Here is a 41306-nt window from a genome sequence, read left to right on the forward strand (position 1 = left end):
GGTCAAAGAGCCGCTCAGAATTTAGGCAAAAATAAAGGCGGTGGGTTCTGCAGAACCCACCGCCTAAGAAAGCGGCTACTTATTATTGTTTTGCCGCTCTTTGTTCTTTTGATTGCTTGTTAGCTACTCAGCTGCATCAACCTCTGGCTCGTTCCACCGCAAATGTGGTGAACGGGCAGCTTGTGTTTCATCCAATCGACGCATTGGCGCTTTCATCGGTGCGTTGACAAAACGGTCGATGTTGCCCGCTTTGGCATCCGTCATCAATTCACGCATTGTGCCAATGAACTCGTCCAACGTGTGTAAGCTTTCGCTCTCGGTTGGTTCAATCAACATCGCGCCATGCACTACCAATGGGAAATACATGGTCATGGGGTGATACCCCTCGTCAATCATCGCTTTGGCCAAATCAAGCGTTGAAACACCAGTGCCTTTTAGGCTGGCATCATCGAACAACACTTCATGCATACATGGCTGACCATCGTACGGTACGTTGAACATGTCTGACAGCTGGGCTTTCAGATAGTTCGCATTCAACACAGCATCACGGGCGGCTTGCGCCAGTCCGTCGGCACCGTGTGAAAGCTTGAACGTTAGCGCACGTACATACATGCCCATTTGACCGTGAAACGCTGACATGCGGCCAAGGTGGTCATCGCTACCATCTTGGTTTTCAACCAGTGAAGCTTTGTCGCCATCACGTTTTACATATGGCAGCGGCGCATATGGAGCCAACGCGTCAGACAACACAACCGGGCCAGCACCTGGTCCACCACCACCATGCGGTGTGGAGAAGGTTTTGTGCAAGTTGATGTGCATCGCATCGATGCCCAAATCACCCGGACGAACGACGCCCATAATGGCGTTGAAGTTCGCGCCATCACAATAGAAATATGCACCAGCTTCATGCACCGCATCAGCGATTTCAATCACGTCAGGCTCAAACAAACCGCATGTATTTGGGTTGGTCAGCATGATACCGGCAACATTTTCGTCCAAGGCGTCTTTTACCGCTTGAACATCAACTGTGCCATCTTTGCGTGCTGGAATTTCCTTCACTTTGTAGCCAAGGAATGCCGCGGTCGCTGGATTTGTGCCGTGTGCGCTCTCAGGCACAAGCACAAGGTTACGATGACTTTGGCCGCTTGCTTTGTGTGCAGCCTTGATCGCCATCATGCCGCACATTTCGCCATGCGCGCCAGCTTTTGGCGCCATTGCCACAGCGCCAGTGCCGGTCAATTCCATCAACCAACGGCCCAATTCTTCCATTAATTCAATCGCGCCTTGCACGGTTGATTGTGGTTGCAAGGGGTGAATGTCAGCAATGCCCGGAAGACGTGCCATTTTTTCATTTAGGCGCGGGTTATGCTTCATGGTGCATGAGCCAAGAGGGTAGAACCCAGCGTCGATTGAATAGTTCAACCGGCTCATGCGCACATAATGGCGCATGGATTGTGGTTCAGCTAAACCCGGCAAGTTGACCGGTGTTTGGCGCGCAAATTTACCCAGACGAGGCGCATAGTCTTTGTCTGTTGCCGGAAGATCGACACCTGTTTTATTGTGATCGCCTACTTCAAAGATCAATGGCTCTGAAGGGAGCAATGCGGAGCGGTTTGACTGGCTCACATTTGAGTTCACATTATCAACGTTTGTTGGACGGCCTTGATTATTCAACATCAGATGACCTCCTTCAATGCTGCGGCGAAGGCCGCAATGTCTGCATCACTTGTTAGCTCGGTCGCGGCGACAACAAGCAAGTTTTCCAACTCAGGCTTACCTGGCTCGAGCCGAGAAACCGGCACACCACCAAGCACACCTTTATCTGCCAACGCTTCAACAATCGGCGCCGCTGCTTTTGGCAAACGAAGCGTAAACTCGTTGAAATAATGCGCGTTCACCAACTCAACACCATCAATTGCTGAAAGCGCATCAGCGGTTTTATAGGCTTGTTGATGGCTGAGTGCAGCCATTTCACCAAGACCGCGTTGGCCAAGCAATGTCATGTGAATGGAAAACGCCAATGCACAAAGACCGGAGTTGGTACAAATATTTGATGTGGCTTTGTCGCGACGAATATGTTGCTCGCGGGTTGAAAGCGTTAGCACAAACCCGCGATTGCCTTCTGCGTCCACGGTTTCACCGCAAACACGACCCGGCATTTGCCGCACAAGGTTCGGGCGGGTCGCCATTAGACCAACATAGGGTCCACCAAAGGTCAAAGGATTGCCAATGGACTGGCCTTCGCCAACCACAATGTCGGCACCCTGCGCACCCGGAGACTCGATTGCACCCAGCGAAATTACCTCAGTGAAAACAGCGATCAACAGAGCGCCCTTTTCATGGGCTGCTTCAGCAATTGGGCGCAAGTCGCGCAAGTTGCCGTAAAAGTCTGGCGACTGCACCACAACAGCGGCTGTTGTGTCATCAATTTGAGCGATGATGTCTTCGTTCGCCGTTGGATCGGCTGGTAGGCAATGAAAGCCCTCATCATCACCCATATAGGTCGCAATAGTGTCGCGATATTGAGGGTGAAGACCGCCAGAGATGACAATACCCGGACGACGCTTAAGACGGCGCGCCATCAACACGGCTTCTACCGCGGCAGTTGATCCGTCATACATGGAGGCGTTTGCCACTTCCATGCCGGTTAGGTTTGCGACCTGTGTTTGAAATTCAAACAACATTTGCAACGTACCCTGAGAAATCTCAGGTTGGTACGGCGTGTAGGCGGTCAAAAACTCAGAACGCTGGATCAAATGATCAACGCTTGCTGGAACATGGTGGCGATACGCGCCTGCTCCCACGAAAAATGGCCCATCACCTGCCGCACGGTTCTTATTGGCGAACTTACGAATAGTTGCCTCGACGGCAAATTCAGGTTGGTGATCTGGCAAATCAAACGAAGCGTTGTTGAACACTTTGTTTGGCACTTTTGCGAACAGTTCATCGGATGATTGAATGCCAATGGCATCCATCATCTTTTTTCTGTCCCTATTTGAATGCGGGAGATAACGCATAGAATTACCCTTTAACTTTTAAGCTTGTGCGTGCGCTTTGTAGGCGTCTTCGTCCAACAAACCGTCAAGTTCGCTAGCATCATCAAGTTCGATTTTGAAAAACCAGCCATCTTTATCAGGGCTTGAATTTACAAGACCTGGCTCGTCCGCAAGCTTGTCGTTAACCGCTGTTACAGTGCCTGATGCAGGTGCGTAAATTTCTGACGCCGCTTTAACTGATTCAACAACAGCAACTTCGTCGCCCTTAGCGAACTTTGCGCCAACTTCTGGCACATCAACAAACACAACATCACCAAGTTGGTCTTGAGCAAAATTGGAAATACCAACTGTGCCGATATTGCCTTCAACTGAGATATATTCGTGGTCTTCTGTGTAACGTGTATTGCTCATTTGGTCCCCCTTTAGGTCCGCTATATTCTTTTACAGCCGCACGTAGTTTGCTGGTGTAAACGGTAGTTTTTCAACAACGCCCTTCACGGCTTTACCGCGAACCGTGGCTGTTAATTCAGTGCCAATTTTTGCGAGTTCTGCTGGTACATAGGCAAATGCCACCGGCGCACCAATGGTGGGGCCGAAGGTGCCAGATGTCACAACGCCAATTTTATTGCCGTCTGCATCAACGATTTCAGCGCCTTCGCGCACGGGCATGCGGCCTTCAAAACGAATGCCTGAACGTTTTTCGCGCGCGCCGTCTTTGATGATTTTTTGAATTGCAGATGCACCGGGGAAACCACCCTCAACGCGACGTCCTTTGCCAATGGCAAAGATCAAGCCAGCGCTGATCGGGTCACGTTGGTCATCCATATCGTGGCCATACAAGCAAAGCCCCGCTTCAAGGCGGAGGCTATCCCGTGCGCCAAGCCCTGCGGGCTCAACTTCGTCATTGCTGACAAGCAATTCTGCAAGCTTCACAGCATTGTTCGCATCAACTGATAATTCGAACCCGTCTTCGCCCGTATAACCGGAACGCGAGACGTAAACGTCCATGCCCTCAATGGTCGTTGCTGCGGCATTCATGAAGCTGAGTTTTGATGGTAGATCGCAATAACGCGCGAGAACATCAGCGGCTTTTGGCCCCTGAAGCGCGACCAATGCTTTATCCCAAAACGTTTCAATTTTTAGGCTTGGGTCAAGATTTTCTCGCAAAATAGCAACGTCATGATCTTTGCGGCCCGCATTGAACACGATCATCAGCATCCCATCGGTGCCCTCTTCGCCAGGGCGCGTGACGATTAGATCGTCTTCGATGCAACCCTTGTCGTTGAGCAAAAGCGTGTAGCGCATTTCACCCGGCTTAAGGCCAACAAGGTCGCCCGGCATCAATGTTTCCAGCGCACGTGCTGTTGTTTCATGATCTGGCCCGGTAACAACCACCTGTCCCATGTGTGAAACATCAAAAAGGCTCGCGGCACTACGTGTATGTTCGTGCTCGGCGATAAGGCCCTTATATTGCACCGGCATTGAGTATCCGGCAAAACCCACCATGCGACCGCCCCATGCAATATGGGTGTCGTTCAATGGTGTTGTGAATAGATTTTCTGTAGAAGCCCCAGCCATTTTATCCCTCATAAATCTCGACATCAGGAACCAGCGCGACCAACCAGTGTCGCATCGGCGCCCCCTCTGTCGGTAGACCTGAGAGATTTCCCGAGAACGAATTCTCGGCTACGTCCTTCGGTGGGAAATGACAGTTGCCATCTCCGCTTTCCAGAGTTTTTTGTGCATGCGGTCCTTTTGCCTGAGAGTTTCCGGGGCGGTTGCTCCTTCGGCGCTGGAAGACCAGTCTCTCCCGCAAATGCAGCGCCAAATTAGCTATCAATTGGCGCAAGGTCAATCACTTTGAGCTTATCCTTTGGGATCAAATCCAACCCAAATGATGATTTCTTCGCCACCAACATAGGGAATCGCTACATTCTCGACGACTTTGACGAATTCTTCGCCCTGACTTGGTGGGGTAATTGTGATGGGGATATCGTACTTTTGTGAGAAAACCGCAAGACTATCGCGCTCAACTGCGAAACGAAGCGGCACATTCACCGTGTCACTGCCGCCTTTTGGTCCAGCCAACAAGCGCCCGACGACACCCATTTTCACGGTAATTAATCCGTTTGAAACAAGACAATTGCGCGATTGTTTATCGATCACAGCTTGATAACGAAGTGCCTTGGCGTTTCCAGATTGGCCTTTGGCATAAATCGCATAGGCTTCAGCGCCTTGGCGAACGCGAATTTCAGGGCATTCACTGGCAACAATTGGGAAAGCTGATGGTGCTGAATTGGCGATTTCAGTGCGAGAAGCAGAACTATCAAGATATTGTTTGTCGTCTTTGCCGCTTGCAAATGACCCAACACAAGCACTTAAAGACAATGCCGCGGTTGCAATAACCGCGATTGATTTGCCCAATTTCATTGCCGATTTTTTGGCCAACATTTTGCTACTCACTCTTTATCTCGACTAACGCAGATCACTCAGCGTTAAATTCTTCCATCGCAGCCAAAAGGCTATCTGCGCCGGTCTGCGCAGCAACACCCAAATTTTCTTCCTGGAACGCACGTACGACAATGCCATCTTTTACAATATAGGCGCATCGTGTAAACCGTGTTCCCATTCCCCCGCCACTTGCGTCCAGTTGAGACTTCATGGCAACCGCCAATTCGGCATTGCCGTCGGCGATCATATCAATCTTGCCCATCGCCCCTGTTTGCTCAGCCCAAGCAGACATGACAAAATGGTCATTGACTGAAAGGCACGCTACACGGTTAACACCCAATGATGCAAATTTATCAATATTTCCGATAAAGCCCGGCAAATGATTATTGTGACAAGTGGTCGAAAATGCGGCAGGAACGCAGAATAGAACACTAATTCCTTCGGCCACGTAGTCAGCAAAATTTATGTCTTCAGGCCCAACCGGTGTCATCAATTTAACGGTGATGGATGGTAGTTTGTCGCCAATTGCCAGTGTCATGTGTTTCCCAATTCCGTAAATTTTATACCGCAACGCGTGCGCAGGATGGTTTTTGTTAGTTAAAATTCAGTTCGCCGTCGACAATTCTTACAGCTTTAACCGCAACAAGTTTGGTAAAAGGCCCGTCCTGACTATCATAAGTTAGACGAACATGTTTGCCGACCAAGCTAGATAGATCAAATCGGCTTAATGCTGCAATAGTCATAGTTCCAGATTCTGGACGAGAATGAGGCATATCGAACAAAAGCGAGCTTTTTGGTAAATCAAATATTAAGCTTGAATTGCTCAACGGGTCATTTGCCGGCTGAAAAACCAGTTTGTCACTCAGTTTGTCATACCCGACCTTTTCAAAAGGGGCGTTTGGACGCTCATCGGCTTTTGGCACATTTGCACTGGCGGACATAAGTCTAAATGCATGGCCTGCGGCAGGCTTTTCGGTATCAATTTCAAGCGCGCCCTTCCATAATACCGGCACACAAATATCTGAGCACACGCCCAAATTGATCTGGCCCGCTAACTGCGCCAGTTCGTTTGGGCTGTCGAGCTGCACGGTTAAAGGAATGGTGACATCGCCTTCATAGACATAATCCATCACACCATATGCCAGCGAACGTTTGGGCATTGGCCAATGGAATGTCGTCGCGCCAACATTTTGCGAGCCGTTCCAGTTGGCAACCATTGGAATGCCAGTTTCACCCGGGATGCGCCAATAGGTTTTCCACCCGGGCGCGAGCTGCATCTCAATGGCGGCGGTGACCTCATTATCGGCAGATAATTTGTTGGTGGAGATCAGCCGCATCTTTGCGCCCGGTGCAATTTCAGTCCACGCTGTTTGATTTGCGTAGACAGATTGTGACACGGCGAGGAACAATACGAGGGCGAATAGTGCCAATTGGCATAAGTTTTTCGTGTACATAGGGCTTTGATAGACCGAAATTGGATAAAACGGAAGAAAGTTGCGATCAGCTTTTGGTGATCGAAATTTTACCTCTTGCGCGTAGCCTCAATATGACGAAACTCAAGTTAACAGGAGTAGTTTGGTGAGTTTTTCCCTTCGCGGCCAGTTTTTGGTGGCCATGCCAGATACAGACGATGACCGCTTTGCGCGGACAGTTGTCTATATTTGCTCGCATAGCGAGGAGGATGGGGCCATGGGACTTGTGGTCAATAAACTGATGCCAGACTTGCAGTTTGCCGATTTGATGGCTCAGTTCGATATCAAAATCAAAGAGAATGGCTCTAAGTCAAACTCTGCCTATAACCAACCTATCGTTGTTGGTGGTCCTGTTGACACCAGTCGCGGATTTGTTTTGCACACTTCAGACTTTGAAAGCGATGAGCACTCGGTGAACGTGGCTGGCGATCTGTGCCTTTCAACAACCATGGATGTTTTGAAATCCATGGCGGATGGTGACGGCCCGTCTCACGCGCTGCTTGCGCTTGGCTATTGCGGCTGGGAGCCAGGTCAACTTGAGAATGAAATCGGGCATAATGGCTGGCTAACGACACCAGCATCGTCGGACCTGATTTTCACCACCCCAATGGATAAACGTTACAATCAGGCCCTAAAGAATATCGGCATTGATCTTGCTTTTTTGTCCAGCACGGCGGGACACGCCTAGCTGTTCTCACCTAACAACCGAGCGTTTTTCTTCAGCAAATGCGCCATTTCTGCGCCGGAAACCGGCTTTGAGAATGCAAATCCTTGCACATAGCGGCATTCAAGCGACTTAAGCCGTTCCACTTCAGCATCGCTTTCAGCACCCTCGGCGATCACTTTGAGGTCCAGTTCTTTGGCCAAATTAATCACGGCCCGCATGATCGGCATTTGGGTTTGCGATATGCCGTGGTTTTCTTCCATTTGCACAAATGTCGATGGAATTTTGACAAAATCAAACGGGAAGCGGTGCAAATAGGACAGTGAAGAATGCCCAACACCGAAATCGTCTAGCGCGAGCCTGAACCCCATGCCCTTAAGTGCATCAAGCACAAAAGCGGAATGTTCTGGGCTCATCATCACTTGGCTCTCAGTGACTTCAAGCAGCATTTTGTCGACCATCTCACCATGGGTAGAAATCATGGTGCGCATTTCGTTGAGCAAATTGTCATTCGAGAGTTGCTGGGCGGAAAGATTAATTGACACAAAGAAGTTCTTTGGCAATTCAGACGCGCTCATCCAATTGCGCAACTGGATAGCTGTTTGCTCGATCACCACCTGCCCCAGCCGTTCAATCAATCCGCTGCGTTCAGCCAGCGGGATAAATTCCTCTGGGCTAATCGCGCCACGATTTGGGTGGTGCCAGCGCATCAATGCTTCTGCACCGGCAAGCTTGTCTGTCGCCAGTTCATAAATCGGCTGGAAATACATCTGTAATTCGCGCTGATCAATTGCGCGTTCCAAATCGATATCCAATGTATTTGCTGCAACACCCAACTCGCTGGTATTTGCGCGGAAGGCTTCGATGCGGTCGCCGCCCATGCGCTTGGCGTACATCATGGCCAATTCCGCATTGCGCAAGATGTTTGCGGAGCTATTGGGCTTATTGTCGTAAATCGTTACGCCGATTGAGGCTGAGATTGAAAGTTCGTCATTACCGAACTTGATCGGCTCTCGGATTGATTTGCGCATTTGTTCTGCAAACCCGGCGATTTTAGTCGCGCTCTGCTCTGATACAAGCACCACCGCGAATTGGTCACCATTGATCCGCGCCAATGTATCTAAGGGGCGCATCAACCGCGCGAGGCGACGTGACACGGCAAGCAGCACTGAATCGGCGGCCACATGGCCAATGCGCTCATCCAGATTGCCAAAATCGTCCAAATCCACAAGGAATACGGCAGGCTTGTTTTCTTTTTCTTCTCTAGAACGGATCAGCGCGCGTTCAAGCCGATCCAGAAGTAATTCTTTATTTGGCAAGCCAGAAAGACTGTCATGAACCGCATCATGCATCAAACGGTCACGAGCACTGCGTTCGCCGGTTACGTCTTGCAACGTCCCCACGCAGCGGGTTACATCGCCATTATTGCCGATGACGGGTTTTACCCGCAGCCGGAAATTCCGATAACCGCCATCATGGGCCATAATGCGGAAATCGCTTGAAACCTTGCCGCGCTTGAGTTCAACGAGTGTATCGAGGGCCGTTCTAAAACGATCTCTATCTTCGGGGTGCAACCGATCAAGCCAGCCCTTAATTGCGCCCTGCAAACTGCCGTTTGCCTCGCCCAGACGTGTCATCAAGCCATCGGAAACGGAAACACGGTCTCTATCAACATTCCAATCAAATACAAAGTCACCACTGCCAACGAGCGCCAACGCGCGGCGTTCCACTTCGGACACCTGCCCGACGGCCACTTGCCCATCGGTAAACGCGTGTTGAATGGCGGTGAACCCCAGCAGCATAACGATCAGAACCAAACCGCCAGCAACGGCGGATTGGGCAATATCATTGTCCACGCCACCTGAAACCACCATGAACGCGAACACCAGCCATGCCACGGTGATGATCCATGTCGGCACGATCATGATCGCTCGGTCATAACCTCGAATGGCCAAGAACCCGACGACGACAATGCCGAATAGCCCAACAATCGCCAAGATGGCGCGCGCAATGCCGATGGCCAAAACCGGTTGGAAAAACGCCAGCGCCATCAACGCCGTGAGCGCCAAGGCGATGGCCAGCGCAAGATGCAGGAAGCGCAAATGCCAACGGTGCAGGTTTAAGTAGATAAACAAATAGCCAAATAGCGTTGTTGCAAGCGCCGCCTCAGCAGTTGCCCTTGAGGTTCGCACTTGATTTGGAGCCAGTTCAAACAAGCTTGTGAGCAGCCCGAAATCAACAAGCAAATAAAACAAAACTGACCAAGCAAAGGCGGCAACGGCGGGGAACATGCCCCGGCCCTTCACAACAAACATGATGGTCAAGAACACCGCCAACAGGCTTGAAACGCCCAACAGGGTGCCCCGGAACAAGGTAAACGAACTTACATAGTCGCCATAAGCCGCTGGCTCCCACATGTAAAACTCTGGGACTGCCTTGCCTTTTAGCTCAAGGATGAGCGTAACTGTAGCGCCCGGATCTACCGTGATCGAAAAAACATCCGCTTCGCGGTCTTCAACCCGAACAGGCCGAAACCCTTCACTTGGCGTGATGACGTTAATACGGTCGCCACCAAGGTCTGGAGAAAACACCCCGGAACCCGGCAAGCTGAAATGAGGTGCCACGAGCAAGCGCTCAAGTTGCACATCATTTTGATTGGTGATCGCGATCAAGGCCCAATTGGGGTTAGTCCCCTCTTCGGTGGCCAGCACTTCGATCCGGCGCACAATGCCATCAGCGTCAGGCGCGGTGGACAATTGAACCCGACCATTATTCGCCTCGCGATATTCAAGTGCGTTGGAAAGGTCCAATGCGCCTACATTTTCAGGGATTGCAATTGTTTCTAACGCAAACGCATTTAGGCTTGTCAGGGCAAAAATTATTTGCACGACCAAGGCCAAAACGGCACGTTGCAACCACTCAAGACGCATAAAGTTACTCCCAATGGCCTTTTTCGTAGCGAGATTTAGCCACAGCTTCAACCAGTTATGGTGGATTATTACATTTATTTGTCGGTTCTATTTAACTCAAATCGTTCTTTTGTAAGGCCAAACAGCAAATGGTCGCGCCATTTCCCATTTATTTTTAGGTAACCCTCGGCTTTACCTTCTTGAACAAACCCATTTTTTTCCAACACGCGAATTGAGCGGGTATTGTCCACAAGACACGCAGCGTTCGCACGATGAAGTCCAAGTTGATCAAAGATAAATGGCAAGGTTGTGGCAAGCGCCTTGGTCATCGTGCCGTTGTTCGCTTTGGTTTCGCCCATCCAATAGCCGATATTGACCGTTTGCGCGACGCGGCGGCGGATATCTGAAAGGTTGATGCCACCAACCAACACAGGCTGATCCCCTGAAATATCATGAATGAAAAAGGCAAAAGCTTTTTCTTCCATTACCTCACGCTCGGCCCGCCGCACCCGTTCCCGAAACGAGGATTGGGCAAGCTCAACGTCACTCCAAGTGGGTTCATATGGAACAAGATAGGCGCGGCTATTTTCTCTTAGCGCGCGCCATTGCTCATAATCGGCCAAAGTAGGTACGCGCAAAAGCAAGCCACTTCCGGCAAGCTCGATCGGATGACCTTTTTTAAAAAGGGCGCGTAGCAATTCTATATCCCAACCTGATTGATTAGAACTTTAGTTGTTCTTCAATCTTGTCATATTCTGGCAAGTTTGCCATCGGGCCAATGCCAGCAACAACCGGTTTTGCACCATTAAACAACTGACCGGCCACTTCCATAACGCGGGTGGCGTCAATATTGTTGATGCGTTCAATTGTTTCTTCTAGCGGGATAGGACGTCCCCACAAAAGCTGCTGACGAGCCAACTGGCCTGCACGCGAAGATGGACGCTCAAGCGACATCAAAAGGCCTGCACGGATTTGGTTACGCACCCGCACGACTTCTTTTTCACTAATATCAAGTGTGGCCTGTTTAAGTTCATCCAAAACCACCGGCACCAATTCGCCCAGATCTTCATTCCCAGTCGCAGCTGAAACGCCGAAAATGCCACTATCGGCAAATGCCCAATGGAATGAATAGATGGAATAGCAAAGGCCGCGTTTTTCGCGCACTTCCTGGAACAGGCGCGAACTCATACCGCCGCCCAAAATACTGGCCAAAATCTGGCTCGCATAGAAACCATCTGAATGGTAGGCGCGGCCCTCAACGCCGATCAGCACATGTGCTTGTTCATGTTCGCGTTGCAGACGAATATCGCCGCCGTCGAACTTTGCTTCAACCGGTGCTGGTGCGCCTGTTGCTTTCAAGCCATCAAATTTTTTGGTGGCAATATCAACCAGCTCGTCATGATTGACGTTACCGGCAGCGGCCATAACCATTTGATCGCCGACATAGGTGCGGTCCATATAGGAACGAATGGCGTCCGGGGTGAAGCTTTCAACCGACTCAACGGTGCCCAAAATGCTTTGGCCGATGGGTTGATTTTGATATGCTGCACCTTGGAACAGGTCATAAACATAATCGTCTGGCGCGTCGTGGCTTGCGCCAATTTCTTGAACGATGACGTGTTTTTCGCGCTGCAATTCTTCTTCGCTAAATTGCGAATTTTGCAAGATATCGGACAGGATATCCGCCGCCATCCCAACATCTTCTTTCAAGACGCGCGAGAAATATCCGGTATTCTCTACACTGGTGGCTGCGTTGACATCGCCGCCTACCGTTTCGATTTCTTCGGCAATATCGCGAGCTGATCGGGTTGCTGTGCCCTTAAAAGCCATATGTTCTAGAAGGTGTGAAATGCCATGTTCATCTTCATTTTCGCAACGCGAACCGGCTTTCACCCACACGCCAACAGACGCGCTTTCAAGGCTTGGCATTGAATGGGTGATAACGGTCATGCCATTATCAAGAGTGGTAGAACGAACTGGCAAATTATTGCTCCTTATTGGCACGGGCGCGGCTTTTGATAAAAGCCTCAACCGTATCTTGTGCGTTTTCCAAAACTTCAAAACGCTCTTCGCGTTCATAAAGGTCAGAAAGTGAGGCGGGCAGTGCCGCATCAACGTTGGTGGCAGACTTTACGGCTGCCGGAAATTTTGCGGGGTGCGCGGTCGACAAAGTAATCATCGGCACATCGCTTGCAGCAAATTCTTGCGCCACTTTATAAGCAACCGCTGTATGCGGGTCCATCAAATAGCCCGCATTGGCGAGCACAGTTTGTTGAACAGCGGCTGTTTCAGCCTGATTTGAGGTCCCTGCCCCAAACCCAGCTTTGATGGTTTTCAACGCCTTTTCAGAAAGCGCGAAGCTGCCCGATTGCTTTAGGCCATCCATCTGGTTTTTTGTTTCTTCGGCGTTTCTGTCATTGGCTTCAAACAACAACCGCTCAAAGTTGGACGAAATTTGAATATCCATCGACGGGCTTGTAGTGGCAGAAACCCCGTCCATTTCGTATCGCCCTGTTTCCATGGTGCGACGCAAAATGTCATTTTCATTGGTGGCGATGATCAATTGCTTGATCGGCAGTCCCATCTTTTGGGCAACGAACCCAGCGAACACATCGCCAAAATTACCTGTTGGAACGGTAAAGCTCACTTCGCGATGTGGTGATCCGAGCGCCGCTGCAGATGTGAAGTAATACACCACCTGCGCAACAATCCGGCCCCAATTGATCGAGTTAACGCCTGAAAGGCTAACGCTATCGCGGAAATGATGGTTGTTGAACATGTCTTTGACGATGGTTTGGCAATCGTCAAAGTTACCTTCAATTGCAATATTATGAACGTTTGCATCCAGCACAGTTGTCATCTGGCGCTGTTGCACGGGGGAAACCATGCCCTTAGGGTGCAGAATGAAAATGTCGGTGTTTTCACGCCCGCGAAACGCTTGGATCGCAGCAGAACCCGTATCCCCAGATGTCGCACCCACAATGGTGGCGTGCTGATTACGTTCGCCAAGAATGTGGTCCATCACCCGCGCCAAGAACTGCATCGCCACGTCTTTGAAGGCCAAAGTTGGGCCATGGAACAGTTCGAGCACGAAATGGCCATTGTCGGTTTGGATAAGTGGTGCAACAGCTTCATGGCTGAAAGTGCCATATGCCTCGTTGAGCATTGTGCGCAATTTATCTTCCGGTATTTCACCATCAACAAATGGCGAAATCACCTCAAACGCAACCTCGGCAAACGGTTTTCCGGCCATTGCAGCAATTTGGTCTTTATCGATCTGCGGCCATGTTTCAGGTAGATACAAACCGCCATCGCGTGCCAATCCGGCCAATACTGCGTCACAAAATCCCAAGCGCGGCGCGAGGCCGCGTGTGCTGATATACTGCATTATTCAATCCGTGAATTTATTCGGGCGCACACTAGTCCGCGCTCTCGTCAGTTGCAAGTTTTTGAAGATTTCTGCGGCGGAGCAGCCAAAAAATCAGCAATATGGGGGTCAACAACGCTAGGGCGAACCACGTTAGCGCATATTCCAGATGCTTGTTTGGAAACTCTACTTCGCCCGTTTGTGCAGGCTGTGGCAGTGCTGACGCGTCAGTTGGCTGCCAATGGACATAAAATGGCGCGACGGTGCCTAGATCGCTAAACAGAACTGAAGCCAGCCGTTCGGGGTTGATCACCCAATCCACGTTTTTGGCCAAATCTGGTTCAAGGGTCGCAGACCCAACCCGCTCCGCACGGCGCAAGACACCTGATATCTGCATGGGTCCAGTAGGTGCCGTTTCATACCCAGCGTTGAAGGCAAGTTCTTGGGGCACAAACCCGCGATTGACGTAGACAATACCACCGGCTGTCAATTCGAACGGGGTCACGATCCAATAGCCGGGGCCGCCATAGCGTCCGTTTTTCTTCGGCAAGGATATAAAGACCCGCGCTTCGCTATGATCTAGGAACTGCCCGCTCAATGTTACGGGCTGAAAATCAACGCTTTGTGGATCGAGCGTGCTCCATGTCGCTTGAGGCGGTACTTCCACGGCGGGTGTCGACGAACGCGCTTTTGCTGTCGCGATGAGCTGTTCTTTCCAGCCCAAACGTTCCATTTGCCAAAATCCAAGCGTTGCGAACAAAAGCGCAGCGCCAAGCATACCTGCCATAAACAGGATGGTGCCCAATGTGGAATTACGGCCTTTACGTTCTGACATTATGTTCGCCTAAAAGTCGGGTTTAAAAGTTGGTTCAACATGTTGAAACGAACCAACAAACAAAAAAGGCGCGGGAGCATTTCCCGCGCCTTAAATTCAACATTATCGGTTTAGCCGTGGCTAATTGCGACGCCCCATGAGCCCCACACATAAACGGCAGCAAATAGGAACAACCAGACCACATCAACAAAGTGCCAATACCAAGCGGCAAATTCGAAGCCCAAATGCTGTTTAGGTGTGAAGTGACCATTAAGCGCCCGGAACAAGCAAACCAGCAGGAAGATCGTACCGACCAAAACATGGAAGCCATGGAAACCGGTCGCCATGAAGAATGTCGCGCCGTAGATGTTACCAGAGAAGCTGAACCCGGCAGTTCCGTATTCGATCGCTTGAACAATTGTAAATACGGCGCCTAGAACGCAGGTCAAAATCAAACCCCATTTAAGGCTTTCGCGGTCGTCTTCCAACATTGCATGGTGCGCCCACGTCACTGTCATGCCTGATGTCAGCAACAGCAATGTGTTGAAAATCGGCAAGTGCCAGGGGTCAAACAATTCAACACCAGTTGGTGGCCAATGGCCGCCCGTTGCGGCAACGCGGCCAAATTGCTGAATTTCATCGTAATAGAAGAACGCATCGAAATAAGCCCAGAACCAAGCTACGAAGAACATCACTTCTGAGGCGATGAACAAGATCATGCCGTAGCGGTGGTGCAATTGAACAACTGGGGTGTGATCGCCAGAATGAGCTTCCTTGATCACGTCTGCCCACCAACCATACATGGTGTAAAGCACGCCTGCGAGGCCCATCAGAAAGACCCACGGAACGTCCATGCGCATCCACATGATGCCGCCTACGGCCATCACAAAAGCAGAAACGGAGCCGATAAAGGGCCATGGGCTTGGATCAACCAAGTGATAATCGTGATTTTTAGCGTGTGCCGCCATTAAGCTTCTCCCAATCTTTACGAAGCATAGAATGCGTAAAAGAGCGTGATTTCTTTTACCGTATCAAGCTCTTTGTCTAAATCCAACTCCGGGTCTAAATAGTAGATCACCGGCATTTCCTTAACTTCACCTGGTGCCAAAGTTTGCTCGGTGAAGCAAAAACATTCGATCTTGTTAAAATATGACCCTGCCACAGCAGGTGCCACATTAAACCCGGCAGTTGTTGCCAAGGGCTGATCGCTTAAATTCGTCGCCGTATAAATAACGGTTACTTTAGAGCCGATTTTATCAATCGATATTTTTGCGGGTTCAACCTTTAAGGGTAGCCCGCCATGAATACTAGCGGTAAAGCGCACACCCATTTCGCGGTCAATAATGCCAACCGCGGCATCTCCGTCAACGCGTTGGGTGATGCCGCCATAGCCGGTTACTTGGCAGAATATCTTGTAAATTGGCACAGCCGCGTATGCCAAACCCACCATACTGGCCACAACCAATACCAAAACAATCGCAAGCTTGCGATTATTTGGATTTGGTACTGGGGCGGTAAGGTTTACGTTTGCCACGGGCTGTTGTTCCTAAAGTGGACGTTGGAAGATCGCAGGACCGATCTTAACGATGGTCACGGCATAAAACAGGATCGCCAAAGCACCCAAAACAATGCCAAGGGCAATCGAACGTTTGCGACGACGCTTTTTGAGTTCTTCAATTTGTTCTGCTGACATTTCTGACATTAAACCAATCCTCCAAGGATCTTGGTTGCACTTATGTCTGCGAGCAACACAAGAAAGATTGCAAACAGATAGACAAGCGAAAAGGCAAACAGCTTGCGCGCAGATTTCTTCAAATTCACAAGATCGTTTTCGCGCCACAGCTTAACGGCGTAAAACACAAATCCAGCGCTTAGCAATGCAGCAGCTGCGCCATAAGCAAGGCTCGCGAAGCCGATCAAAGTCGGCGCGATTGCAATTGCGGCCAGCAAAAATGAATAGATGAGAATTTGATTTTGGGTCGCGCGTTCACCGGCGACATTGGGCAACATAGGAATGCCCGCTTCGTGATAGTCACCCTTTTTATAAAGCGCCAGCGCCCAGAAATGAGGCGGCGTCCATAAAAAGATAATCAGAAACAGAATCGTACTTTCAAGCGTGATGGTTCCAGTGACAGCGGCCCAGCCAATCATTGGGGGGAAAGAACCAGCCGCGCCACCGATAACGATGTTCTGCGGTGTCCAACGCTTTAGCCACATGGTGTAAATCACAGCATAAAAGAAAATGGTGAAAGCCAGCAATCCGCCAGCAACCCAATTGACCAAAAGGCCAAGTGTTACAACAGAGAATACGGAAAGCACCAAGCCAAAAGCCAAGGCTTCGTTTTTAGTGACTTTACCAGCAGGAATAGGGCGGTTTACGGTACGGCTCATCACCGCGTCGATGTCCGCATCATACCACATGTTCAGCGCGCCTGATGCACCTGCACCAATGGCGATGCATAGAATGGCGGTGAATGCGATCACAGGATGAACAGCGCCCGGCGCAACCAGTAGACCAACAATGGCTGTAAAAATGACCAACGACATAACCCGCGGCTTAAGCAACGCAAAATAGTCTTCCACATCCGCGGAAGAGTAAAGTGGGCTTTCATTTTGGTCGCTGACAAATGCCATTATCGCATCATACCTAAACTGGTTTTGCCCTGATGGGCTTGTTCCCGCCGCACAAGTGCGCGGCGGGATAAAAATTCACTACTTGATTTTTGGTAGTGTTTCGAACTGGTGGAATGGTGGTGGTGAAGGCAATGTCCACTCTAATGTGGTTGCACCTTCGCCCCATGGGTTATCCCCAGCTGGACGTTTTTTCCGTACCGCATCGAATACCGTGTAAAGGAAGATAAGCACAGCAAACAATGTGATCAGATAACCAACAGAAGACACCATGTTCCATTGCGCGAACGCCTCTGGATAGTCGATGTAACGACGCGGCATACCGTTCAGCCCAAGGAAGTGTTGGGGGAAGAAGATCAGGTTCACGCCAACAAACATCACCAAGAAATGGATGGTCGCAAGTGTTTCTGAATACATGTGACCAAACATTTTTGGGTACCAGTAATACCAACCCGCAAAGATCGAGAACACAGCACCAAGCGACAGCACGTAATGGAAGTGCGCCACAACATAATAGGTATCGTGCAACGAGCGGTCAGCACCAGCATTGGCCAAAACAACACCTGTCACGCCACCAACGGTGAACAAGAAGATGAAGCCGATGGCCCATTGCATTGGCGGACGTAAGGAAATCGACCCGCCCCACATTGTTGCAATCCAAGAGAAAATTTTCACGCCGGTTGGCACCGCAATAACCATAGTCGCAAACACGAAGTAACGCTGCGTATCAAGTGAAATGCCGGTTGTGTACATGTGGTGTGCCCACACGATGAAGCCCACAAAACCAATCGCAACCATCGCATAAACCATCGCCAAATAGCCAAATACTGGTTTTTTGGAGAATGTCGCCACGATGTGGGAAACAATGCCGAAGCCCGGCAAAATCATAATGTACACTTCAGGGTGACCAAAGAACCAGAATAAGTGCTGGAACAGAATTGGATCGCCGCCGCCTTCAGGGGCGAAGAACGTCGTGCCAAAGTTTCTGTCTGTTAGCAGCATGGTGATCGCACCAGCCAGAACAGGCAATGAAAGCAACAACAAAAACGCTGTTACAAGAATGGCCCATGGGAACAATGGCATTTTGTGCAACGTCATGCCTGGGGCACGCATGTTGAAGATTGTTGTGATGAAGTTGATGGCACCAAGAATTGAAGATGCACCTGCAATGTGAAGCGACAGGATCGCGAAGTCCATCGCAGGGCCAGGCTGACCTGATGTTGAAAGTGGTGGATAAACTGTCCAACCACCGCCCGTGCCCATGCCGCCCGGAGGGCCCTCAAAGAACATTGACATCAACAACAGAATAAACGCTGGAGGCAAAAGCCAGAATGAAATGTTGTTCATCCGTGGGAATGCCATATCCGGAGCGCCAATCATCAATGGCACGAACCAGTTGGAGTAGCCCCCGATGAGGGCTGGCATAACCACGAAGAAGACCATGATAAGGCCGTGTGCGGTGGTGAACACATTATACATGTGCTTGCCTGCATCAAGCGCCGCGGCGCTTTGCCATTCATGGCCATAAACCATAGAGGCGAGACCCGGGAAAATCTGGATACCCGGTTCTGCAAGTTCCCAGCGCATCACGCCTGAGAGTGCGCCACCGATAATCCCCGCAATAATCGCGAAGATAAGGTACATTGTACCAATATCTTTGTGGTTTGTTGAATATACATAGCGCTTCCAACCCGTAGGGTTTGCGTGCGCATCGCCATGTGACTTTTGGTCAGCAGTTGCAGTCGCCATTTGCTTTCCTTGCCTCTTTCCCATTCAACTCTTCGCCCAAAAAGACGAAGAGCCCCAATTCATAAATTTGATGCGTTATTTCAAGCCGGCCAAAATCATATTGGCTGCTTCAACGTCATCTTCTGCTTTTAGCTTTTCAGACCAAGCTTTGTAGTCTTCTTTAGACACTACGCGTACTGCGATTGGCATAAAGGCATGGTCTTTTCCGCAAAGTTCTGAACATTGACCGTAATACATGCCTTCTTTGCGCGCATTGAACCACGTTTCGTTGACCCGGCCCGGTACCGCATCTGTTTTGACACCGAAAGCAGGCACTGCAAATGCGTGAATAACATCAGCTGCTGTAACAAGCATACGAACTGTTGTGCCCACTGGAACAACCAAATCGTTGTCCACGGCCAAAAGTTTAGGCTGACCCGGTTTCAATGTTGCGATTTCGTCATCGCTCAAAATGATCGAGTCGAATGAAGCGCCATCAAGGTCGTTATATTCAAATCCCCAATACCATTGGTAACCGGTCGCGGTGATTGTGACTTCGGCGGCTGGTACTTGCTCGCCATTTTCGCGTGAGAAAATTGAGCTGCCCAAATATTTGCGCTCACCATCCGGTGTGATCATCTGATCTGCCAACACCCCAAAAGATGGGATTGCGATGACAATCAGAATCAAAATCGGAACAACTGTCCAAACAATCTCAATGAACGTATTGTGCGTGGTGCGTGATGGTGTTGGATTTGCCTTCGCGTTGTAGCGAAACATGACCCAGATCAAAAGCGCTGTTACGAAAAGTGTTATTACAACGATGATCGGCATCAACAGACCGTCGTGAAACGCTGCTGTGCTATCCATAATGGTGGTTACAGATGGCTGAAACCCAATCGCCCCGTCCGTTGGTTGCCCAGTTACTGGATCACCAGCGGTTTGGGCAAAAGCGGTTGCGGGCAAGGCCCAGGCGATGATTGCAGTTGTGACTTTAGCCAGACGTGCGAAAATGCTGCTCACGTCAGTCTCCCTTTGCGACATGTTTAAAGCCTAATAGCTGAACATACGCATAAGTGGAGTAGACTCCTCTTGTCAATTCGCACATCCCCAAATCAGGCAGAATCTCATTGCTGACGTAAACCATATCAGAACAGATTGCGCAATTCCAATTGAATGAGAAACAGTGCGGCATAATCTCCCAAACACATAAAAATGCACAGTTTTAGGTTGTTTTGGCCAAAATCCCACCCAAGGCCATCCTCATGCCGCAATCTAAAGACCAAAAATATGCGTTAAGAAGTGTGATGTTGAAATTGACTATTTGGTTCTCAACGCACAAAACCATATCACTTTCCAATCGGAACCTTTTTTGGGGAATCGCTTTGTTCGCTCGTTTTGCTGTTTTCGTTGGCTTCGTAGGCCTTCTAGTTCTTTCCACCTTTGGCGCAAATGCCCAAGGCATCGTTCGTGCCCAATATGGGGATTGGCAGCTCACTTGTGACACACCTCCAGGTGCGAGCTTTGAGCAGTGCGCACTTATTCAAAATGTTACGGCTGACGATCAACCCGGCGTTGCGCTGAGTGTCATCGTGCTGAAAACGGCTGACGGGCAAGCGCGACTATTGCGGGTTTTAGCCCCGTTGGGCATTTTGCTGCCAAACGAACTCGGCTTGGTGCTTGACGGTAAAGATCAAGGCCGTGCGCCCTTCATTCGCTGTTTGCCAAACGGCTGCATGGCGGAAGTTGTGTTAGATGATGCGCTATTGGCGCAGTTACGCACCGGCACTTCGGCTCTATTTGTCGTGTTTAAAACCCCTGAAGAAGGCATCGGCATCCCCGTTTCACTTCTCGGACTGGGTGACGGGTTCGACAAACTGCCATAATCGGCACCCACATCGGCATCCACACGATTTACCCTGACTTCATGACTTGATCTTTTGGCAACAAAAGACCATTTATGGCGCCTGTTCTGTTCTGGCGGTGCGAAAGTGCAGCCTTCAAAAGAAAGCTGATATATGTCGAAGCCAGCAACAAATGGCATGAAAGCCGTTTTCACTGAAGGTTCAACCATGCGCCATGTGGTTGTGATGACCACAACTTCGGCGATTGGGTTGATGGCCATTTTCTTTGTTGATGCCATCACGTTGTTTTACATCTCTCAACTTAATGACGCTGCGCAAACGGCGGCGGTCGGCCGAGCAAGCTATGTCCTTGGTTTCGTGATTGGCCTTTCTGTTGGATTTATGATCGGCGCATCTGCAATGGTTTCCCGCTCGATTGGAGCTGGCGACGAGGAAGCGGCACGATCCTATTCGGGCACGTCGCTTATTTCGGCATTCGCGTTCGGTGCCATTGTCACTATTATTGGGTTTTTGCTCACCGATTGGTTTATGGCGCAATTAAAAGCCGAAGGCCAAGCGCTGGAATACGCGCGGACATATCTGTTTATCGTTCTACCAACCATGCCATTTTTAGGCGTGGGTATGGTCACGATGGGATTGTTGCGCTCCAAAGGCGATGCAAAACGCTCGATGTATTTGCCCTTGATCGGCGGCGCGCTAACTGCTGCGCTCGACCCGATATTCATTTTCGTACTTGGCTGGGATGTTGTTGGCGCGGCTGTTGTGTCCTCAATTATGCGCATCACGTTCGCGGCTTTGGGTCTATATTTCGTCATTGGCATTCACAATATGGTTGCTTTGCCGACGCTTGATCGCTTTTTTAAAGACCTAAAAAACATTCTTAAAATCGCTTTGCCGACTGTTGCAACAAACCTAGCCGCGCCCGTGGGTGCCTTTTTGATCGCTCAAGCTGTGGCAGATTTTGGCGATGCAGCGATTGCCGGCCAATCGGTTGTTGATCGTCTGGTGCCGCTTGCCTTCGGTGTTATTTTTGCCCTTTCTGGCGCGGTTGGGCCTATTATTGGGCAAAACTTTGGGGCCTTTAAAATGGACCGTGTGCGTCAAGCGCTAACCGACGGGGTGATATTCAACCTCGTCTACGTGCTGATCGCCTGGTCGCTATTGTTCCTTGCACAAGACTTTGTGGTGCGCACTTACAATGCTACCGGCGACATGGCGTTGGTCATACGCCTGTTCTGCGTGGTGATGGCTGGATCGTTCTTGTTCAATGGCTTGATGTTTGTTTCAAACGCCGCGTTTAACAACCTTGGCAAACCGCTATATGCCACCATGTTCAACTGGGCACGGCAGACATTGGGCGTTGTTCCGTTTGTTTATTTTGGTGCGCAATGGGCTGGCCTACCCGGCATTTATTGGGGTATTGCCGCCGGTGCTGCGCTGTTTGGTGTTGTACCCATCATTGCGGCATTTGCCTTGATCCGCAAACTAACTGCAGAGCAAGCGACACAAGCTGAGCCCTCTCCTGCCGCTTAGGGTCTAGACCCTAAAAAAGGACCGAACCGACAGTTTGAACTGTGGGCTCGGCCAAGTTGGGGGTTAGAAGGTAAATAGGATAAATGGGATTAAAGGCCGCTGGCCTTTTTCCGCGCGCTGTTTAAGCGCCACACAGCTTGGTCTCTACCGACCTGAACCAGCTCACGCACATTTTCACGGCTCAGCCCAATATCATTGAGCTGCTCAGCACTTAGGCCCTTTAGGACCTTATGCGTTTTTTGCTGATTGTAGGTTTGCACCACGCGAACCCAAAAAAGTGAAACATGTGTCGCCAGTATCATCAGCTGGGAAATGCCGAAGCTGAAGCCCTGACGACGATGTGTAGACACATACGCCATATCAAATCTCCATTTGTGAATGACTGCCAATCTTAATGGCAAAGGTAGATTACTTCTTGGAGGATATTGACAAATCGATCATTCGTCTAACAAATAGAACTTATAGTTACGATCAATTTTGGTGATGACAATGGCAAGCCCTCTCGATTTGGACCAATTACAAACATTCGCGGTGATTGCAGACTGCGGCAGTTTCACTGAAGCTGCAAAGCGGGTGTTTAAAACCCAGTCTGCGGTTTCAATGCAAATCAAACGGCTTGAAGAACGGCTGGGCACCTCGTTGCTGGCGCGCGAAGGTAGACGCGTCACGGTAACCCATGCAGGTGAAGCCCTTTATCACAACGCCAGACGCATGTTGCAAATCAACGCCGACATTGTCGATTTGTTTTCAAAAGAAGACTTATCTGGCACCATCCATATTGGCATTCCAGACGATTATGCCGTGCGGGTGTTGCCTATTCTGTTGTCTTCATTTCAACATTCGCACCCCAAAATTCAGATCGACGTTAAATGCCAACCATCTGAAGACCTATTGGACGGTGTTCGGTCAGGTAAATATGACATGATCATTTTCACCCAAGGCACCAATCAGAAATTCGGTGAATTGCTGCGATCTGAACCGATGCATTGGGTGGTGGGCAAGAACTCAAAAGCGGCTGAACTTACACCTGTTCCCATTGCTTGTGGCAACAAAGATTGCTGCTGGCGCCTTGCGGCGGACGATGCGCTAAATGCGGCGAATATCGACTTTCGCATCGCATATACCTCGTCCAACGCGACGGCGATTACCAGCGCGGTCCATGCTGGGCTCGCAGTTGGCCTGCTCACTGAAAGCTCGCTAACCCCAGAAATGCGCATTTTGGGACCAAACGACGGCATGCCCGATTTGCCCCATGCCGACATCGCCATGCTGCGTGCCAGCAACGCATATGGCGGCATTTACAACGCTTTGGCTGAACATATTAAGTCCAGCCTTGAAACGGTGATCGAGAGTTCCGCCGCTTAGTCTGACGCCCTATTCGGTATCGCCAACATGTTGATAGTCAAACCCTTTGATGATCAACCAAATGCTCATGCCAATTTCAAACAATCCGCCGGGTAAAGATAACATGACGCCAATGCCGCTGCCGTAAAGTTCTGACACCGTGCCAATGATAAAGATCGTATACCCGATCAGGCCCCAGATCGAGAAAAGCCGCGGCACCAAACGTGTGCGGAAAAGCACGATGCACATCAATATGCCAGCGGTGCCCCAAAGGGTCATACCGATTTGATAGGCGTAAAAATTTGCTTTTGATAAAAGCATAACCCACAGGGCAGCTTGTTCCGGGTCGACATCTGCAACGCCGCTCAACGGCACCACAAGACTTAGGAATACACCACCCACCAGTAGAGCTGTCGTTGCAATAATTGCACCGCCAAAATAGCCAGCGGAGAGAAAACGCGCATATGGAGCGAGGATGCAAAACATAATTGTTGCAAGTATCATGTTGGCGATTGTGTGCAGGATCGTCATCAATCCAACACCGGATATATAAAGGGTTGAGCTTACCGCCAAATCAGCCAACGGACTGCCGCCAGCCAGCGCTGTATCCACGATACCACTGCCAATTCCGTAGGCCAAAAAAGTAAGAATGAAGAACCCGCCATAAAATCGTGCGGCCTTTAGATTTCGCGTCGGAGCTATCGTTTGTGTCATGATGATGCCTTTCAAAGCATGTTTAATTGGCTTCTTACCCGCTCCACTTGCTAATATGAATTGACCAATTTACTTGATCTGATATGCATAAACGCATGGATTGGCGCGCAACGACATTTGATTGGAACCGCACGCGGGCATTTTTGGTCGCTGCGGAAGAAGGTTCACTTTCCGCAGCAGCACGGGCGCTTGGTTTGGCGCAACCAACGCTTGGACGCCAAGTAGAGGCATTAGAAGCCGAGCTTGGATTGACGTTGTTCGAACGCGATGGGCGCGGCATCGTGCTGACCCCGAGCGGTGTTGAACTTTTGGAACATGCACGCGCAATGGGCGCTGCGGCAATGCAGTTTTCTCTCTCCGCACACGGCCAATCTCAAGCCATTGAAGGTGATGTTTCAATTGCTGCAAGCGAGACAATTGCGGCTGTCATGTTGCCGCCAATCGTTGCAAAATTGCGCACCCAAGAGCCTGGCATTGAGGTAGAAATTGTCGTTTCCAACAATGCAAGCGATCTCGCACGGCGTGAGGCGGACATCGCAATTCGGCATTTCCGCCCGGCAGAACCGGACCTTTATGCCAGGAAAATCAAAGACATGCATACTCAAATCTATGCCACACCGGCCTATTTGGACAAAGTCGGTAATCCGAAATCACTTGAGGAGCTTAACCGCGCAAGCTTCATCAGTTTGGACAAAACCAATGTTGTCATGCAGGGCTTAAACGCCAACGGCATGTCCCTTACCGAAAAGAACTTTCCAGTTATGACACAGAGCTATTTGGTTATGTGGGAACTGGTGAAACAGGGTGTTGGCATTGGCGTGCTCGATGCCACAATTGGCGACAAGGAACCCCTCGTTCAACGGGTATTGCCCGATTTCAATTCAATAAAATTCCCGATGTGGCTTGTGGCCCACCGGGAACTTAAAACAAGTCGCCGCATTAGGCGTGTGTTTGATTTTTTAGCTGAAGAACTCGCGAAGATTTAGAACAAACGCTCGGTAAAGATCCGCTCGATATCACCGCCCCACATGCCGTGATAGGCGTCGAGCATGTTTTCTGCTGGGGTCTTTTCGGTTCTCAATGCTCGTTCAACGGGGTGCAAGAAAACGCTTTCGTCGAAATCTTCCCAGTTTTTACGTGCGCGGGAAGCCAAACCAGCGCGAGAAATTTCCAGCATATCCCGCGCAATATCACCAACTTTCCGGCCGCCAATTTCGGCTTGAAAGGCTGTTTTTGCGACGTCTACACGCAATTGATCGCGTTGTTCCGCGGTCCAGTCTTTCACCAAGTCCCAAGCCGCATCAAGGGACGTTTGATCATAAAGCACGCCGACCCAAAGGGCGGGCATCGCGCAAATACCTTCCCACGGGCCACTATCCGCGCCACGCATTTCAAGGAAACTTTTTAGTCGAACTTCGGGGAAAATTGTTGAAAGATGGTCTTCCCAATCCGCTTTCGTTGGCAATTCACCGGGCGCTTGTGGAAGTTTGCCATCCAGGAACGCTCTGAAACTTTCGCCTGCGCAATTGATATATTCGCCTTTTCGAATGATGAAATACATTGGAACGTCCAGCGCATAATCGACATAACGCTCAAAACCCATGCCGTCTTCAAACGCGAAGGGCAGCATACCGGTGCGGTCATTATCTGTGTTTTGCCAGATATGGCTGCGGTAAGACAAATAGCCGGACGGTTTGCCGTCAATAAAGGGAGAATTGGCGAAAATCGCCGTTGTAATGGGCTGAAGCGCAACGCTTGTGCGCAGTTTTTGCACCATGTCCGTTTCAGATGCGAAATCAAGATTAACCTGCACCGTACAAGACCGGAACATCATCGATGTGCCAAGCGTGCCAACCTTTTCCATGTATGGTTTCATAATGCCATAGCGGGACTTCGGCATCATCGGCATTTCATCCAAACCCCAAGTCGGCGCAACGCCCAAACCCAAAAACTCTAAACCCATTTCGTCGGTGATGGACCGGAGGAGTTTTAAGTGATTGCCTGTTTCAGAGCACGTTTCGTGGATGGTTTCCAGCGGTGCGCCAGACAGTTCTAGTTGCCCACCAGGTTCTAGCGAAATCGACGCGCCCATTTTTGGATCCTTAAGGCCAATAATATTGCCCTTATCCATTAAAGGGGTCCAATTGGTTTTTTCTTGAACTGTGTTCAGGATCGCCTGAATGCCCGATTTACCCTCATATGGGGTTGGCGATCTTTCCTTTTTGCAAAAGACAAACTTCTCGTGCTCGGTGCCGATGCGCCATTTGTCTTTTGGTTTGGAACCGTTGGAAAGGGCATGGATCAAATCGTCTTTTGATTCGATCATCGAGCTTGTGGCGACTTCGGCTGACATAGGACGTCCGTTTGTTAGTATCGGGCGTCAACCCGAATTTTGCATCAAATTTGCACTCGACAATAGCGTTCAAAAAATTTGTTTCAATCCTTTTATCGTAAATCACCGATATTTGACTGAATGATGGTCAATGCAACAATAGCAGCTGTGTCCGCGCGCAAAATTCGAGGGCCCAAACTTATCGGGACACAAAATGGTTTTGACAGCAATAGTTCACGCTCTGCATCCGAGAACCCGCCTTCAGGCCCGATAAGCACGGCGACGGGTGTATTTTTTAACGGCAGAAGGTATTTCGCCGCACTATCTGAACGCGCGGCTTCGTCCGCAAATACCAGTTTGCGGTTTGGATGCAGGTCATTCCATTGGCCGAGCAATTGCTCGAAGGTCAACGCGTCATGGACTGTTGGAACGTTTAAAATTTCGCATTGCTCTGCGGCTTCGGTCACGTTCGCCCGCATTTTATCCAGCTTTAAACGACCAATGATTTGAGTATGTTGGGTTAGAACAGGCTGCAAATGCCCAACGCCCATTTCGGTGGCTTTTTGCATCATGTAGTCGAGGCGCCCGGTTTTAAGCGGCGCAAAAATATACCATAAGTCAGAAGGCGGCGTTTGTTCTGCAACCTGATCGCGCACCGCCAAAATCGCGCCTTTGCGGTGCGGGTCTGCAATTTCGGCTAAAAACGCGCCGTCGCGACCGTTGAAAAGGACCAGCTGATCCCCCTGCTTTTTGCGCATCACATTGATCAAATAATTGGTTTGCGGCTTGTCGAGCTTAATCTGTTCATTTGCAACGAGATCAGTTTCAACAAATAGGCGACTTAGGTTTTTGTGATGGCGTGGCATGGTTCATTACTTGCTTGCAAATTGATAAACACCTAATAGCGTGTCTAAATGCTGATACAGAAATTGAGCCCATGAGTGAACCAAAAACTGAACGTGTAGCTGACGCCAGCGCCCAAAACTGGGTGGACCTTTATGCACCAGCAATTGCCCGCCCCTATTTGCGCCTTGCGCGGGTTGATCGACCCATTGGCATTTGGTTGTTGTTTTGGCCTTGCGCGTTTTCGTTAGGTTTAGCTGCAGTTGCTCAGCCCCAAACTGGGTATTCGTTTTACTATTTGTTCCTGTTTTTTGTTGGTGCGGCGGCCATGCGCGGCGCTGGATGCACGCTAAACGACATTGTCGATCGCGATATTGACGACAAAGTTGAACGCACACGATCGCGGCCCATCCCTTCGGGTCAGGTCAGCGTTAAAAAAGCGGTCGTCTTCTTGGTCATTCAATGCCTAGTTGGCTTGGTCGTCCTGCTGCAATTCAATGATTTTACGAAATTGTTGGGCGTTTCATCGCTGATTTTGGTGGTGATTTATCCGTTTATGAAGCGGATCACATATTGGCCGCAGCTATTTTTGGGTTTCGCGTTCAATTGGGGGGCATTAATGGGATGGGCTGCCATGTTCGGCACCCTGCATTACCCAGCATATTGGCTATATGCGGGCAGTATTTTATGGACCATTGGCTATGACACAATTTATGCGCTGCAAGATCGGGAAGATGATGCGCTGATTGGCGTGAAATCAACAGCACGTCTGTTCGGCAATTATGCACGCGAAATTATTGCGGCATTTTATGTTGGAGCGTTGATTTTATGGTGGTTCGCCGTGGATGGCGCTGGCGTCGGCAACGTTTTTCTTTATGCCGCGTGGGTTGTACCTGCACTTCTGGTTTGGCAGATCGTAACGCTGAAACCGAACGAGGGCATAAACTGCCTCGTTCGGTTTAAAGCAAATCGGTGGGTCGGGCTGGCACTAGCGCTTAGTTTATTCATCGAATATCGATTTTGAGTTTGGAGACTTCAAAATCACAACCCAAAGTGCTTTTTATGCCTAGCCAGAGACCAATCCAAGCTTGCGCTTGTTGAGGAAACGGGGGCGACGGTTTGCTTCTGTCGCCAATTTGCGACGGCTTGTTTCGTTGCCAAGCAATACACCGCCAACTTGCTGTGTATAGGACACCAATTCGCCGTTACCTGCGCGAATGAACAAAGGCAATGAGAGCTTTTTGCCCCAGTTTTGCCACTCAGCAACCACAGCCCGGTTACCTTCTTCTTCAAACACTTTATAATTCAAACCGCTATCGGGATGAACCAATTCAATTGAGCTGGTCAACGTTCCCTCATCTGAAATTGATGTTGCGACAGCAACGCCAACATATTCAGTCACCGGAACTTTAACTTTGATCGGGACGCCACTTTTAGAAAGGGTTTTTCGAACTGTTACCGTTTTCACATCTTCTTTTGGCGTGTTGTCATTTGCGGGCGAAAGAGAGGGCACATTTTGACCGTCTTTCGCAAATAGGATCACGTTGGATCCTTTGATTGTTGTGCCTTGCAGCATGTTGGTGCCTTCCTGTTAACACGAGAGCTTGTTTTTTATTTCGCTTCTCTTTGTTGAGGCCCAATCTACATCAGAGGTTTTCCCATCCACTTAAAAAAGTCGGTTAAATTTTCGTTGTTTCAAAGAGGGTTAGCAGGTTATGACCGGGTGTAAGAGCCGATTAACTCAAAAGGCATGGTTGCGTCCTATATAAAGGTCACATATCAGTCTGCCGGGCGGTTTCGCCATCTAGGAGCAATGAATGAGGCGACCAAGTGTCTTGGAAATCGAGGAAGATTTGGAACTGATCCGCAGCGCAGCGGTAAGTGCTGGCATCATTGCGACCGGATTTTTTCGTCAAGATGTAAAAACTTGGACCAAAGAGAACTCATCTCCAGTGTCAGAAGCTGACTATGCGGTGGACCGTTATTTAAAAGCCACCCTGCTCGCGGAACGCCCCGATTACGGATGGCTGAGCGAAGAAACCGCTGATGATTTAGACCGGCTCACTAAAGAGCGAACTTTTGTTGTTGACCCGATTGATGGCACACGCGGCTACTTACATGGCGATGATAGCTGGACCATTTGCATTGCCATCGTTGAAAATGGACGCTCCATTGCCGGTGTTGTTTACGCCCCAATTCGAGATGAGTTTTATGAAGCCGTTCTTGGTGGCGGTGCATATCTAAATGGCCAGCCATTGCAACGCCACATCCGCGCTGACAATGAAAGCCCTATAATGCCAGCACCAGACGCGGTGCATCGCGAGCTTGATGCGCGCGGCATATCATATGTGCGCGGTCCTGCGGTGCGCTCTTTGGCGCTCAAGTTGGTTCAAGTGGCAACCGGCGCTTTAGATATCGCTATTTCGCGTCGCGGCGCACAAGATTGGGATATTGCAGCCGCGAACCTGATCCTGAGCGAATGCGGAATTGTGCTGGAAGATGTGTGTTGCGGCGCGCCAATATTTAACAAGCAAGAAATTCGCCATGGCGCTATTGCCGCGATGGCAGAGGACAGTTTAAAAGACGATATCCATGAGGTGCTGCGCAACATATATGGCTGCCCAGCAACTCAATAGCTTTTAAGTAATGTGGGGACTTTATGAGCGAAGAAAACAAACAGCTGCTTCACCTGGTGATCGGTGGCGAATTAGAAAACATCAATGATATGACCTTCCGCGATTTGGATGAAGTCGATATTGTTGGCGTCTATCCAAACTATGAAGCGGCATGTGCTGTTTGGAAACAAAAAGCACAAATGACTGTCGACAATGCGCATATGCGCTATTTCGTTGTGCATTTGCACCGTCTACTTGATCCGGGTGCAAAGTAAGCATTTATGTCTGACGATATTGGCCAACCCGAAAAAACGGGCTTCTTTGATAGTCCAGCTTTCCGGCGCTTTTTGGGTTGGCATGTTCTTGGCGGCTATTTGCGGTTTACGTCCGCGACGTCAAAATTCGTTTACGACCCGCCAAATGCGCACGATATCGCTGCTGACCTGATGCCAGCGATATTTTGCTGTTGGCACGGCCAAGGCATGTTGGGCATGAAATTGGTGCCTGTTGCCAAGCAACTTTCAATTCTTACCTCCCGTCACCCAGATGGCCAAATCGTTGCTGCTGCGGCCCAAAGCTTTGGCTGCTCCAGCATTGATGGTTCTGGCGCTAGCTTTAAGCAGGACGAAGGCACTGGCGGCATGGCCGCCATGCGCGAAATGCTGCGTGAAATGAAACGCGGTCAGTCGATTGGTATCACAGCGGATGTTCCCCCTGTACCCGGTAGAAATGTCAGCGACGGTATCGCACTGCTCGCTCGTTTTTCCGGCCGGCCCATTATTCCTTATGCCGTTTCCAGTTCGCGTCGCACTGTTTTGGAAAATGTTTGGGACAAAATGCAGATCAATCATCCGTTCTCGCGTATGACGGCCTGTATTGATGAGCCCATCTATGTGCCTAGAACGGCTAAGGACTTAGCGCCCTATTCCAAAGAGCTCGCGATGAAGTTAGATCGCACAACCGCGCGCGCGTTGGAGCTTGCGGATAAGAAGAGCTAAACACCTCTACCCTCGTCATTCATTGGATTTATTGTTCCCTTGCGAACAAATTGCTTGTAGGTCGTTTGGTCCCGGATCAAGTCCGGGACAGCCAGGTGTGTTTGCCAATTCAATGGCCAAAAAGCAGGGGCACCCCCGGACTTGTTCCGGGGTCAGTTCTAGTCATCCGAAAAACACCACCTCGTCCAGAGTTTATCGGATCGAGAGGGTGAAATAAATGAAACCGACGTTCTAACCGTTCACAATTATCCGAACAGCCGCGTCTAATGCGCCAGGTGGGCCAACGCGCTCTATGCCGACTTTGCCACGTTGTTTTGTCGTTTTTGGATCGCTCAGGAACATTTCCATTTTACGCGCCAACATGCCAACATCTTGCTCAGTGCTTATCCGACTATCCCCCAACAGTCTTTCATTGCGTTGGACGCGCGATTTTCGCGAATCGTCCGCCACGATGGCAATGACTGGTGTGCCTAGTCCGGCACTTTGAAAAATCGCAGTGCCTTGCTGACCTACAACAAACAGAGAACCTTTCGCCAAGGTGCCAATGCCCTTGTCAAAAAAGTGGACTTTTGTGCCATCTGCGGTGGCAGCAATAGCTAAATGCGCGTTGCCAAGCAGCTCACCGTCAACGCGTTTCAGGTTTGCGCGCTTTAGTAAGCGATCCAGCTCAACACTCGGTGCCACCGGCACAAACAATGTGAGGGGGTATTTTGACGAAAGGCGGCTTATCGCATCCATCTGCATTTGAAACAGTTTGCCAGCCCCCTCGCGACTGCCAGGGAGCAGCGTGACTGCCGTTTTATCTTGAACCAAAGATGACACGTCAAAATCTAATGTTGGCACTGTGTCCATCATTAAATTGCCGGCAAAGCCCGCATCCACGTCGATCGCACGTAAAGCTCCGGCCAAGATATCATCGCGGCAAAGCACTTTTTTCACTGTGCGTTTCAGTATCTGTTTTTCAATGGTTGAATAATGACGCGCAAAGCCCGAATTATAGACATCAATGTGCAAATCAACCTTTTGACCGCCAGCAAACGCCAATAACGGGCCAATCATGTCGCCGACGGTGACGATTTTGTCCCAACGCCCGCGTTGGTCCCGCATGAATTTAACGTGTTTGACTGCTGTTACCGCAAGGCCGCTTTGAAAATCTTTCAGCAATGAGCCAATTTTGCGGTGGCCTTCGCTGGCCAATTTTCCGCGCGGACCAACAACGTCACAAATGCCAGCATAAGATTTACCGGGCCCAACGGTGGGCAATGCCTCAACCTTGACGGTTTTGACAAGCTCTTTGGCCAGCACAGCCGCCATGGCGTCTTCGCCATATCCATTGGAAATTAGAAGGACACGCATTGGTCACCAATTCGGCGTTACTTGCCGCCCGCATTTGCTTTCATCGATGCGGTGGCATCAACGTAAGGCTCCTGCTTATCGACGCTCCAATAAGTGAGATCTTCTAGGGAAATTTTTCGCCCTGTTATCGCGCAGGTCACAAAATGACCGGGCTGTATAACGGCGAAATCTGCATCCAAATAGCGCAATTTTGCTTCACGCTGACCAAATCCGGGTTCAAAGATATTCATGATGTCCTCTTATCTCCTCAACATATAGGAAAGGCAAACGCAAAAATCAAAATAAGCTTTCTTGCGCATCGTCTTTTTTTGCCAATTTCGGCTTAACCTGCTTCTTATGTTTGGTCGTGTTGGGTTTCGCAGCGGGTGGCGCGTCCGAAATAGTTGCGCCGACGTCGCCATCGTTAAAGCGCAGGGTTACACCGTCGCCTTTTTCCAATGCCGTTGCAGATCGAGAAACTTGGCCTTCGCTGTCCAAAACCATTGCATAACCTCGGCTCAACACGCCTTTATAACTGAGGCTATTCAGCAATTTAGTTTGGGTTTGCAAAACCGCTTCGCGCTTGTCCAACAAGCGTTGGAATGCTGGGGTCATCGATTTCGCCAATGGCTCCAGCCGCAAACGGGCGCGGCTCGTGGGTTGTTTTAGCCCCTGATCCAAACGAGCGCTCAGGGTATTCAGGCGGTCATGCAAGTTTTTGTGTTTTTGCTCAATCGCATTTGCAGAAACGCGTGGGGCCAAAACACCCAATTTCGAGCGCTTTTGTTGCACAAACTGAACCAGCGCGTTGCCCAAACGCAATGTCGCCATGTCTTGGCGTTGCCGCGCTGTCGCGGTCAATTCCTGTGCCTTGGGCATTGCAGCGGCAACGGCACGCATCCGGTCTTTGAAATTTGAGAGCGTACGCAATTGCGCGTTGCGCGTGCGTGATCCCAAATCTTCGACATAGTTGACCAATTCAGCTTTTACCGGCACAGCCATTTCAGCGGCCCCGGTTGGCGTTGGTGCGCGTTTATCAGACGCATAGTCAATCAGGGTAATATCTGTTTCGTGGCCCACAGCCGAAATCAGAGGGATTTGCGAGTTGGCCGCGGCCCGTACGACGATTTCATCGTTAAAGCCCCAAAGGTCTTCAATCGAGCCGCCACCCCGTGCCACGATTAAAAGATCCGGTCGCTTAATCGGCCCATCCGGCGTCATCGCGTTGAACCCATCAATTGCATTCGCCACTTCCGCGCCACAGGTATCGCCCTGCACGCGGACGGGCCAAACAATGACGTGGGTGGGAAAGCGGTCATCCAACCTGTGCAAGATATCGCGGATGACTGCCCCGGTGGGCGAAGTAATCACCCCGATGGTTTGCGGCAAATAGGGCAGTTCTTTTTTGCGCTCTGCATCAAACAGGCCCTCGGCGGCCAATTGTTTGCGGCGCTGCTCCAACAATGCCATCAGCGCACCAGCACCCGCCGGTTCAATATGTTGGATTACGATTTGATATTTTGAAGAACCGGGGAAAGTCGTTAGCTTTCCCGTTGCAATCACTTCCATACCTTCTTCGGGTTTGATCGCCAGTTTGGAAAATACGCCACGCCAAATCACCGCATCGATTTTGGCCTTATCGTCCTTAAGACCAAAATAGGCATGCCCCGACGCGTGCGGGCCACGATATCCGCCAATTTCACCGCGAACACGGACGTGACCATATTTGTCCTCAACCGTTTTCTTGAGCGATTGGGAAATTTCGGTGACGGTAAATTCGTGTGCGTTGCTCTTCAATTCATCCATAGATCAACAGGTGCAACGGATATTTCATCGCGTCAAGGGTGACGTTTCTCAATCAACATGATATGGCAGCGCCAACGGTCAATTCACTAGATATCTGGACAATATTCATGAACATTTTATTGATTGGTTCTGGCGGTCGCGAACATGCATTGGCATGGGCAATTTCCAAATCTAAACACACCGATTCTCTTTTCATCGCCCCCGGCAATGCTGGCATGCAAGAGTGTGGAAAAATTGTTTCGTTGGACATTGAAGACCATGCGGCAATTGCCGAATTTTGCGCCGAGGAAAATGTGCAATTCGTGGTGATCGGACCAGAGCAACCTTTGGTTGACGGCCTCTCAGATGTTTTGCGCGAATGCGGGTTGAAAGTCTTTGGCCCCTCACAAGCCGCCGCGCAACTTGAAGGGTCAAAATATTTCACGCACCAATTGTGTGACGAAATGAATGTTCCAGCCGCAAAATACGCCAAATTTGATGCGCTGGCACCTGCACTTGAATATTTGAACACACAAGAAGCGCCAATTGTCATCAAGGCTGATGGATTGGCCGCTGGTAAAGGCGTAACCGTTGCCGAAACAATGGAACAGGCCGATGCCGCCGTTCGCGATTGCTTTGATGGGGCGTTTGGTGAGGCTGGCGCATCAGTTGTGATCGAAGAATGTATGATTGGCGAGGAAGCCAGTCTGTTCGCCCTTAGTGATGGCAAGAACGTTGTGCTGTTGCCTTCCGCGCAAGATCACAAACGCGCCTTTGATGGCGACACGGGCCCCAATACAGGCGGCATGGGTGCATATTCCCCTGCCCCTGTGATGACAAATGAAATGATTGAGCGTGCCCGCAAAGAAATCATCGAACCAAGCATTAAAGGCCTAGCTGACAGAGGCACGCCTTTTACCGGGGTTCTATTTGCCGGCTTGATGATCACCGCCGAGGGGCCAAAGCTCATCGAATATAATGTGCGCTTTGGTGACCCTGAATGTCAGGTGTTAATGTTGCGGCTCCAATCAGACATTGTTGAACTTTTGAGCGCCTGCGCAGACGGCACCTTGGGTGAAGAACAACCAGAATTCGACGATGGTGTTGCCCTCACAGTTGTGATGGCAGCCAATGGCTATCCCGGTGCATACGAAAAGGGCACCCAGATCAAAGGCCTGAACACAATCGACGATGGAAACGTCAAAGTGTTCCACGCGGGCACTAAACTTGAGGGCGACAAACTAGTTGCCGTTGGTGGACGCGTTCTAAACGTCACCGCCAAAGGCGCCACCGTTCAAGAAGCCCGCGACCGCGCTTATGCCGCGATTGATAAGATCGATTGGCCAGAAGGCTTTTGCCGTAAAGACATCGCTTGGCGGGCAATTGAGCGGGGTTAGAACGCCCTTCGATCAGGCAAGCGAGCAGCATTCAGCACCCTCGTCCATTGGTACATCAAACCTATCCTGACCAAGTGGTTTTAGGTCCCGGCTCGAAGGCCGGGACGGCCAAAGCTTTTTGCAAGCTGGTTGCCATGCGCTCGCTGGCATTCCCGGACTTGATCCGGGGTCTCGTTGCGTTTGTCACTGTCCTGGTCCTTTTAGGTGAGCAACCTTTCTCGCCAGGCTTTTTGCTGGGCAACCTATCACACCAAGAAGCCCACAAAACCTCATCCTGAGCTTGTCGAAGGATGGAGTGCAGTTACGTTGCTCGCCCTTCGACAAGCTCAGGGTGAGGCAAAGGGTTTTGTTGCTAGATGTTGCGTTTCCGACAGTCGAAGGGGCTAGCACTGTCACGACAACGCCATATGCAAGTTTACTGATTAGTTCTTAGAAAACCGCTTGTTCGCTGTTAATATGCGTCCGACCAGTGGTGCTGCTGCAATTCACCTAATGATTTGAAGATAAGCTCGTTGCTGGGGTTCGTTACCGCAACGAGTACACTTGTTCCCCAAAACCTCAAACGTTCTTGGCACACGCCACACGGGGATAATATTTTAAATGGAGATTTTTCATTTTCTCTGAAAATACACAAGCTATGGGTTACAGGTACATTTTGCTTGTGCGCCTCTAGAAAACTGCCAAGCTCCATGCAGGACGACAACACATCCAATTCCGTGTCGGGGGCCACACTCGTCACAATCTCGCCTGTTGCTAGACGCACTGCAGCTGCACCACCCCACCCTTTCGGATAGCGTTGCTCAACGAGATTCAATGCGGCAGAATATATATCTTCTTCAAGACTCTTTTTTTTCATATTCTCATCCCAACCTTTTTACCGCGTGACGCTAGATAGCAAGCAGCGCGAAAAAAATCAGCCCTACTCCCCCAATATCTCAACAATCGCCCGTCTCGACATTCGTGTAAGTTGGATTTTATCTGACCCGCGATAATATTGATAAGCATTGAGGGCCACTAAAAGCGCCCAGCCGCGCCCTCTTGACCATTCGGCCTCATCGACCTGCATTGCAGTTTTGAATTGCTGGCGCCCATCAGCATTAAACAACCACCACGCTGGCAGCAGATCGACCGAAGGGTCACCGACGCCGGCAAGGCCAAAGTCTATAATGCCAGATAGGTTGCCAGCCTCATCAACCAGAAGGTTGCCTGCATGTAAATCACCGTGCAGCCAAGTTGGTTGGCCATTAAAAACTGGTGCATCTAGGGCGTCTCGCCAAATGTGCCGTAGATCTGCGCTGTCAAATTCATCCGAGACAATATTTATCGCGTTTTGGGCAACGTGATCTAGTTCGGCAAGCGGTATGCCCCGGTCGTGATTTTGCTTGCCGCTCATATATTTTTCGTCTGGTGCGATAAGGCGCAATCGATGGATCATTTTTGCCAAATCAACTGCAATCACCGTCAAATCTTCAACTTTGATTGAACTACAATCTTTGCCTTCAATCCAATTGTAAACTGCCCAGCTCGCGTTAAATGCGTCACTCGGTTTGCCGACAGCAACGACGCTTGGCACGTTGCACCCCAAACCGCCAAATTTGGGCAAAATGTCGATTTCTTTCTCAATCGCTTGGGCGCAGGAAGGCGAAAGAGGGAACCGCAGAATTTTGTCCGCCCCCAATCGAAACAGCTTATTATCCGTGCCACCAGTTTCGAGATGCGTCACGGGCAAATCCAACCATTCGGGAAACTGTGCTGCAATCAGCTGTTGCGCCATACGGACATCAATTTGAAATTTCACGGGATTTTGTTCAGCCATGACGATTTATTTACTCAGGAGGGATTGTTTTTTGCTAGCGATCTACCCACTCTTATCATTAGTGTTGTTTCATCGGGGCAACAGTCCATAAAATTGTTAACCAGCAAATGGTATGCTGGTTATAGTTGAGTAGTAGTATTGGGTGACGATTATGACGACCGATTATGGTCCTCGCATTGGCGTCGCTTTAGGTGGTGGCGCAGCACGCGGTTTATCCCACATCTCGGTAATTGAGGCGATGGATGAACTGGGTTTACAGCCAAGTCTGATCGCAGGCACATCTATTGGCGCGTATATTGGCGCAGGCTGGGCTTCTGGCATGACGGGCCGCGAAATTCGCGAACATGCTTTTGATGTATTGGGCTCCATGCGGGCTTTGAGTTCTAGGCTTTGGAAAACCCAAGTCTATGACATTCGTGAGATGTTTCAGAACGGCATCTCCATGCAGTTTGACGCGTTGCGGGTGCTGGCTTCGTTTTCTCCACAACCCTTTCCACGTCGGTTCCGTGAGTTAAGAATTCCGCTAAAAGTTGTGGCGACGGATTACCGCTCTTGGCATCCCGCTGTTTTTCATACCGGGCGTTTGGACCAAGCCTTGGCTGGCTCCATTGCCATTCCAAGTCTGTTCAAACCTGTGGTTCATGAAGGCCGCATGCTCGTGGACGGTGGCGTTGTTAATCCGCTGCCGCTTGATTGTGCGAGCCAGGGCATGGATGTGGTTATTGGGGTCGATGTAAATGGCGACCCGATGCTAACCGACCCCAGATATACGCCGTCCACCATTGATATTGGCATGGGCGCGGCGCAAATTATGATGCACGCGATCACCGCGCAAATGATTGGCGCTTATCCGCCAGACATTTACGTGAAGCCGAATGTAGGCTCGATTGGTGCTTATGAGTTTTGGCGGGTACGTGAAGTGCTTGAAGCAGGCGATGCGATTAAAGATCGTTTCAAGTACCAACTAGAAGCAAAAGTTGAAGCGTTTATCGCCGGGCAGCAAAGAACTCTCGAAGCAGTTTAGCGCTTTGGGTTTCATTAAGGCCCGAAATTATTTCGGGCGCATGATGGCATGTATCAGACGCAAAAAACCGTACGCCATTTTCCACGGCCCCACCCTTGGGGTCATCCGCACCGTAATAAACGCGGCGTAGTTTTGCGTGGGCAATCGCCCCGGCGCACATGGTGCATGGCTCTAGCGTAACGTAGAGATCACATTCGGCTAAACGCCCGGTTCCAACAATTTCCAGCGCCTGTTTTATCGCTAACATTTCTGCATGCGCGGTGGGGTCGGCTAACGCTTTCATTTGATTAGCAACCTTGGCGATGACCTCACCATTGTGAACTATAACAGCCCCAACCGGCACTTCGCCATTGTTGGCGGCATCTTGCGCTAATTCCAGCGCGATTTGCATCGGGGTCTGATTTGGTTTTTGGTCAGCGTTTACAGTCATCGAGCCACTTTGGTTGTGTACAAGAGCATTGCCATAAGATTGGGACGGATGCAAAGCATCAAAATCAGCGTTAGGCTGTTCCCAATAGGAGAATCAGTACATGCGCATTCGGCAATTGCCCGACGATCTGGTGAACAAAATTGCGGCCGGCGAAGTCATTGAGCGCCCGGCGAGCATCGTCAAAGAATTGGTTGAAAACGCCCTAGATGCGGGCGCAACCCGAATTGGCGTGACCACCAGCGCTGGCGGCAAATCCCTTATCCGCATTGAAGATAATGGCCACGGTATGGACGAAGCGGATCTGCGCCTTAGCATTGAGCGACACGCCACCTCAAAACTGCAAGATGATGAGCTGGACGATATTCGCACATTGGGCTTTCGTGGTGAGGCGCTGGCCTCCATTAGCGCTGTATCCGAGTTGAGCATTGCGACGCGTTCAAAAGAAGCGGAACTTGGGCTCAAGCTAAGTTTTGACGGCCCGAGAATTGTGATCTCCCCCAGCCCAATGCCCCATGGCACGGTTGTTGAAGTTAAATCTCTGTTTAAAAATGTCCCTGCCCGTCTCAAGTTTTTAAAGACAGATCGGGGCGAAACAAATGCCATAACCGATGTGATGCGGCGTTTGGCGATGTCAAAACCACACGTGCAGTTCGTGCTGCAAGGCTCTGATCGGCAAACCACAAACTGGCCCGCACAATCTGGCGATAGCGCTGCGAAAAACCGCCTTGGCCAGATCATGGGCAATGATTTTGCGCAAAACGCGGTGCCGATTGATTATCAACGTGGTCCGGTAAATGTTTCGGGCATGGCCGCGCTGCCGACCTATACGAAAGCCAATTCACTTTCTCAGTTTTACTTCGTCAATGGTCGCCCTGTGCGGGACAAAGTATTGCTCGGTGGCGTGCGCGGCGCTTACTCTGATTTTTTGCACCGGGATCGGTTTCCTGTCGTTGCGATTTTCATCGACATGCCTTCCGCTGATTTGGACGTGAACGTGCATCCAGCAAAGTCCGAAGTGCGATTTCGCGATCCCGGGTTTGTGCGAGCTGCGGTTATTCGCGCTTTGATGAATGCGTTGGACGCAGCAGGGTTCCGTGCCTCGAAAACGGTATCGGACGCCACACTAGCGGCGTTTCAGCCCGGTGTTGCTGGTCAGGCACCGGCACAAGGTCCAGCGCCGTATGGCATGGCTGAAAACGGCCAACCCTCGATTGATCCGCAAGTCGAACGCACCATGCAATATCAAGGCGATTACGGCTATCGCCCTTCCTCTATGTCACCCCAAATGCCACGCATGGATGGGCTAAACGTCCCAAGCGCGCGTATGGAAGATTTGGCGAACGCCGACTTTGCCGCGCAAGAAGATATGGCCGTCGGCGAACATCCGCTTGGCGTTGCCCGCGCTCAATTGTTTGAGAATTACATCGTCGCCCAATCTGATGACAGTTTGATTGTTGTCGATCAACACGCCGCCCACGAGCGGCTGGTCTACGAGCGGTTCAAAGCCGAGTTAAACGACGGCCCCGTCCCCGCGCAAAAACATCTGATCCCAGTGGTCATTGATCTACCCGAAGAAGACTGCACCCGGCTGGAAGACGCAGCAGAAGCACTTTCGCAGGTGGGACTAGGGCTTGAACGGTTTGGCCCCGCCGCCATCGCGATTTACGAAACCCCAGCCCTGTTGGGCAATTCTGACGTACACAAATTGGTCCATGATGTGGCAGACCAACTGGCTGAGTGGGATAATATTTCCGTCGTCATGGAGCGCCTAGAAGAAATCGCCGCCCGTATGGCATGCCACGGTTCGGTCCGTTCCGGTCGTCGCCTCAGGGCTGAGGAAATGAACAAACTGCTGCGCGAAATGGAAGCCACCCCTCATTCGGGCCAATGTATCCACGGTCGTCCGACATATGTGGAGTTGAGCAAGGTGGATATTGAGAAGCTGTTTGGGCGGCGGTAGGCTAGCTTTTCCGCGCCGCCGTTGGTCGCTGCGCTCGCGGTTTTTCATCGCCGCCGTCGGCCCTACAGGCCTTCCCCGGCACCCCCGCGGGTTTTCATCGCCGCCGTCAGCCCTACGGACCTTCCCCGGCACCCCCGCGGTTTTTCATCGCCGCCATCGGCCCTACGGGCCTTCCCCGGCACCCCCGCGGTTTTTCATCGCCGCCATCGGCCCTACGGGCCTTCCCCGGCACCCCCGCGGTTTTCATCGCCGCCGTCGGCCCTACGGGCCTTCCCCGGCACCC

General features: G+C 50.5%; 41 protein-coding genes and 1 riboswitch. Of the genes, 12 read left to right on the top strand and 29 right to left on the bottom strand.

All coding sequences use genetic code 11. The features are described 5' to 3' along the window. Positions 1-123: 123 nt before the first annotated feature. The 7 genes from gcvPB to ACSHWX_RS14615 form a co-directional block, all read right to left on the bottom strand. A complete protein-coding gene (gene gcvPB / locus ACSHWX_RS14585) occupies positions 124-1677 on the bottom strand; it encodes an aminomethyl-transferring glycine dehydrogenase subunit GcvPB (protein WP_435668961.1) in 1554 nt (517 codons plus the stop codon). Continuing rightward, positions 1677-3017 (bottom strand): aminomethyl-transferring glycine dehydrogenase subunit GcvPA, encoded by a 1341-nt coding sequence (gene gcvPA, locus ACSHWX_RS14590; RefSeq protein WP_435668962.1) that lies wholly within the window; start codon positions 3015-3017, stop codon positions 1677-1679. The genes gcvPB and gcvPA overlap by 1 nt, the downstream gene beginning before the upstream one ends. A gap of 18 nt (positions 3018-3035) precedes the next feature. After that, positions 3036-3407: a glycine cleavage system protein GcvH gene (gene gcvH, locus ACSHWX_RS14595; RefSeq protein ID WP_435668963.1), complete on the bottom strand. Its 372-nt coding sequence runs from the start codon at positions 3405-3407 to the stop codon at positions 3036-3038. A gap of 30 nt (positions 3408-3437) precedes the next feature. Beyond that, on the bottom strand, positions 3438-4574 hold the full coding sequence (gene gcvT, locus ACSHWX_RS14600) for a glycine cleavage system aminomethyltransferase GcvT (RefSeq protein ID WP_435668964.1): 1137 nt from the start codon (positions 4572-4574) through the stop codon (positions 3438-3440). A 159-nt stretch (positions 4575-4733) separates the two neighbouring features. Next, positions 4734-4819, bottom strand: a riboswitch (glycine riboswitch). A gap of 43 nt (positions 4820-4862) precedes the next feature. Next, entirely contained in the window at positions 4863-5447 is a 585-nt protein-coding gene (locus ACSHWX_RS14605) for a hypothetical protein (protein WP_435668965.1), read from the bottom strand. Positions 5448-5481: 34 nt separating this feature from the next. Then, on the bottom strand, positions 5482-5985 hold the full coding sequence (locus tag ACSHWX_RS14610) for a redoxin family protein (protein ID WP_435668966.1): 504 nt from the start codon (positions 5983-5985) through the stop codon (positions 5482-5484). Between the two features lie 55 nt (positions 5986-6040). Further along, the gene (locus tag ACSHWX_RS14615) at positions 6041-6901 is read right to left on the bottom strand and encodes a protein-disulfide reductase DsbD domain-containing protein (RefSeq protein WP_435668967.1); all 861 of its coding nucleotides are present in this window, start codon (positions 6899-6901) and stop codon (positions 6041-6043) included. 124 nt (positions 6902-7025) lie between these two features. On the opposite strand from ACSHWX_RS14615, the gene ACSHWX_RS14620 reads away from it, so the two are divergent. Next, complete coding sequence (locus tag ACSHWX_RS14620) at positions 7026-7607, top strand: YqgE/AlgH family protein (RefSeq protein ID WP_435668968.1); 582 nt, start codon at positions 7026-7028, stop codon at positions 7605-7607. On the opposite strand, the gene ACSHWX_RS14625 is transcribed toward ACSHWX_RS14620, so the two are convergent. The 11 genes from ACSHWX_RS14625 to coxB form a co-directional block, all read right to left on the bottom strand. After that, positions 7604-10513, bottom strand: a complete 2910-nt coding sequence (locus ACSHWX_RS14625) for an EAL domain-containing protein (protein WP_435668969.1) — start codon at positions 10511-10513, stop codon at positions 7604-7606. The genes ACSHWX_RS14620 and ACSHWX_RS14625 overlap by 4 nt on opposite strands. 74 nt (positions 10514-10587) lie before the next feature. Next, positions 10588-11190, bottom strand: coding sequence for a GNAT family N-acetyltransferase (locus tag ACSHWX_RS14630; RefSeq protein WP_435668970.1), 603 nt, complete (start codon positions 11188-11190; stop codon positions 10588-10590). Between the two features lie 22 nt (positions 11191-11212). Beyond that, the gene (locus tag ACSHWX_RS14635) at positions 11213-12475 is read right to left on the bottom strand and encodes a M16 family metallopeptidase (RefSeq protein ID WP_435668971.1); all 1263 of its coding nucleotides are present in this window, start codon (positions 12473-12475) and stop codon (positions 11213-11215) included. 1 nt (position 12476) lies between these two features. Then, complete coding sequence (gene thrC / locus ACSHWX_RS14640) at positions 12477-13880, bottom strand: threonine synthase (RefSeq protein ID WP_435668972.1); 1404 nt, start codon at positions 13878-13880, stop codon at positions 12477-12479. 31 nt (positions 13881-13911) lie between these two features. Beyond that, entirely contained in the window at positions 13912-14694 is a 783-nt protein-coding gene (locus ACSHWX_RS14645; RefSeq protein WP_435668973.1) for an SURF1 family protein, read from the bottom strand. A gap of 110 nt (positions 14695-14804) precedes the next feature. Beyond that, on the bottom strand, positions 14805-15641 hold the full coding sequence (locus ACSHWX_RS14650; RefSeq protein ID WP_435668974.1) for a cytochrome c oxidase subunit 3: 837 nt from the start codon (positions 15639-15641) through the stop codon (positions 14805-14807). 17 nt (positions 15642-15658) lie between these two features. After that, entirely contained in the window at positions 15659-16207 is a 549-nt protein-coding gene (locus tag ACSHWX_RS14655; protein ID WP_435668975.1) for a cytochrome c oxidase assembly protein, read from the bottom strand. A 12-nt stretch (positions 16208-16219) separates the two neighbouring features. Beyond that, complete coding sequence (locus ACSHWX_RS14660; RefSeq protein ID WP_435668976.1) at positions 16220-16375, bottom strand: hypothetical protein; 156 nt, start codon at positions 16373-16375, stop codon at positions 16220-16222. Then, positions 16375-17307 (bottom strand): heme o synthase, encoded by a 933-nt coding sequence (locus tag ACSHWX_RS14665; RefSeq protein ID WP_435668977.1) that lies wholly within the window; start codon positions 17305-17307, stop codon positions 16375-16377. The genes ACSHWX_RS14660 and ACSHWX_RS14665 overlap by 1 nt, the downstream gene beginning before the upstream one ends. A 78-nt stretch (positions 17308-17385) precedes the next feature. Further along, entirely contained in the window at positions 17386-19053 is a 1668-nt protein-coding gene (ctaD, locus tag ACSHWX_RS14670) for a cytochrome c oxidase subunit I (RefSeq protein WP_435668978.1), read from the bottom strand. A gap of 75 nt (positions 19054-19128) precedes the next feature. Beyond that, the gene (gene coxB, locus ACSHWX_RS14675; RefSeq protein ID WP_435668979.1) at positions 19129-20055 is read right to left on the bottom strand and encodes a cytochrome c oxidase subunit II; all 927 of its coding nucleotides are present in this window, start codon (positions 20053-20055) and stop codon (positions 19129-19131) included. Positions 20056-20417: 362 nt separating this feature from the next. Here coxB and ACSHWX_RS14680 point away from each other — a divergent pair, with 362 nt between their 5' ends. Next, complete coding sequence (locus ACSHWX_RS14680) at positions 20418-20918, top strand: invasion associated locus B family protein (protein ID WP_435668980.1); 501 nt, start codon at positions 20418-20420, stop codon at positions 20916-20918. A gap of 132 nt (positions 20919-21050) precedes the next feature. Beyond that, positions 21051-22430: an MATE family efflux transporter gene (locus ACSHWX_RS14685; RefSeq protein ID WP_435668981.1), complete on the top strand. Its 1380-nt coding sequence runs from the start codon at positions 21051-21053 to the stop codon at positions 22428-22430. 89 nt (positions 22431-22519) lie between these two features. Here ACSHWX_RS14685 and ACSHWX_RS14690 read toward each other — a convergent pair whose 3' ends face one another. Next, positions 22520-22789, bottom strand: a complete 270-nt coding sequence (locus ACSHWX_RS14690; RefSeq protein WP_435668982.1) for a hypothetical protein — start codon at positions 22787-22789, stop codon at positions 22520-22522. Between the two features lie 130 nt (positions 22790-22919). On the opposite strand from ACSHWX_RS14690, the gene ACSHWX_RS14695 reads away from it, so the two are divergent. Then, positions 22920-23795 carry a LysR family transcriptional regulator gene (locus ACSHWX_RS14695; RefSeq protein WP_435668983.1) on the top strand — a complete coding sequence of 292 codons (876 nt, stop codon included), beginning with the start codon at positions 22920-22922 and terminating at the stop codon, positions 23793-23795. A 9-nt stretch (positions 23796-23804) separates the two neighbouring features. Here the strand turns inward: ACSHWX_RS14695 and ACSHWX_RS14700 are convergent, their stop codons facing one another. After that, positions 23805-24488 carry a DUF4386 domain-containing protein gene (locus ACSHWX_RS14700; protein ID WP_435668984.1) on the bottom strand — a complete coding sequence of 228 codons (684 nt, stop codon included), beginning with the start codon at positions 24486-24488 and terminating at the stop codon, positions 23805-23807. Between the two features lie 95 nt (positions 24489-24583). Between ACSHWX_RS14700 and ACSHWX_RS14705 the strand changes: the two genes are divergently transcribed. Next, the gene (locus ACSHWX_RS14705) at positions 24584-25474 is read left to right on the top strand and encodes a LysR family transcriptional regulator (protein ID WP_435668985.1); all 891 of its coding nucleotides are present in this window, start codon (positions 24584-24586) and stop codon (positions 25472-25474) included. Here ACSHWX_RS14705 and ACSHWX_RS14710 read toward each other — a convergent pair. After that, positions 25471-26841, bottom strand: coding sequence for a glutamate--cysteine ligase (locus ACSHWX_RS14710; RefSeq protein ID WP_435668986.1), 1371 nt, complete (start codon positions 26839-26841; stop codon positions 25471-25473). The two genes, ACSHWX_RS14705 and ACSHWX_RS14710, sit on opposite strands and share 4 nt — an antisense overlap. Positions 26842-26933: 92 nt before the next feature. Beyond that, a complete protein-coding gene (locus ACSHWX_RS14715) occupies positions 26934-27686 on the bottom strand; it encodes a 16S rRNA (uracil(1498)-N(3))-methyltransferase (RefSeq protein ID WP_435668987.1) in 753 nt (250 codons plus the stop codon). A gap of 71 nt (positions 27687-27757) precedes the next feature. Here ACSHWX_RS14715 and ubiA point away from each other — a divergent pair, with 71 nt between their 5' ends. Next, positions 27758-28687 carry a 4-hydroxybenzoate octaprenyltransferase gene (gene ubiA / locus ACSHWX_RS14720; protein ID WP_435668988.1) on the top strand — a complete coding sequence of 310 codons (930 nt, stop codon included), beginning with the start codon at positions 27758-27760 and terminating at the stop codon, positions 28685-28687. Positions 28688-28729: 42 nt separating this feature from the next. Here the strand turns inward: ubiA and ACSHWX_RS14725 are convergent, their stop codons facing one another. Then, positions 28730-29239 (bottom strand): DUF6101 family protein, encoded by a 510-nt coding sequence (locus tag ACSHWX_RS14725; RefSeq protein ID WP_435668989.1) that lies wholly within the window; start codon positions 29237-29239, stop codon positions 28730-28732. Between the two features lie 241 nt (positions 29240-29480). Here ACSHWX_RS14725 and ACSHWX_RS14730 point away from each other — a divergent pair, with 241 nt between their 5' ends. From ACSHWX_RS14730 to ACSHWX_RS14740, 3 genes are read left to right on the top strand one after another with little or no spacing between them, the layout of a single operon-like run. After that, complete coding sequence (locus tag ACSHWX_RS14730) at positions 29481-30299, top strand: 3'(2'),5'-bisphosphate nucleotidase CysQ (RefSeq protein ID WP_435668990.1); 819 nt, start codon at positions 29481-29483, stop codon at positions 30297-30299. A gap of 23 nt (positions 30300-30322) precedes the next feature. After that, positions 30323-30553 carry a DUF4170 domain-containing protein gene (locus ACSHWX_RS14735; RefSeq protein WP_435668991.1) on the top strand — a complete coding sequence of 77 codons (231 nt, stop codon included), beginning with the start codon at positions 30323-30325 and terminating at the stop codon, positions 30551-30553. A gap of 6 nt (positions 30554-30559) precedes the next feature. After that, positions 30560-31276 (top strand): lysophospholipid acyltransferase family protein, encoded by a 717-nt coding sequence (locus tag ACSHWX_RS14740; protein WP_435668992.1) that lies wholly within the window; start codon positions 30560-30562, stop codon positions 31274-31276. Positions 31277-31507: 231 nt separating this feature from the next. On the opposite strand, the gene ACSHWX_RS14745 is transcribed toward ACSHWX_RS14740, so the two are convergent. The 3 genes from ACSHWX_RS14745 to xseA are packed head-to-tail and all read right to left on the bottom strand — an operon-like array spanning position 31508 to position 34417. Beyond that, a complete protein-coding gene (locus ACSHWX_RS14745; protein WP_435668993.1) occupies positions 31508-32632 on the bottom strand; it encodes a hypothetical protein in 1125 nt (374 codons plus the stop codon). A 17-nt stretch (positions 32633-32649) separates the two neighbouring features. Further along, the gene (locus ACSHWX_RS14750; RefSeq protein WP_435668994.1) at positions 32650-32862 is read right to left on the bottom strand and encodes a DUF2093 domain-containing protein; all 213 of its coding nucleotides are present in this window, start codon (positions 32860-32862) and stop codon (positions 32650-32652) included. Positions 32863-32908: 46 nt separating this feature from the next. After that, positions 32909-34417 carry an exodeoxyribonuclease VII large subunit gene (gene xseA / locus ACSHWX_RS14755; protein WP_435668995.1) on the bottom strand — a complete coding sequence of 503 codons (1509 nt, stop codon included), beginning with the start codon at positions 34415-34417 and terminating at the stop codon, positions 32909-32911. Between the two features lie 107 nt (positions 34418-34524). Here xseA and purD point away from each other — a divergent pair, with 107 nt between their 5' ends. Beyond that, positions 34525-35793: a phosphoribosylamine--glycine ligase gene (gene purD, locus ACSHWX_RS14760; protein ID WP_435668996.1), complete on the top strand. Its 1269-nt coding sequence runs from the start codon at positions 34525-34527 to the stop codon at positions 35791-35793. Positions 35794-36244: 451 nt separating this feature from the next. Here the strand turns inward: purD and ACSHWX_RS14765 are convergent, their stop codons facing one another. Both ACSHWX_RS14765 and ACSHWX_RS14770 read right to left on the bottom strand, forming a co-directional pair. Then, the gene (locus ACSHWX_RS14765) at positions 36245-36649 is read right to left on the bottom strand and encodes a cytidine deaminase (protein ID WP_435668997.1); all 405 of its coding nucleotides are present in this window, start codon (positions 36647-36649) and stop codon (positions 36245-36247) included. Between the two features lie 63 nt (positions 36650-36712). Beyond that, entirely contained in the window at positions 36713-37609 is an 897-nt protein-coding gene (locus ACSHWX_RS14770) for an aminoglycoside phosphotransferase family protein (RefSeq protein ID WP_435668998.1), read from the bottom strand. A 151-nt stretch (positions 37610-37760) separates the two neighbouring features. Between ACSHWX_RS14770 and ACSHWX_RS14775 the strand changes: the two genes are divergently transcribed. Beyond that, on the top strand, positions 37761-38633 hold the full coding sequence (locus ACSHWX_RS14775; RefSeq protein ID WP_435668999.1) for a patatin-like phospholipase family protein: 873 nt from the start codon (positions 37761-37763) through the stop codon (positions 38631-38633). Here the strand turns inward: ACSHWX_RS14775 and ACSHWX_RS14780 are convergent. Then, a complete protein-coding gene (locus ACSHWX_RS14780) occupies positions 38596-39063 on the bottom strand; it encodes a nucleoside deaminase (protein WP_435669000.1) in 468 nt (155 codons plus the stop codon). The two genes, ACSHWX_RS14775 and ACSHWX_RS14780, sit on opposite strands and share 38 nt — an antisense overlap. Positions 39064-39163: 100 nt before the next feature. Here ACSHWX_RS14780 and mutL point away from each other — a divergent pair, with 100 nt between their 5' ends. Further along, on the top strand, positions 39164-41023 hold the full coding sequence (gene mutL / locus ACSHWX_RS14785; protein ID WP_435669001.1) for a DNA mismatch repair endonuclease MutL: 1860 nt from the start codon (positions 39164-39166) through the stop codon (positions 41021-41023). The last annotated feature ends 283 nt before the right edge of the window (positions 41024-41306 follow it).

Source organism: Maritalea sp. (genome assembly GCF_051251695.1).
Taxonomy (GTDB): domain Bacteria; phylum Pseudomonadota; class Alphaproteobacteria; order Rhizobiales; family Devosiaceae; genus Maritalea.

Bases quoted from the DNA above. Each gene is read 5' to 3' on its own strand.
- ACSHWX_RS14665 (WP_435668977.1), bottom strand. From the start codon at position 17,307: ATGGCATTTGTCAGCGACCAAAATGAAAGCCCACTTTACTCTTCCGCG.
- ACSHWX_RS14770 (WP_435668998.1), bottom strand. From the start codon at position 37,609: ATGGCTGAACAAAATCCCGTGAAATTTCAAATTGATGTCCGTATGGCG.
- ACSHWX_RS14625 (WP_435668969.1), bottom strand. From the start codon at position 10,513: ATGCGTCTTGAGTGGTTGCAACGTGCCGTTTTGGCCTTGGTCGTGCAA.
- gcvPA (WP_435668962.1), bottom strand. From the start codon at position 3,017: ATGCGTTATCTCCCGCATTCAAATAGGGACAGAAAAAAGATGATGGAT.
- ACSHWX_RS14725 (WP_435668989.1), bottom strand. From the start codon at position 29,239: ATGCTGCAAGGCACAACAATCAAAGGATCCAACGTGATCCTATTTGCG.
- ACSHWX_RS14775 (WP_435668999.1), top strand. From the start codon at position 37,761: ATGACGACCGATTATGGTCCTCGCATTGGCGTCGCTTTAGGTGGTGGC.
- ACSHWX_RS14705 (WP_435668985.1), top strand. From the start codon at position 24,584: ATGGATTGGCGCGCAACGACATTTGATTGGAACCGCACGCGGGCATTT.
- ACSHWX_RS14690 (WP_435668982.1), bottom strand. From the start codon at position 22,789: ATGGCGTATGTGTCTACACATCGTCGTCAGGGCTTCAGCTTCGGCATT.
- ACSHWX_RS14650 (WP_435668974.1), bottom strand. From the start codon at position 15,641: ATGGCGGCACACGCTAAAAATCACGATTATCACTTGGTTGATCCAAGC.
- ACSHWX_RS14700 (WP_435668984.1), bottom strand. From the start codon at position 24,488: ATGACACAAACGATAGCTCCGACGCGAAATCTAAAGGCCGCACGATTT.
- thrC (WP_435668972.1), bottom strand. From the start codon at position 13,880: ATGCAGTATATCAGCACACGCGGCCTCGCGCCGCGCTTGGGATTTTGT.
- ACSHWX_RS14710 (WP_435668986.1), bottom strand. From the start codon at position 26,841: ATGTCAGCCGAAGTCGCCACAAGCTCGATGATCGAATCAAAAGACGAT.
- ACSHWX_RS14750 (WP_435668994.1), bottom strand. From the start codon at position 32,862: ATGAATATCTTTGAACCCGGATTTGGTCAGCGTGAAGCAAAATTGCGC.
- mutL (WP_435669001.1), top strand. From the start codon at position 39,164: ATGCGCATTCGGCAATTGCCCGACGATCTGGTGAACAAAATTGCGGCC.
- ACSHWX_RS14735 (WP_435668991.1), top strand. From the start codon at position 30,323: ATGAGCGAAGAAAACAAACAGCTGCTTCACCTGGTGATCGGTGGCGAA.
- ACSHWX_RS14645 (WP_435668973.1), bottom strand. From the start codon at position 14,694: ATGTCAGAACGTAAAGGCCGTAATTCCACATTGGGCACCATCCTGTTT.
- gcvH (WP_435668963.1), bottom strand. From the start codon at position 3,407: ATGAGCAATACACGTTACACAGAAGACCACGAATATATCTCAGTTGAA.
- ACSHWX_RS14715 (WP_435668987.1), bottom strand. From the start codon at position 27,686: ATGCCACGCCATCACAAAAACCTAAGTCGCCTATTTGTTGAAACTGAT.
- ACSHWX_RS14780 (WP_435669000.1), bottom strand. From the start codon at position 39,063: ATGACTGTAAACGCTGACCAAAAACCAAATCAGACCCCGATGCAAATC.
- ACSHWX_RS14695 (WP_435668983.1), top strand. From the start codon at position 22,920: ATGGCAAGCCCTCTCGATTTGGACCAATTACAAACATTCGCGGTGATT.
- ACSHWX_RS14745 (WP_435668993.1), bottom strand. From the start codon at position 32,632: ATGCGTGTCCTTCTAATTTCCAATGGATATGGCGAAGACGCCATGGCG.
- ACSHWX_RS14685 (WP_435668981.1), top strand. From the start codon at position 21,051: ATGTCGAAGCCAGCAACAAATGGCATGAAAGCCGTTTTCACTGAAGGT.
- ACSHWX_RS14605 (WP_435668965.1), bottom strand. From the start codon at position 5,447: ATGTTGGCCAAAAAATCGGCAATGAAATTGGGCAAATCAATCGCGGTT.
- ACSHWX_RS14730 (WP_435668990.1), top strand. From the start codon at position 29,481: ATGAGGCGACCAAGTGTCTTGGAAATCGAGGAAGATTTGGAACTGATC.
- ctaD (WP_435668978.1), bottom strand. From the start codon at position 19,053: ATGGCGACTGCAACTGCTGACCAAAAGTCACATGGCGATGCGCACGCA.
- ACSHWX_RS14740 (WP_435668992.1), top strand. From the start codon at position 30,560: ATGTCTGACGATATTGGCCAACCCGAAAAAACGGGCTTCTTTGATAGT.
- ACSHWX_RS14765 (WP_435668997.1), bottom strand. From the start codon at position 36,649: ATGAAAAAAAAGAGTCTTGAAGAAGATATATATTCTGCCGCATTGAAT.
- ACSHWX_RS14610 (WP_435668966.1), bottom strand. From the start codon at position 5,985: ATGACACTGGCAATTGGCGACAAACTACCATCCATCACCGTTAAATTG.
- gcvPB (WP_435668961.1), bottom strand. From the start codon at position 1,677: ATGTTGAATAATCAAGGCCGTCCAACAAACGTTGATAATGTGAACTCA.
- purD (WP_435668996.1), top strand. From the start codon at position 34,525: ATGAACATTTTATTGATTGGTTCTGGCGGTCGCGAACATGCATTGGCA.
- ACSHWX_RS14615 (WP_435668967.1), bottom strand. From the start codon at position 6,901: ATGTACACGAAAAACTTATGCCAATTGGCACTATTCGCCCTCGTATTG.
- ACSHWX_RS14660 (WP_435668976.1), bottom strand. From the start codon at position 16,375: ATGTCAGAAATGTCAGCAGAACAAATTGAAGAACTCAAAAAGCGTCGT.
- xseA (WP_435668995.1), bottom strand. From the start codon at position 34,417: ATGGATGAATTGAAGAGCAACGCACACGAATTTACCGTCACCGAAATT.
- gcvT (WP_435668964.1), bottom strand. From the start codon at position 4,574: ATGGCTGGGGCTTCTACAGAAAATCTATTCACAACACCATTGAACGAC.
- ubiA (WP_435668988.1), top strand. From the start codon at position 27,758: ATGAGTGAACCAAAAACTGAACGTGTAGCTGACGCCAGCGCCCAAAAC.